Raw genomic sequence first — 56,816 nt, 5'->3', positions numbered from 1 at the left:
CCCAAATTCAGGATATACTCCGAATCATCAGATGAAGGACTCACGAAGGAGCGCTCCGAACATTACCGTGGGCTTGTTGAGAAATTCATCGAAGGATGATTGAAAATGGATGCCCATCACATCGAAACATGATGGCGACAACGCCTTTTTATATAGGTGGAATATAATCGCACATTCATGGCAGACAAAGTTTGTTCCTCTTGCGGCATCAGGCTTCAGGGTACAGGCAACACCTTCTTCAAATGCCCTAACTGCGGCGAAGAAGAGATCGGAAGGTGCGCCAAGTGCCGTGACCAGGGTGTAAAATACGAATGTAAGAAATGCGGATTCGTCGGACCGTGAATGGTGGTTCCATGGGACAGATCGCATCAACATATGACCTCATGCCTGAAAGCACAGAGGTCGATCTCAATGGAGTGATCGAGGCTCTTCAGAAAGCGGTACCTGCAGGTGTCGAGGTCAAAGAGACCAGCATCAAGCCCGTTGCATTCGGACTTGAGAAGGTCGTTGCATTCCTCATCATCGATGATACCGATGAGGAGATCGGCGGAAAGCTCGAAGCGGCACTCCAATCAATCCCTGGAATCGGCGAAGTAGCTAACGTCGACTCCACAGTTCTCTGAAACCTTTATTCACCAGGTGCCTAACGGCACCTCTTCTACATACCTCGCATATTGACAATCGATACTTTAATCAACGACGAGAGGATTTTTCGAAAAAGAAAATGGGGTGCATCATGAACCTACCAAATCGTTTGACGATGATGAGGATAATCCTAGTTCCATTCATGGTGTTGTTCATGCTCGTTCATGACATACCATATGCATACGTCTGGGCGCTCATCATATTCGTCTTAGCTTCGTTGACAGATATGCTCGACGGAAAGATAGCACGTTCAAGAAATCTGATTACCGATTTCGGTAAATTCCTGGATCCAATAGCGGATAAGATCCTCGTCATAAGCGCAATGGTCTGTATGATCCCTGACGGATACTGTCACCCGCTCATCGTGATCGTCGTCCTGTTCCGTGAATTCATAGTGAGTTCCCTGCGTCTCATCGCGGCATCACAGAACGTGGTCATAGCTGCAGGCAAATCAGGAAAACTGAAGACCATGAGTCAGATGCTTTCGATAACAGCCGTATTGTTCCTGCTGAGCATAGAATATGCTGTGGATCTCAGTATCGATGTGGTGCTCATAGCGAATGTCCTTCTCTGGATCACAGCAGCCATCGCACTGATCAGTTGCATCGACTACATCTATCACAACCGTGATATGATCAAAGAGATGTAAAAAAGAAATCTAATTTTTTTGTAAAAGAGAGGATGGGGGTTTGACCCCTTTCCTATGTTTATTCTACGTATGGTTTGATGAAACCATCATCCATCATCTTGGCTGTGAGAGCCCTTGATCTCTTGATCATGAACTCTGCCTTCTCATGAAGTTCCTGCCTGCTGAGCTTGAGCCTTGCAACGCCCTGCTCCATGGCCTTGGAACCTACGACGACTGCCTCTGATATGAATGCCTCGGTCTCTGACATCGTCGGGATGATGTACTCGGGTGTGATTCCTCCCTCGTGCTCTTCCTCTGCATACCTTGCAAGTTCCCTTGCTGCAGCGATACACATCTCGTCTGTGATCGTCTTAGCTCTCACATCAAGGACTCCACGGAAGATCGCAGGGAATCCCATCGAGTTGTTGACCTGGTTGGGGAAGTCCGAACGTCCTGTTGCAAACACCTTACATCCGTGCTCCTTAGCCTCCCAGGGCCAGATCTCGGGCACAGGGTTCGCTGTTGCGAATATGATCGGGTCATCTGCCATCAGATCCACGTATTCGACCGGGATCGTTCCAGGACCTGCCTTCGATGCGGCGATGACGATATCGGCACCTTCCATTGCCTCTTTCATGCCGCCTCTCTTGCCTGCACCGTCCGTCTTCTTACAGATGTCCCATTTCTGGCTGAAGTTGTTCTCTCCGACATCCGTCCTCTCTGCGTTGAGGATACCTTTCGAGTCGCATACGCACATGTTATGTGCTTTGAATCCTGTCGCAAGAAGGAGCCTTGAGATAGCGATGGATGCTGCTCCTGCACCGATGACCGTGATCTGTGCATCCTCGAGCTTCTTGCCAACGAGTTTCATGGCGTTGATCGCACCAGCGACCTCGACCGTTGCCGTACCCTGCTGATCGTCATGCCATACAGGAATCTTACAATCCTTTCTGAGCTCATCGAGTATATCGAAGCACTTGGGGTTCGATATATCCTCAAGATTGATACCTCCGAATGAAGGTGCGATGAGTCTGACCGTCTCGATGATCTTATCGGGATCCTTCGTGTCAAGACAGATCGGTACGCAGTCCACTCCTCCAAGATACTTGAAGAGCATCGATTTACCTTCCATGACGGGCATAGCTGCCTCTGGTCCGATGTCTCCGAGTCCCAACACACGTGTTCCGTCGGACACGACAGCGACCGTGTTCCATTTCCATGTGTGCTCATATACCATATCTGGGTTCTTCGCGATGTCCTTACAGGGTTCTGCAACTCCAGGCGAATACCAAATGGCGAAATCATCGAAAGACCTCACACATGCCTTTGGCACGACTTCTACCTTACCGCCGTAGAAAGGATGCATCTTCATTGCATCTTTACCGGGCTTCTGGGCCTTAGCAAGGCGCTCCTCCTCTGTCATATCTCTGTAATCAACCATTATTTGACCTCCCATAGGGGAACCATGCCGCGATAGTTCCCGCAGATATCAATGCCATGATATGATTGGCGTATATTAAAAAGTGAGCGTATGACTTTTATCATAGCATATGATTGGCCACATGTTACTATGCCCGGAGAAGACAACAACAGCACCCAAGGGAAATATGAGAACTATTTCCTGAGATCGTTCTGTGCATTCATCATCATTTGCATAACATTCGTTCACTTCGAACCATCATGGGTCGTATTGGATGACATCAGATTCTATCATCTCGTCGAAGGTGTCGGAAGATTCGCCATACCTGCATTCTTCATGGTATCCGGTTATTTCCTATTCTCGAAGGACGGACATTCGGAGAGGAGACTTGGTAAGAAACTGCTGCACATCGTCTATCTCATCATATTCATAAAGGTCCTCTATTTCATCATAGATTTGATCTGGCTCGGATGCGGCATAGAACATTGGCACGACGGTGTCATGGATTGGGAATATGTGCTGAGCGACACTATAACGGCAGAATGGAACACGATGCCCGTATGGTTCGCATACTGTCTCGCTCTCGTATATGCATTCCATTGGATCCTTTACAAGAAGAATCTCAGTTTCAAGTACGCCATGTACATCGGATTGGCGTTCGTGATCGTCGATATGCTGTTATGCGAGGTTCTCCTCTTCTTCGGTGTCACCTCGATCTTCGGCCTGAGTACAGTCGGCCTCGGCGAGATAACCTATCCGTTCATAGGCATGCTATTCTTCTCCTTGGGTTACTACATACACAGATACAAGGACGAGATCGATTCCAAATTCAGCAATGAATCGCTGATATTGCTGTTCATAGCAGGATTCCTACTCTCGGTATTCGAGTTCATGTTCCTCTACACCTACTACAGAAATGGTGTCGGAAGCGCCAATCTCACCTTCGGATCGTTATTCCTCGCATTCTCGCTCTTCCTCGGTTCGTTCAGGCTCAAGGAGAATCAGTTGAGGAGCAGGTCGATGGAGTTCATGGGAAGGGAACTTCTCCCGTGGATGTATGGATTGTATATGGCATCCATCCTCGTCACAAGGACATTCATAATGCCTGCGATCCCTATCGATGACCAAGCGATACTCGATCTGATAGGGTTGATATGCTCCATAGCATTGGATATCGGAATATCCTATCTCTGGTGGTCATTCCTGAAGATGATCGTCACATCAAGGAAGAAAGCAGTGAAACAGTGATCGAATGAGGATCAAGGTAGTACTGATCGACGGATACATAGACGATCCGGCAGCATTGGGTGTCCCACCATACATCTCGCCCATAGCAAGGGCGGTGGCAGGTGCCGCTATCGACGCGGGAGGTGATGTGGAATACATCACGATAGACATGATCCGCAAAGGACTGAAGATACCTGATGCTAAGGTCAGTGTCGTCATCTCTGGGAATACGGTACCGGGGAAGTACATACGCTCGATGCCTATGTCCCTCAAGGAGATCGAGAACCTTCTACCATCCCTCAAGGGATGGAAGTTGATCGGTGGATCGGCCGCGACGGCTGATGTCGCGAAGAGGTTCGATTTCGCGATAAGGAAGGACCTTGCCGCATCGCTGTATGATGGGATGACAGGTAAAGAGGTCGGGGAGAGATATCGTGATCTCGATGAATGGAACAGATGGATGATCCTTGGTGCGGATATCGTGAAACAGCATCATGATTTCCCATATCCGTTGGTCGCAGAGATTGAATCATATAGAGGGTGTCATAGATACGCCTCTGGCGGATGTTCATACTGCATAGAACCTCTGAAAGGAAAGCCGTTGATGCGTTCTCCGAAGGATATACTCGAGGAAGCAAGAAAGCTTAGAGAGCTAGGTGTGAGGAACATCCGCATCGGCGGACAGACGTGTATAATATCGTACGGTTCGAAAGATGACTCCGGAACGCCAAGACCCAATCCGGATGCGGTATCGGAACTGTTCCATGGCCTGAAGGGCCTTGGATTCAAGACGATACATGTGGATAATGCCAACCCTGCTGTCATCTCCAGATATCCTGATGAGTCTGAGATCATACTCAAGACACTTGTGGATTGTTGTACGCCAGGGAATGTGTTGGCATTGGGGATGGAATCGGCGGACATTAACGTCATAAGAGCCAACAATCTGAACAGCACCCCCGAACAGGTACTGGATGCGATCAGGATGATCAACCGCATAGGCGGTCACCGCGGGGACAACGGGATGCCATGCCTATTGCCTGGATTGAACATCATAGCCGGACTTGATGGTGAATCCAAAGCGACATATGATATGAACATGGAGTTCCTGCAAAGACTGATCGATGAGGGCCTCATCGTAAGGAGGATCAACATAAGGCAGGTCCTTCCGATAAGGAAAGCATTCGATACGAAGGTCGACCCCAACAGGTTCAAGAAGTACAAACAGAGCATCAGGGAGTCCGTGGATCATGTCATGCTTCAACGCATGGTACCCAAAGGTACCGTCCTCAAGGATGTGTTCATGGAGATACATGACGGCAACATCACGTTCGGAAGACAGATAGGCTCATACCCTCTGCTCATAGGTATACCATACAAGCTGGAATGTGGGAAATCATATGACATCATCATAACTGATTGGGGTTACAGATCCGTGACCGGACTCACATATCCTTTCGACATAAACCACGAATCCATGGGCGCTATCGCATCGTTGCCATCCATAGGCAAGAAGAGATCCGCCACCATCGTGAGATACAGGCCCTACACATCATACGACGATCTGTCAAGAGCGATAGATGACAAGAAGGTCATCGAAGGCCTCAAAGGACTGCTATCCTTCGAATAAGATAGTTATTTTAGATTAATAGGCGGTATGGGAGCATATGGATACGATCCTTGCCTCCAGATACCCATTCCTTGATGATGCATCCGATTTCGCATCAGAGCATGGCGTGGATATCGATATGCTGATCTCCTCCGATACTTTTGAGGAGGCCAGAAGAAGAGGCGTGGACAGACTGGAGAGTGCTATAGAGAACTCCGAAGTAAGTTACGTACCATTGACCAACGATTATGAGAGATTGATGGAGGTCATGTCATATCCCTATGCGAGGATGATCGTATCTACGATCAACGATCGTTTTCTGACGAAGAGGTATGCCCTGGCTGAGGCTGTCAGGATGAATAAGCTCCTTGGAGAGGAATCTCAATCCACCGTACTGTCGATCGCAAGATCGCTTGGGGTGAACTCCACACTCGATGATGATAGGCTGAAGATGCATTTCTCGGACTACTTGAAATTCTCCACCAGGATCAAGAGTCCCGATTGGAAGTTAGTCAATCACGAGATTTACAAAGGATACGTCTTCCTTCCGCATGAGAAATTCGACCGTGTGTTGCAGAATGCGCTTCAAGACAAGATAGAGTCTGAACTGCCATTACCTATACCTGACAACATAGCGACCGCCATAACCAAGGATGTCACCATAGTAAAGAAATCGATGGAAGTCATCAAGAACAAGTTCGAACCGAAGTTCTCGGGCGAATTGGTGAATGAACAACTCCCGCCATGCATCAGGACCTTGTTGGCCAATGCATTGCATGGAGTCAACCTCCCGCACAGCGGCAGGTTCGCTTTGGTATCTTTCCTTCACACGATCGGGATGAACTCGGAACAGATCTTGGCATTGTTCTCACAATCACCTGACTTTGACGAATCGAAGTCGATCTATCAGATCAAGCACATAACCGGCGAACTGAACGGCACCGATGGGTACACCCCGCCGGAATGTCATACGATGAAATCCAACGGATTGTGCTACGATCCCGACAACCTCTGCAACAACGGGAAGATGAATCATCCTCTCACATACTACAGGATCAAGACGAATGCACCCATGCCGGAACAAAAGAAGGGTTGATCATGGACATATTGGAACGTTTCATGGACATCACCAAGGTACCAAGGCCCTCAGGACATCTTGGACAGATACGGAATTATCTTCTTGATTTCGCTGAATCGCATGGGATCGAACATAATATCGATGATCATGGCAACATACTCATGATCCGTCACGGAGATACGGGATTCGTCGCATTGCAGGGCCACCAGGATATGGTAGCATCCAAAAGTCCTCACAAGACATTCGATTTTACAAGACAACCCATAGATACACGGATCGATGGTGGCAGGGTGACCGCGGAAGGCACCACACTCGGTGCAGACAACGGTGTCGGCATAGCTATCATGCTCAACGCCCTTGATTCAGAAGAATTGAAGGATGTCTCTCTAGAATGTCTGTTCACGTCCGATGAGGAGATAGGACTCATAGGCGCCAAAGGCCTGGAAGATAACATCCTGTCATCGGAATATCTTATCAATCTTGACATGGAGGATGAACGCAAGATCACCGTCGGATGCGCTGGTGCATCCAATATAATCGCAAGGTTCCCTTATGAGAATTCTACGACCAACGGCCAATGGTGGAGGCTCAAGGTATCCGGTCTGCTGTCAGGACATTCGTCGATGGCAGGTCTTGGAAGAGCGAATGCGATCAAACTCACGTCAGAATATCTGAAAAGATTGGACAACGTCAGACTATCCTCCATCGATGGAGGTACATTCAACAACGTCATACCGATGGAATGTGAGACCACATTCTCCACCACGGATACGTTCCAATACAGCAAGCTCAAGTTGTATGAGGAGGAGACATCCGCAAGATATCGCGACACCGAACCGGGGATCTCATTCACGTTGGAACCTATAGATGAACCCGGATCCGCACTCAGTACGGTGATGACGAACAGGATAATCACATCGTTGAACGAATGTCCATACGATCTTTTCGAGAGCGGAAACATAGGGACTATGGCCTCATCCAATCTTGGGATCATCAGAACGGATGGGTGCGTAGAGATCACATCCATGATGAGAGGGGCTACCGACGATCTCATCGATAGATATTCGAAGAAGATCGCCGAGACGTTCGTAAGGAACGGCGCTAACGTGACCGTGGACAAACTGTTCCCGCCGTGGCATGAACCTGAAGGTTCAGAACTTCAAAAGATATCTGTGGATGTCTACAAAGAGATGTTCGATCGCGAGCCCATACTCGAGATAACTCACGGAGGATTGGAATGCGGCATCATAAGGAACAAATGCCCGGATATCCAAGCCATAGCGATCGGCCCGAACATGGGCGGAGTGCATACGCCGGATGAATATCTGGAGATAGAATCGCTGAGAAGAACTGAGAGATACGTGTTCGAATTGGTGAAGAGATTGTCAGGATGATCAGAACCATTCGTCCATCCTGTCGCTCCAATTCACAGTGCCTGGCTCTGTTCCATCTGCATCTCCATTCAATATAGAGATCATCTTAGAGGCTACCTCTTCCGGTGTCAGATGCGTGCAATCGATCTCGTACGTAGGTATCCCGGATTCAACGGATTCGTAGAGGATCACATCCAGTATCTCCGTCTGAACGTTCTCATCGATCTTCTTGTCATCATATCCTCTTGCTTTGAGCCTATCGTGTATCACTCTTGGATCACACCTTAGAACGATGATAAGATCGACATCGATGAAGTGCGACAGATGTCCATCGATGAATACCGTACCCTCCATATCCTCTGACATCACGGATTCGTTGAGCTTCTCGACATCCACATCGTAGGAACCTGCATCATCATCGAACTCCTCGAATAGATCGTGCTCCTCCGCATAGGAATGGATATCGATCACACGATATGTCCTCCTAAGGATGGAGGATACGGTGCTCTTGCCCACACCAGGCGTACCTGTGATCGCCACGAGCATGTTCACAACCTCGCGAGATACCTGTCAGCACGTTCCATGACTTGGTCCCATGTGGGCGTGTTGGTGAGCGCGCCTGTCTTCTCGACGGTGAACGAAGCTACCGTTGAAGCTACAACCACGGATTCCTCTATCGACATGCCATGATATTGGCCTGCATAGAATCCTGCTCTGAATGAGTCTCCAGCACCTGTGGCATCTATGACCTTCTCAGCCTCCACGATCGGGAAATGCATGGGTTCGCCATCGAGATACAGATCGCATCCCTCGCTGCCTTTGGTGCATAGTATGAATGGATACCTCACCTGCTCGAACAGATCGGTACCGAGATACCTCTTCACCGATTCAGCCTCGAATCTGTTACAGAACATCATGTCGGAGACCGCCATCGCATCCGCAAGCAATCTCTCATTCCATATCCTGTGGATCTCCTGTGCGGGATCTATCGCTATCACGCATCCGCTCGGCCTCAATTCCTTCATGATACGTATGTGATATTCCGGCTCGCCTGTACAGAAATGAACAAACTTCGATTGTTTTCCATTCTTCAATAGATCCATACCGATCTTTGATGCATATCCGTGCGGACCCTGGAAGAATAGGACCTTCTGATTGAGATCGTGATCGTTTATCACGATCGCAGTGGATGTGTCATAACCATCCACCTTCACGACCTCGTCCATGATGAGGCCGCTCGATGCCATCAGATCCTCATACTTCTTCGGGAAATCGTTGCCGACGAACGCACATATAGCCGTTGGTACTCCCAATCTTGCTGCTGTCACGGCGACATTTGCCGCCGTTCCGCCCAAGCTCGTCTGTTTATTGGTCACATCCACAGAAGTGTTCATACGCGGGAATTCATCCACACTCACTATCTGATCAAGAGATATATGGCCGTAGACCGTTAGGAATGGATTCATGTACCTTCCTGCCACCCTGTGATGTAACTCCTCTGCTCATCCGAGAGGGAGTCTATCCTCACACCCATGGCCTTGAGTTTGTGCTCAGCGATCGTGACGTCTATATTCGACGGCACAGTGTGTACGCCATTTTCCATCTTCTCATGATTCTTCACGAGATATTCCAATGAGAGTGCCTGTACTGCGAAACTCATGTCCATGATCTCTGCGGGATGCCCCTGACCTGCCGCAAGATTCATGAGACGACCTTCTCCGATCAAGAACAACTTCTTCCCATCGATATCATACTCATCGACGAACTCACGTACCCTGACGACACTCTTTGCCATGGATTCGAGATCCTTCTTGCTGATCTCATTGTCGAAGTGACCGACGTTCCCCATGATGCATCCGTCCTTCATGACCTTGAGATGCTCCTTGGTGATGATGTCCTTGCATCCGGTCACAGTCATGATTATGTCCGCCACCTTCACAGCATCTATCATAGGCATGACCTCGAACCCGTCCATCTTGGCCTCTATCGCCCTTATCGGATCCACTTCCGTCACGATGACCGATGCTCCGAGCCCTTTGGCCCTCATCGCCACACCTTTACCGCACCAACCATACCCTGCCACGACCAGGCGCTTGCCCGAAACCATGAGGTTTGTCGCATTCATCCATCCGTCGAATGCTGATTGTCCTGTACCGTATCTGTTGTCGAAGAGGAACTTCATCTTGGCATCGTTCACCGCCATGACCGGGAATTTCAATTCTCCGTCATTTGCCATGGCTCTGAGGCGTATTATCCCTGTCGTGGTCTCCTCGTTAGCGCCTTTGATGTTAGGCAACAGCTCCTTCCTCGTGGTGTGTACCATAGCGATGAGGTCCGCACCGTCATCTATGATGTAATCTGGCCCCATATCGAGTACAGCGTTCAGGTGTTCGTAGTATTCCTCCTGCGATTCACCTTTCTTAGCGTAGACCTCCAGTCCATACTTCTCACGGAGCGCCAATGCTACCGAATCATCTGTGGACAAGGGGTTGCAACTTGCGAGACGCACATGCGCACCAGCCTCTGCCAATGTTATGGCCAGGATACCTGTCTTGGCCTCTGTATGAAGGGCCATGGAGACCTTGAGTCCTTTGAGTGGCTGCTCTCTCTTGAAACGCTCCCTTATCTGTTGGAGCACGGGCGTATGCATCTCGGCCCAGTGAAGCCTCAGGATGCCTTTCTCGAGAAGTTCGTTATCGATCATGATGACGCCATGAACGAATGCAGATAGTTAATTGTTCTGAGTTAGCAACTGCTCTCGAGATATGATGATATCTCCTTCAAGAGTTCCTTCCTGTTCCTGTCGCTATCATATGATGAGATGACCCTATCGATCTCCTTCTCATCTCCTCTGAGCTCATCGATGAAACGTATGATGTTCTCCAAAGCGCGAGTCAGTTCATCGGAGATCGGTACCGTGGCCGTCTTTGATGTCCTCGAGATCGGATTGATATCTATGGAGATGACGACCTTGCCCATTCTCACCAATGCCTCTGCCCTGTCTCCATCCTCTATGGGAACGAGTATCGTATCACAATCATACAACGTCTTAGAACACAACGCACGGTCATGGTTCAATCCTGGGATCCTTTCTTCAGGGACCCTTCCGAGCACCTCTTTGCACCCTTGTGATTCCATGTAGCTTATCAACAGCTCCATACGTTCCTCTGTGCGATGGAATATATTGATCTCCAATGGGGCCGGTATCGATTCTGACAATTTGATCAGATTCTTAGCATCCAATGCGGCTGCGTTACCGTTCACACATACCAATGGCCTCTTCGCTCTGAGGAGATATGCAGCAGCGACCTTCTCGGCCTCCAATGACGGCGGCAGTGTCCTCTCACCCATGAGATAGTCGAATGCCTCTCCTCTCCCATGCGATATGAGGCCGGTCGGATTGACCAGACCTTTCTCCACAGCCTCGGCCAATTGTTCTCTAACCATCAGTGATTTGTATCTTGGATGATCCTTTGGAATGCTCACAATCCACGTAACCCTGAACTATCCTAAATCACTATCCATCGAAATCAAGATAAAAAGACTCCGATGGGAATATATCTCAGCTACAATTACCGACAGATGATGACGGATATCCGCATAATCCTCGTTGCACCGAAATTCGAAGGGAACATCGGGGCCATAGCTAGATCTATGGCCAATTTCGATATCAGCGAACTGTATCTCGTACACCCATGTCCCATAGGCGATGATGCCTACAGGAGGGCTAAGCACGGAGCGGACATCCTTGATAATGCGAAGATCGTCGACAGCATCGAGGAGGCTTTGGAAGGTTGCTTCCTCGTCGCAGGAACATCTGGTGTCGCATCCAAGGGAGAGAACAATTACGTCAGGATCCCTGTGTCCGCACATGATTTCGCTGAGAAGGTGAGGGATTATCCGGAGAAGATCGCGTTGATCTTCGGAAGGGAAGATATCGGATTGTTGCAAGATGAGCTTGCAAGATGTGACATATTGGTGCACGTTCCAACGAGCGACATATACCCCATCCTGAATCTGTCCCATGCGGCCACGATCGTCATGTATGAATTGTTCGGAAAGACCATCGATGCCCCTGAACCTGCGGATCATGTAGAGAAGGAAAGATTGTTCTCATTCTTCGATGACCTGTTGGATAACATAGATTACCCTGAACAGAGGAAAGAATACACATCCGCGATGTTCAGAAGGATGATCGGACGTGCCGTACTCACCAAGTACGAATACAACACATTGATGGGAGTATTCGGAGATTCATCCAGATTGATCACTGGGAAGCTCAGTTACCCCAGTCAGAAGAAGTAGATGTCATTTGAATGATGGAAATAATCCATCAGGCACCTATTTCTCGCTATTGATTTTGAAATGATGTCTGTTTTTGATGTCGATATCTACTGCGTTATAACGACAAAGTATCGATTTTTCTTGAAATAATACCTCGAGTCCGTCCGATCGTAGTTCGTAATATTAATATTTAATTAGTATTACTGAAATTACTAAATGACATTTGGCTGAAAATCAAGTGTCGTGTGGTAAAATGTGGTTAGTTGTTTCGGCAATAGCAGCCCTGATATCTACTAAAGCATGGATTGACAAGCCGGGTAAGAACTATTATGCCCAGCTTTCAATGGGCCTATGGGCACTGACGGCCATGATCTTCGTCGATCATGTGATCGGTTGGTTCCTTGAAGGCGCTGAAGGAGATTTCCTTGAGATAGGTTTGGAACCTTTCATCCTCAGTTTATGCATGTTGATTCCGATTTTGGCTGTGTGGGAACTGTTTGTCGTCATCGACAGACTCGAATTGAGGAAGAACGCCAATACCAATGAAGAGGTAGATAAAGAGATTTCAGAAGAGGTGGCATAAGAAATGGCATGTTTTTTAGTAGCGGCAACCGTCGGTGTTTTCACGACTGCCTTCAGGAACAGGATTCCTGAGAAGTATCATATCAATTGGTTGAACATCATGATCTGGACAGGCACGATCGCATTGCTTGTGGAACATATGTGGCACGGAGAGATCGTACCATGGTTCCCATTCCTGACTGCGATGTCAGATCCTGCGGATACTGCCACGATGCTTGTTGAGATGGGTCAGATCGGCATACCTATGCTCTTGGCCATACTCGCGATGTGGGGCATCATGGTCTACGTTGAGAACAAGATATCATACAAATCTGCAGTCACCAACGCAAACTGATTGAATAAATCCGTATTTTCCTCCTTAGGATTTGTATCAAACATTTTCCCCTTTGCTGACCCGTATCGTGAAGAGTGTAACGATAACGGGCCAGCAAGGATCAAAATACGATTTTATGAACGATACAATTATCTATTAACAACACAGAATACACCCAATGGATCTTAAGAAGTATGGGATGTCACCGTATATCGCCATTTCTCTTGTTGGTATACTGTGCTTCCTCTCCGGGATCGTTATCGCAGGATGCAATGAAGTTGGATGGGACCCGTGGGTAAATACATTGTCCGACCTTGGCGTGAGCGATAGCTCGCTGACCTCATCCACATTCAACATATCATGCTACATCGCAGGCATATGCGTCTTCATATTCGGACTCGGATTGTGTGTCTTCAGCAAAGATTCACTGCAAAAGATCGGCGGAATGTCGATAATGGTAGGCGGATGTGGTCTTTTCCTCGTAGGAGCAATGACATTATCGAACGTGACGATGCACAATATCGCGACGGGACTCTTCTGCATCCCATTGGTCATAGGCATCATCCTTGTGACGTTGCATCATTTTGCGATACGCAATCCTTTCATAATGAAGAGCAGTATCGTCGTACTTCTGGTAACTTTGATCCAATGGCCGATATTCACTGGTGCATTGAGCGAGATCGCCAGCATATTATGTGCGATAGGTTGGTGGGTGACTCAGTTCCTCGACAGCCTCAGATTCAAAGCGGCTGCCATAGCTAGTGAATAGATGGAAATAACTCCATCATATTCTTCATTCTGATGATTCTGACCTCCGAGATAGAAGGAAAGGTACTGAGATTCAGAGACCATCCGGACAAACGTAACTGCATACTGACGTTCTTTGCAGATTTCAGCGAGGATTCTATCGATGAGTTATTGATGAGATTCAATTGTCCGTCAGTCGCATTGAGAGTCAATGATTGGAATGAAGAACTCTCACCGTGGCGTGTGCCTGCGATATTCGGCAATGACGATTTTGGAGATGGTGCAGAGAATACTTTGGAATTCATCTTGGATCGCGTCATTCCACTCTCTGTAAAGGGATTGTCATTGAAAGATGATACGAGATTCATCATAGGAGGATATTCCTTGGCCGCATTGTTCTCACTATGGTCATGTTTCAGAACGGACAGGTTCTTCGGTGTCGCAGCTGCATCCCCTTCCGTATGGTTCGATGGTTGGATAGAATATGTAGGAGAGAACCATCCGAAGACGGAATACGTCTTCCTAAGTCTCGGAGACACGGAATCCAAGACCAAGAATCGCTACCTATCACGCGTATCCGATAATATCAATGAGACGCATGACATCATATCACAATACTTGGGAGAGAATCGTTGCGAATTGATCTGGAATGATGGAGGTCATTTCAAGGATGTCACTGAAAGGGCATCGGCCGCATTCGAATGGATCCTTGACAGATCAATCGAGACCTATGATCCTTCTGAGTGATTCTGTGCTTGGATTGAATTCTCCGATGCATTTCAGAAGATACCATACGAACACGTAACTCATGAGCAGGAACTGCGTCAGGATGTATGGGAATACGCCGAAAAGACTTATCACACCATAGACTGCAAGTATCGCGAACCCGAAGACCAGTGTGTAATTGTGTTTCTTGATATCCTCTATGCACGCGAATGCGATCGCTATGATGAACAAGGTCGCATAGATTATCACCATGAACTGATGCACAGGGTCCGTCGTCTTGTCCAATATTCCCACGGCCATGAGAGATATCCCTGAGAGGATGGTGAAGATACCTGTCATCTTCATCAGTTTTGAGTCCTTCGACATCCACATCATCGATGATATTATGAACAATATCCCCGAGGCGCAACATGATATGAGGAATGATGTTGCGATGGTCGCGTCATCGGACACCCCGAGATCACAAATGACATTGTCATTGAAATTCCAAGTAGGGTCTAAAATGATACCGATGATCACATCGACACTCATCACGAGCACTGCTAAGATTCCGCAGATCGCATATATTCTGGTGTCGAGTGTCTTGAATCCCATATACAAATGCGATACAAACGTCGTATAAAATTGTTGATAAAAGGAAGATAGGTAAAAGGTTTGAAAGTGTCAGTTAGACAACCGTTCGCTTATCCGAACAATGCGCTCAGACCAGCGGCAGCCTCTTCCTCACTGACTGCTTCCTCTTCGGGCTCCTCGTTTGCGGGAGCTGCTGCGCCTGCTGCAGGTGCTGCTGCGGGTGCTGCTGCGGGAGCTGCCATGACTGAAGCGGATTCGATTGCTTCTTTGATGTCAACTCCATCGAGTGATGCGATCAGTGCTTTGACTTTGGCTGCGTCAGCGTCTACACCAGCGGCTTTAAGGACAGCTGTGACAGCATCCTCGGTAATGTCTTTGCCTGCTGCGTAAAGCACCATTGCACTGTAAATGTACTCCATTGTATTCAACCTCCAATTTTAGCCGAATAATGCACTAAGGCCAGCTGCTGCTTCGTCTTCGCTGACCTCTTCTTCTTCTTCAACGGGTGCTGCACTTGCTTTTGCTTCCTCTGCGGGTGCTGCGGGTGCTGCAGATGCTGCGGCGCTAAGCCTTGCACCAATGCTGCCGTCCGTGTAGTTCGCTGCTGAAGCGATCGAAAGCATCTGTGAATCTGCTTTCGCAAGGAGCATCTTTATGTTGTCTTTGGTTGGGATCGCGGCTGATATTGAGAGACCCATTGCCTCCCTGAAAGCCTTCGTGATCAACGGTATGATCGTATCCTTCGTCGGGAATCCGATTGCTACACCGAGTCCGATGGCATTCCTTGCAGCCGTAGCGAACATTGTTGCATAGTAGTCGTCCGGGATGTTCAGTACGTCCCTGTGGTAGATCGTTCCATCCTCGTAGGCTGCCCTAAGGTCAAGTCCTACGATCATGGGCAAGATTTCCAACTTGGGAAGCATTGCCGCCACATTCGCCGGGATAGGTTCTCCTTCCTTGACGAGTGTGGTATCCTTTTTGACAACAATCTTTCCGCCATCGATAGATGCGGGAAGACCCAGTTTCTGAAGTTCTCCGATGATAGGTCCTGGTCCGAACGGTGTAGGTCCCTGGTGGACAATGATGTCCATGGGAGCAATCTGGCCTGCTTTTGCAGGTGCCGCCGTCTTTGTGCTCTCAAGCTGTTTGAAGAGCTTGAAAGGGTTAAGGTCGGTAGCTATGATTGCACACTGTCCGTGGATTGCATCCTTCAATTCTTCGAGTCCGGGCTTCTGCTTTGCTGCCTCTTCGATAGCCAAGAACATAAGGTTGTTCTTGGTCATCTTAAGGGTTGCGTGCTGCCTAAGTCCCGCCCTCATGGATTGAATCTGCTGACCTGCAATGCCTGACATGTCGACAACTGCGACGATGGGCTTTGCGGTCATCTCATCGACAAGTTCCTTGACGAGATCCTTCTTCCATGTTGCGACGTGTGCCATATTTCGAACCTCCTCAGATTAACCTCTCTGACGGACCCATCGTGGTCTTCACGTAGGATGAAGCGATGTTCATCCTTCCCTTCTCGAGTTTGAGCTCGACACGCTTAAGGATCGTGTCGATGTTCTCTGCAAGTTCTTCGGGTGACATGCTGACCGTTCCAACGGGTGCGTGGAAGGTGATTCTGTCTTTCGTCCTAACAGAAACAGTCTTGCGAAGTGCCTCGATCATTCCTGTGGGATCCTGTCCCGGGGGAATGGGCTTCGGCATCTTACCGCGAGGACCGAGAACGGTACCGAGCCTCTTACCGACGACTCCCATCATGGGTGCCTCAGCGATGAAGTAATCGACACTGTTCGCGAGCTTCTTTGCCTGTTTCTTGTCGTCTGCGATCGCCTGAAGTTCATCAGCTGTGATCACGACGTCGGCAACGTCTTTGGCTTTCTGGACAAGTTCGCCACCACCAATCACACAGATACGGATCGATTTACCGCGACCGTAGGGCAGAATGATATCATCTGTGATACGGTTCTTTGGCATTGACAAATCCACATCTTTGAGATTGATGGCCAACTCAACCGTTTCAGTAAAATTGCGCTTCTTTGCACTTTCGAGTGCCTTCTGCACAGCCATTACGGTTGGTTTTTCTGCCAATTCAATTCCTCCTCGTAGTGCATGCGAGTCCTAAGACTCTCCTACAAGTATGAGGTGCTAAACAATGACCTGTATATAAAGGTAGGGTCTCGAAACGCCCTAGGTCTTGTAGGGCATGATAAAAAGACTTTCGGTCGCCCCTACCTATGTGTATAACATGCGTGTGCATTTCCTTCAAATCGCATAATCCCTTTATGAAAGACGATTATTGAATCGATAAAAACGTAGACTCAATATATTGCATTCAACCATCCAGTTATTGGAGTGAGAAGATATGTGCATGGCAGCTTCGTTCAAGAGCAATAATCACTTTTTTGGACGTAACCTCGATCTCGAGATATCATTCGGTGAGGAGGTTGTGGTTACTCCGAGGAGATTCCCGTTCAGATACAGGAACGGGGACGTTGATGAGGAACATCACGCGATGATAGGTATGGCCCTAGTATCTGATGGATATCCATTGTATTTCGATGCCACCAATGAGAAGGGCCTCAGCATGGCCGGATTGAATTTCCCGGACCAGACAAGATATGAGGAATATTCTGAAAACAAGGTGAACATCACACCCTTCGAGTTCATACCATGGATACTCGGGAAGTGCGAGACGACAGTACAGGCCCGTGAACTTATCAAAACAATGAATCTGTGGAATGAATCGTTCAGCAAGGAACTCCAATTGTCGCCACTCCATTGGATGATATCCGATAGGGATTCATCCATCGTCGTTGAATCGACAGAGAGCGGGATAAACATCTATGACAATCCTGTAGGGATCCTGACCAATTGCCCTCCGTTCCCGTACCACTTACAGAACCTGTCGAATTACATGAATCTCTCAGCAGGGCTTCCAGAGAACAGATTCAGCAAGGAACTCGATCTGAAAGCATACAGCAGAGGCATGGGTGCGATCGGACTCCCAGGAGATCTGTCTTCATCATCCAGGTTCGTGAAGGCATCATTCACCAAGATGAACTGCCTCAAAGGGGATACTGTGGAGGAGGATATCACACAATTCTTCCACATCATGGATTCTGTACAACAGCAGAAGGGTTGTTGCGATCTCGGGAACGGGAAATACGAATACACCATATACACCTCATGTTGCGATACGGATGAGGGCATCTACTACTACAGGACATATGACAACAGTCAGATCAACGGTGTCGACATGAAGCACACCGATCTCGATGGCGAGGGACTCTACAAGTTCCCTATCGTGAAGGGACAGCACATCAACATGATCGATCGATATCAGATGTCCATTCTATGAATGATCTTATGATGAATGCGAACAATATGATGTGGAATACGTTCTTCATCAACACCAACAGTATCGGTATGACATTATCCTCAGGATACGGCCCGCCTATCATGAATGCTACCGCAGAACTTGGTACTGCGAATAGGACATACAATGCGGTCAGTCTGACCATCTTACTGTAACGATCATCATCCGATGACAGTAACAACAGAGGGAATAACGAGAGGAACCACAGCATATACTGTGCGGAGTACACCTTGCTGAACGTTATGAATACGAACAGTATGATGATCGACATAGCGGAAAGTATACGCAACTCCTGTTTCTCATCCACAGATTCCATCCTATGACATCTGTAGATCATCCAAAGCGATGATGCCACCAACATCACATACAATGTCTTATCCAAAATACGGGCACACATGTCGGGTATGTCCCCAACGATGGTGTTCGATCCGTAATATATCCCAATCTCATCGATTATCGGCGTGAACAGGTTGATGAATGTCATCACACTGCTGACGACGCCTTCCACCTGCAGACCGCGATCGGAGTGATATGATAGATACGCGAATGCTGTGCTTGGATCCGCGATCAGGAATGGTAACTCTATGATCACACAGACAAGACAGCTCACGATAGCAAACCTGAACATCCTCACCCAATCCCTTCTTGAAAGGAATACTATCATGAACATAGGGATAAGGATGATCGGGTAGATCTTGATCATCGCACCTACGGCCAATGCGACCGCAGAGAGATCGTACCTCTCCTTCGTGAAACAATAGAATGCGACGGTCACTGCAAGGATGGCGAATATGTCATTCCTTGCGGTTATGAATTGATTTCCGATTATCGCAAGGACGATTATGGATATGTACACATTTGCACGCTGGATGCCGAAATGGTCCGTGATCCTGAGCAGATATCTGGCGAAAAGCACGTACGCCAACGCAGCGAATATCGCATATGAGAAATGGAATGAGACCAGATCCCAAGAGAATAGCTTCGGCACCGCGAAGACCAACAATGCTGCGGGCGGATATTCGAATTTGAAACCACCGTATGGCATCAGATGATTGTCGATCACATCGCTGATGTTGCCATAATAGTTGGACATATCGAACATAGGTTCGAAGAAGCTTACGATACCTACCGCCAGGACATCTATCGCGAGCACTATGCCCAATATGATCGCGAACCATCTGAACTGTTCGTCATCGGACATGTTGCGGTATGAATTGATCCTCCTCGATAACAGGCGCATCAATGTCACATATCCGATATAGTATTTCAATGGTTAACAGTCCATCGGACTTGAAAAATTAAGAATTAGGTAGGTAGGCGGCGAATGCCGCCATCCCAATCAGAGTTTGCCTGCGTAAACGCCTGCTTTGATGTCCTTGGAGAAGACTCTGGGGTCCTTTCCGTCGATCGTAACACCAACAGACACACAGTTTCCAGCGACTTCGAGGAGACGTGCCTCGATAGTTGCTCCGAGAAGGTCATCTCCCTTCATCTCGACAATCTTCTTTGCCTGCTCGATGGTGAGGTTACCTATCTTCTCTGTCCTTGCGTTGTGTGCTCCACAGTCGACGCCGAGCTCTCCCTTGATGAGAGCTGACATGGGCGGTGTACCAACCTTGATCTCGAATGATTTATCGTCTTTGATCAGAATCTTCACAGGGACCTTCATTCCAGAGTAGGCTTTCGTCTTCTCGTTGATCGCTGCAATAATCTGACCGATGTTTACCCCTTTGGGTCCGAGTGCGGGACCGAGGGGTGGACCTGCGGAGGCTCTGCCTCCATCTACCAATGCCTCAACAGTATCTACCATTGTTTCACTTCTCCTTTTCAATGACTCTGACACTGTCTCCCTTGACAGTGACAGGTATCGGGACCATCGCTTCGATAAGCTCTACGGTGATCTCCTCTTTAGTCTGATCTATCTGCTGGACCCTAGCCTTCTCGCCCTTGAACGGACCACTGATAAGCTCCACCAGATCGCCCTCGACTATTCCTACCACAGTCGAAAGCGGTACGAGGTACGGACTGATCTCCTCGATTGTTGTCTCCCCATCGACGAATGACCTTGCTTTCTTGATATCCCTGGTCTTCTCGTGCATACGGTCTGTGTTCATTCCTTCCACGAACACATAACCTCTGAGTGAACCAGGACTCAGGATCGCATAGATATCCTTCTCTCCAATGTTCGCTTTAGCCGCAAGGCTGTCTGAAACGACCTTCTCTTGATCGATCTGCGTCTTGAGGACCATTATCGACTGTGAAGCACGTGCGTTGAACGTCATGCTATCCGTCTCGCCCTCTGCGGATACATTCACGGAGACGGACACAGTATCCCCGTACCTTGCACCCTTAGGACAGATGACCTCGAGTGAGAAATCCTTCTTCCCGTTAGCAGGACCGTCAGTCTTCACTTCGGTCTTGTTTCCATAGTTGCTCCAAATCTCCTCGTGTGACGCATCATTCAATTCGACCGTCCACTCAGGAGCATCTGCACCATCTGGACCTGTGGTTATTGTGAAGGTAAACGTAAGCTTGGAGGCATCGGATGATACACTGAACGGCCACTTCACAGGTGAACCTGCATGCACATCCTTTGGATCATTCTCTCCGATAATCGACAACATATTAACCCTTCAGAAAAGATCTGGGAAATAAGTCATAAGCCACATTATCGCGAAACCAAGTGCTCCGAGAACTACGATTCCGATACCTGTGATTGCGACAGTCTTCTTGTATTCCTCGTGCGTAGGTGTACGGGCCATCTTCATGATCCTTCCGTACTTTCCCTTTCCGAGATTGCGGAATTTGGATTCCACCCTCTTCTGGTATTCTGAGGCTTTTGATGTCTCTGTGTCCATTTTATCTTCCCTCTGTCCCCGAATGCGGGTACATTTTACCTTCCTCGTTGCCACTGATATGGTTAACGATGGAGATACCCTTTACTCCGCATTCTTATTTTAAAGTTTTCGGTACTTTTTCACTCTGCATATGTCATTTAAATGAAAATATGCAAGTTTTAGATGTGAAATGCGATTTCGTAACGACTTATAAAGCAAATAATCTTAAATATGAAACGCTGATTGGGGCGTACCCACACAGCAGGTGATTGTATGGAAGAAGTTCTTTGTAGCATTGAGATTATCAAAGAAAACAACGATTTCATAGCCAAGATCCAGAGCGATCTCGGCGGAAACAGGGAATATAGGTCCCAATTATTCGAAGACGTCCTCGATCAATTCGTCATGGATCTCCAGGAAGAATTCGAATCTATGTGAAGGAGGGAATGACATGGCAGCAATCGACGCAAAACTGAAACAGATTACGAACGAACTAGAAGGACGTCTCGCCAACGACAATGGAGTCCCCAGAAACATCAGGAAAGGCGCAACGGACGCTGTCGCACTCCTCCAGGACAACAAGAAAGCAATGGACCTTCGTATCTCCAGCGCGATCAACATCCTCGCAGATCTTTCCAACGACCCCAACATCCCCATGGAGTCATGGAGTGCGATCATGCAGATCCTGTCGGATCTCGAGATCATGTTGAAGGATATCGCATAAGCGATATCGTACAATCTTACGATTTCATCATGATGGCCTTTATCCTTGTTCCGTTCCAAACGGAACAAGGATAAAGGCCATCTTCTAACAGAAACGTCTTACGAACAACATCATTCTCAACGTATGACATACGACGGATGTTGGAAAATATTATTCTAAACAGAGTGTATTGAGGGACGTATGAAGCACGGCCTATCGAGATTGAAGAAGATCTGCAGGTATGCGTCCAATGTGATGACGATCGCCGGCATGATACTCGCCATATTGGTCATCGTGACGATCGGTCTCGGAATAATATCCCTCATAACAGGCAATGTCTCCGACATACTGCTGTCATGGATAGGTCATAACGGTGATGAGGGCACTAAGATCATCGTTGCCGCAACGATGGAGAACATCCTGATATTATCCATCGGTTCGATAACCGTCATAACGATAGGTAATGTCATGGATTCCATATCCAAGGAGAACAGCCCGTTCACCGAGCTGAATGCCGATAGGATGGTCCTGATATCGATGATATATTTCGTGTCATCATTCCTGCTACTCACATTAGGATTCATCGTCGAGAGGAGGGCCACCGAATCGGTCTTCATCTTCCTCGGGACGTTATTGGTATCGGTCGTGATGTATTGTCTTGCACTGATGTGTCGCTATGGTGCGATATTGCAGAAGGAATCCGATGAGACTCTTTGAAGGTGGATGAATGACGATAATCCTCAGATTGGACCGTGTGATGGCTGACAGGAAGATGTCACTGAATCAACTGACCGAACTAGTGGGCATATCCAATGTGAATCTATCCAAGATAAAGACAGGCAAGATAAGTGCGATAAGATTCTCGACGTTGAACGGGATATGTAGGGCCCTGAACTGTCAACCGGGCGACATATTAGAGTATGTAGAAGAGGAGGAGTGAGTGTCGCCCTGGTGTAGAAGGCGACATCACATCCTCATGCTTCGGATGCCAACTCGCGTTCCATCCTCTTCCTGCTGAAGAGAACGGAGTCCATGAATGCTACCCATGTTATCTCCACGATTATCGAGGTAGCTATGGCGACCATCGCATCACCTGTTATCGGTCCGAGAATACCTGATGTGCACAATGCAATCGCGATCCCTTTGTTCTTGTAAGAGGCCATGAGGATGTCCGTGACCCTTTGTGACCAACCTATGCCCATCCTCTTCTCCGCTCTTTCGACAGCGAATCCAAGACCGAAGGATCTGAGGAATGCTATCAATGCGAACACGACGAACACCCATGCGGGTATCCCTTTGAAATTGGTAGCACCCACTGAGAGCCAGACCATGAAGAATATACAAAGATTGAGGAAAATGGCCATCAGATCCTTATCTATCTTGACCTTGGTCAAGAGCCTGGATGCGATCAAAGGTATCCCGAGAAGTTTGAGTACGGTGATCAACACATCGGTCATCTCCACGCTCTCGCCGAGTGTAAACCATATGATCGCAGGTATCCAAACGAGGGATACGACGTATGTCACGATCGTACCCCTTGCCGCATGCTCCATGTCCCCTCTCAATATGTAAGAGAGAGGAACGACCGAACCTGCGAAGGGCGCCGCGGCTACGAATATCAAGCCTGTTGCCTGATTCCCGAAATCCGTATCCTTCAGAATGTAATAACCGATCAATGGAATTATCGATGATATGATCAATCCAAGCATTACGGCCCTGAGAACGGATGTTCCATGGGCCACAGGATTCAGATTCCTATAGGGTATCCTTGACAAGGACAATGTTAGCATGACAACAAGGGTCCAGATCGTCAGATCCGAACGGATGTTCGGCGTCAAGGATTCTGGGAACCAACCTCCAAGATTGGTCACCAGAGCGACGAACATCGCCAGCATCATCATGAAGGCGCTACTCTTCAACAGACTCTTCATATTCATGGATATGGAAGTATATTGAATCCGTATTTATCGTTTATCGATAAATAATTTATTTATATCGTGTTATTAATCCGAAAAACATGGACGTACCAACGGTAAGACCAGTGAAAGCTGGATGGTGGAATGTGTTGAGACCGTGGACACTCCACGGCGCCGTCGTACCAGTGCTGATCGGTGGTGCGGTCGCAATGACTGTGATCGAGCCCGAATGGATCGATGCGATCGTGTTCGCATTGATCATGTTGGGATCATGTCTTTTCCAATGTGTGGCGAACATCCTGAACACGTATGGTGATTTCGTCAAGGGCACGGATACTGTGGAGAACGAGACGAGATCGCCTGAATTGGTCACAGGTGTTCTGAAGCCGAAGGATGTCCTGATGACAGGCATGGTGTGTCTGTTCATCATATGCATCATCGGGATCGTGTTGATGTTCCACGTCGGCATCGGCCTGATGGTGTATGGCCTGTTGGGCATATTCGGAGTGACCATGTACACCATGGGTGCATCATACAAGTATCATGGGATGGGTCAGATCTCCGTGTTCATCAACTTCGGCATACTCATGCCGATGGGGACGTACTACGTGCTCACAGGTGACTTCTTCTCGATGGATGTCCTCCTGCTCAGCTTACCGAACGCCTTCATGATCACAGGCGTGTTGGCAGGTAACGAATTACGTGACTATTATGAGGACAAGAAAACGGATGTCGGTACGCTCATCGGTCGCATGTCCTATGAGGATGGGATGAGACTCTACCTCTTCGAATCGTTGATCTCATTCCCGATCCTGATAATATTGATGGTCACAGGGATGGCTCCATTGACGTGTGCCATCGCATTCTTGACGTTATATGACGCATATATCCTGTATGCGAATTCAAAAAGAGCACCTAAGGATGGCCATTCGAGTTTCATGTTGGTACCGTTATGCTTCAAATTGAATTGGCATTTCGGTGTATTGATGGTCGCAGGTTATTTGATATGGATATTCATTCCATGATTCAGGTGACAGCATGGCAGAGGAATTGAAGGGCAACCAATTCGAAGGAAAGGGCGAATATGTCGTGGACGTATTCGAGGAGATCGCAGAATACTACGACAAGATGAACGGGATAATGTCCATCGGCATGGTGAAAGGATGGCACAGATTCATGTTCAAGAAAGCTGGGGACATCAGCGGTAAGAAGGTCTGCGATGTTGGTTGCGGAACAGGAGAAATCTCCTTCATGGCTGCCGAGAGGGTTGGAAAGGATGGAGAAGTGATCGGAGTGGATATAACGCCAGGGATGCTTGCGATGGCAAGGAAGAAGATGGCTACCCTCGATCTCCCCAAAGATGTGGATTTCCGCGAAGGGGATGCTCTCAATATGCAATTCGATGACAACACCTTCGATCTCGTCACATCCGGATACATGCTCAGAAATGTCACCGACATACAGCAAGCTGTCAACGAGATGTATAGGATCCTCAAACCGAATGGAAAATGCATCGTTGCCGAACTCTCGAAACCCAAGAACAAACTCCTGCTCTTCGGATACAACATCTATGTCTTCCACATAGTGCCCTGGTTCGGAAGAAGGTTCGACAAAGGCAAGAAGATCGATGGCAAACAGCCCGCATACGATTGGCTCACGTCATCTCTTGAGGGATTCCCTCATGGGAATGACATGGTCAAGATATTCAAGAAAGCTGGTTTCGAAGACGCGAGATTCTATGTGAAATCCATGGGTGCTGTGAACATCTACGTAGCAACGAAGACTCAATGAGTCCTCTTCCACTCGGCACAGATATCCACGAAATTCTGGAACATCTGCTCACCATATTCGGTGTGTTCCACCTCAGGATGGAATTGAACAGCATAGATCGGCCTGGTCTTGCAACGAACCGCCTCCACGGGACAAGTGGATGATGTTGCGATCAATTCGAAACCGTCAGGTACTCCTTTGACCTCATCATTATGCGATGCCCATGCGGTTATCTCCGATGGGATGCCTTTGAAGATATCACTATCATCAAGGATCTTCAGATCCACTTTGCTAAATTCAGGATTCTGCGCAGGACCGAGTTTCGAACCGAAATGCTCGCATGTGAACTGCATACCTGCACATATTCCGAATATAGGGAAATCCGCCTTGTCGAGATACTCTCCATTGTTCCCCATCGCATCCGCTTCCGTAGCAACGGAAGGAGAACCGCCTGAGAGGATCAGACCATCGACCTCATCCTTGATCTCATCAAAGGGTGTAGTGTTAGGGATTATCTTGACGTCCACGTCGAGATATCTCAATACGCGCCATTCGCGATGCGTCCATTGACCTCCGTTGTCCACTACGTAAATCTTCATTATACGGCCAATCTGAGGAATCATATAAATAAATCATCATCAGAACGTCTATCAAATGGACATATGATGTGTGAAAAACAGATTATGTGCGCATTGGAAGCTTAAGCACGTTCCCAATAGAGGATGTTGTCGATGAAATTCGGATTCAACCTTCCGCAATCCTTCAACCAGGACAGATATGAACGTACCGTGCTTGAGATCAGGACATACTCCTCCATCGTCATCTTCAGACCATAATCATCGAACAGTCTTTTCACGATGTTCTCGACCGTTATCGGTTCGTTACACATCTCCACGATGTGGTCTGCGACCTCCATCACACTATCGATATTGTATTGCGCCAACTCGGATATGTCCTCAGTCGCTTCAACATGGGCAGGGATGAATATCTTGGCTTTCATATCCCTGACCTTCTCCAACGTTGCGATATACTCTCCGACATCGTAAACGAAACCGATCTTGTACTTGTCCAAGGTCGCCTTACCTGAGATACAATCTGCTAAGAACACCACATCATCCTTGGTGCGGAAACCGACCATATCGAACGAATGACCTGGAAGAGGTATGATCTCAAGTCCTCCGGGGACAACAGAATCCGTAAGAGGGCGACAGTCGCTCTCTTGGGCCATCAGGAACTTATGGCGCAATTCCTTCATCGGATATCCGCCATAGAGGAATGCGGGCTCCAATACCGTGTGATTCGTGAAATCGCATTCGATACTGGGGGAATAGATCTTGCAGCCTGTCTGTGATTGGAGATATTTATTACCACCAATATGATCGGCATGCGAATGTGTGCTGTATATGGCCACGAGATTCCAGCCGTTGGCATCCAATATCTGCCTGATCTTACGCCCTGCTTCCTTATCATTACCGCTGTCGATGATGCATACGTCCATATCATTCAACTTGACGAGGCCGATATTCGTGGGGCTTTTGACATAATAATCGTTATCGGATACCTGTATCAACTCATACATGTGCTCACCTGATGGATCTGTGCAATCCCATACTATCTAGTGAAGAGATTAGATCACGATATGCAAAATCGAAAGGGATGATGGGGCGTACCCCATCGATCTCACTCCCATTCGATCGTCGCAGGTGGTTTGTTCGTGATGTCGTAAACGACACGGTTGACCTGATCCTTCATGGTGTTGGTGATACGCCTCGATATCTTATCCAGGATCTCCAACGGGATCATGAAGAACTCAGCCGTCATAGCATCCAACGATGACACCGCACGAACGACTATGGTCTTTCCATAGGCTCTTCTGTCGCCCTGCACACCGACAGATTTAGAGGGGAGCAAAGCTGCGAAGTATTGCCACGGCATCTCCATCTTCCCGTCTGCGACGGCTTTCTTTATCTCATCCTCTACGATGAAACATGCCTCACGTACGATCTCGATGTTCTCGGGTGTGACCTCGCCAAGGCACCTCACTGCAAGTCCGGGACCAGGGAACGGTTGCCTCTCTGAGGATTTGATGCCCAACAGCCTTGCGACTGCTCTGACCTCATCTTTGTACAGATCGCGAAGAGGCTCACAAAGCTCCATGCCCATGTCCTTGGGCAATCCGCCCACGTTGTGGTGCGATTTGATCGTGTCGCGGACACCATCTCCGGATTCGATCCAATCCGGTGCGATGGTTCCCTGAACGAGATATTCGGCGCCGAAATCCTTGGCCTCCCTCTCGAAGACGCGTATGAACTTCTCACCGATGATCTTCCTCTTGGTCTCTGGATCGGTCACGCCCTTCAATGCCTCGAAGTACTCTTTGCTTGCATCTATGATCTTGAAATTGACGCCCATGTCCTCCAGCATTCCACGGACCTCATCGGTCTCTCCCTTTCTCATCAATCCTGTGTCGACATAGACTGCGAGCAACCTGTCCCCTATGGCCTTGCTCGCAATGACTGCGGAGACCATACTGTCCACTCCTCCAGAACAGGCGATTATCGCTTTACCCTTTATCTGGTCCGAAACGGACTTCACATGCTCTTCGACGAATTTGTCAGCTTTAAACATCAGCTACACCCTCTGAATCCTTGATGACTTTATCCGCCATCTCCTTTCTGTATGATGCCATCTTATCAGCCAATCCGCTATCGGACATACTCATCATCTCGATCGCGAGAACAGCAGCGTTGTCCCCTCTGTCCAAGCCTACGGTTGCTACGGGCACCCCTGGAGGCATCTGAACTATGGAAAGCAGTGCATCTAGGTTCATCTTACCGCTCACAGGCACGCCTATGACAGGTCTTGTCGTGAAGGACGCTACCACCCCAGGCAATGCTGCTGCAAGGCCTGCTATTGCGATGAATACCTTCGCATCTGACGACGTCACGATCTCCTCGACCCTACTTGGGGTCCTGTGCGCGGATGCGATCATGACCTTGTAGTCGATGTCGAATCTCTTGAAGATGTCTACGGCTTTCTCAGCGATCGGAAGGTCGCTCTTACTTCCCATTATTATCAGGACTTCTGGCATCGATGCGAAGATAAATTCGTGGGTTATAAACTGTCGTATACAGCGCAACATATAGTATTGGTTGTATATTCCGAATAGCATAGAACGTTGGATTTTAAATATTACAAGACAGCCAGATAGGTTCACCAAGCATGGCTCATCGTTATATACTATGTTATGATAGAATATAAAGTTCTCCGTAATGAATATATATGAAATACGAATATAGGCAACCAATTAGATTACGATATCGTGCCCTATGGGCTGGTGGTTCTTGTGGAGTATCTCGGTGTTGTCGAAACGGTATCTGGCGAGGGGAGATTCGTCGTGAAGGCCGAATCCACACCGAATGTCAATGATCAGATATTCAATGAGAAAGGCACGACCATCGGAATCGTGAAACGTATCTTCGGTCCGGTCGAAGGGCCCTATGTGACCATATCATCACAGAACGGTCCAGTATCTGGGGATTTGATCGGGAAGAAAGTGTTCTTTAGGGGAGAAAGTAAACATGGTAAAGACAAGAGAAGGCACTGAAGAAGTCGAGAAGTGCCCTGAGTGCGGAAGCAAACACTTAGTTCGTGATTACGAAAGAGGTGAGCTCACATGTGAGGATTGTGGATTGGTGCTTGATGACCAATTCATCGATCAAGGGCCTGAATGGAGGGCATTCGACGTAGAACAGGGCGAGAAGAGGGCACGTACCGGTGCACCTATGACATATACCATCCATGACAAGGGATTGTCCACCGAGATCTCATGGAAGAACAAAGACAGTTATGGAAAGAGCATCCCCACAAGGAACAGAGCTCAACTCTACAGGCTCAGGAAATGGCAAAGAAGGATCCGTGTCTCCAACGCTACCGAGAGGAACCTCGCATTCGCACTGTCCGAATTGGATAGGATGGCATCCGCAATGGGGCTTCCTAGGAATGTCAGGGAAACGGCCGCTATGATCTACAGGAAAGCGGTCAACAAGAATCTGATCAGAGGACGTTCGATCGAAGGCGTCGTTGCCGCATCACTCTACGCAGCATGCAGGCAATGCGGTGTCCCGAGGACACTTGATGAGGTTGCGAACTCCAGCCGCGTAGGAAGGAAGGAAATTGGAAGGACCTATCGTTTCATGACACGTGAACTCAAATTGAAACTCATGCCGACCAAACCTCAGGATTACGTACAGAGGTTCTGCTCTGAGCTCAGACTCACAGGAGAGGTGCAGAGCAAGGCGGCAGAGATACTCAAGGACGCATCCGAGAAGGAATTGACATCCGGCCGCGGTCCGACGGGTGTTGCCGCAGCGGCAATCTACATCTCATCCATCCTCTGTAACGAGAGAAGGACGCAGAGAGAGGTCGCAGATGTCGCTGGTGTGACAGAGGTCACCATCAGGAACAGATACAAGGAACTCACAGAGAAACTTGGTATCGAGATACAACTCTGATCGAGTGCCGGAAGGCACTCGGTTTCAAAACTCCTTTAATCACTTCTTCCATTTTTCATCCACTATTGTACATATTCGATGTCATATGACAATGCATCCCTTGAACAAAAATGAAAAAAGTATCAATGATTCTTGTGAAAAGTTATCAATTATTTTTGTGAAAAAGTATCAATTATATGTACTGGTACGTCCATGATATCAACATGTCACTCAAACCTGACGGATATATGCCGAGATTGATCGAGAAGGAAATCGAAGAATCGCTGAGAGCATTCGGCGCGGTCAGTATCAATGGTCCAAAATGGTGTGGAAAGACCTGGATCGGGTTGAATATCTCCAACAGCGCATATATGATGGGTGACACGAACGAATATGGAACAAGTAACAAAGACCTTGCTGAAACGAACATCAATATCGCTCTAAGAGGGGCTGCCCCCCATCTCATAGATGAATGGCAAGAGATACCTAGGATATGGGATGTCATAAGGTCCAAAATCGACAAGGACAGATTGCTAGGTCAATTCCTATTGACGGGATCATCGACGCCGAAGGATAGAAAGGCCGTCCACAGTGGTACAGGGCGCATTAAACACTTGAGTATCCGCACGATGTCACTGTATGAATCGGGTGATTCCCTTGGTAGTGTGTCCCTTTCAGACATCATGGGGCGCAAGGATATCGGGATATCCGATAACAAGACCACCATCGACACACTAATCGGATTGATCGTCAGTGGCGGTTGGCCGGGTAACATAGGCCTTACAGACGATATTAAAAAGGAAAGAGTGTCTGGTTATTTGGAATCCATAATTGAGGATGCTTCGACCATGGATGGTGTTCGGAGAAAAAAGGAAGGATTGTGGTCAGTCGTCAGATCGCTTGCTCGCAACGAATCCACACTGGCGACCAATGACAGGATACACAAAGATACAGGCATCCCGATTGGAGATGTTCCTTCCGATGAAGAGTTGAAGCCGTCCATCTCATACAATACGGTCATGGACTACCTGGGTGTCTTCGATAGACTCCATCTGATAGCGAACCAACCCGCATTCGATCCGAATATCAGATCGAGCGCTAGAGTTGGTAAAGCTATGAAAAGGCACCTTACCGACCCATCATTGGCAGTAGCCGCACTGAGAATCAGTAAAGAACGCCTAGTGAATGATCTTAGAACATTCGGCCTCTTGTTCGAATCGTTATGTGAGAGAGATCTACAGATCTATTCAAGAACGATAGGCGGAGAGCTATTCCACTATCGTGACAGCCATGGAAGAGAAATCGATGCAGTCATAGAGATGCCTGATGGGAAATGGGGTGCATTCGAGATCAAATTAGGAGCCAATCAGATCGATGATGCCGCCGTGAAACTCATCGACATAAAGAAGAAGATGGATGATGGAGGGAATGGACCGAGCACACTATGCGTGATATGCGGCCTAGCAGACCATGCATATCGCAGGGATGACGGCGTATACGTCGTACCCATCACATCCCTGAGGCCATGATCAAGGTCTGAACCATCTGAATTCGAGGTATTCCACGTCATCCCCTACCCTGGAGAACAGGAATTCCTTCTTTACTCCGCCAGACAATCTCACTGCACGCGATATCTCCGGCCACATGGTCCTGTTAGATGCATCCACAGCGTGCATCAGATATCTCGCATGACAATCATCCGGTGAACCCTCGTACGCTCTGAAATGCGTACCATACTTGAATCCGGTCTTCACGACCAATCCTCTGGACCTAGCATCGGAATATGCCTTCAATCTAAGATCGAACTCATCCTGTGTATCCCTTCCGAAACCTTTCAGCTCATCCAATTTCATCTTCTTCTTGGTGGATGACGAGACGACATCCAACTGTCTCCTCTCCATCAGATAACAGGATTCTATCAATGACAACTGCATAACATTGTCTATCATCTTACCGTAGAATCCGGAATCGCGTACGATGAGTGAATCAGATGGGTCGAAGATGAACACCCTGTCTCTGATCAAACGTCCGGTCACCTTCTGGACATCATCCTTCGGAGGTACGTTGCCGACGGGATCATGATGCATCATCTTGTAGTAGACTATATCCCCCTCCTCGTCCACGACACCGTAGAGGAGCGTCTTCCCCTTACTTTCGGTCTCGGATACCTCTCCAGAGAAACTGCTGATATCGAATGCTGTGCGTTCGGATACCGCTCTGACCATGTATATCGGGCGGGAATTGCTCATGGTCATACCTCTGGGGAATACGGACATGTCGAACGTACCCGACTCCACCTTCACGACGAATCCCCTGGACCTTATGTCGCGATAGACCATGTATTTGATATCGAAATCCGAGAGGACATTGGATGCATGGTTGAACAGTTCCTCGAACTCCATCCTCTCCTTGTGGGATACGACTTCGAGTCTCTTGCTCTCGAGGAGATATGCAGCCTCCATAAGATCGAGCTCTAATCCCCCTCCTCTCATCGGATAGCCGTAGTTGCCCCTGTTGTAGAGTCTGCTGCCCTCAGCCTGGTCCTTTATGACAACGACGTCCCCCTTCAATTCTCCAGCCATCGGCCATATTACAGGAATATTCTATTTATCAATTGGTACGGGCAGAAGGAGATTGTTAGTGCACACAAAGATAACTATATATAGAAGAACAGACTAATACATAGTAGTTAACCATGAGTTAACAACCAAGTGATACGATGATGGATTTGGATGTCCTGCTCTCAATGATCGAGAACCCGACCAGACGCAAGATACTGGAGTCTCTTGTGAAGATGCCCCGTTATCCTCTGCAACTATCGAAGGAACTCGGAATAAGCCAACAGGCAGTGATGAAGAATCTATCTGTATTGGAAAAGAACGGCATGGTAGTCAGCTATCGCGAGAGTAGTTCAATCGGACCGGAGAGGACAGTATACGAACCGAACTCGGAATTCACACTGATCGTGGACATGAGGAACGGGATGTTCTCTGCAAGGATGGTCGAACCGAAAGGCGAAAGGAAGGATGTGGACGTCGACAATCTCAAAGAAATGAGATCGAAGGTCATCGACATCGACAATGAACTCGAACAATTGGAGAAGAGGTACTCGGAACTAATGAGGGAAAAGGAATCGATAATCGCATCAGTAATCTCCAAACAGGATGGATATGCACAGAAGAGTCTCGCATACGAGATATTGGACGCGCCAAAAAAGACCGTGGAAGAACTATCCAAGGATCTCAACGCACGCACAGATGTCGTCAAAGAGATGATCGATGACATCGAGAGAAGAATGAAGGATAATAAAGAAGGTGAGAAGGATGAGCAATGATAAACCGCTGAAGGTAGCGGAACTTAAACCGGGAGAGGCCGGCAAAGGTGTAGCGAGGATCGATCCTGAACTTATGGGTATCCTCGGCATCAACGTCGGTGACATAGTACAGATCAACGGTACCAAGAAGACCGTGGTAAAGGTCCTCATGGGAGGGCCGGAGGATGCCAACAGAGGGATCATCAGGATAGATGGTTCGACCAGGAGGAATGCTGGTACGGGTATCGATGAACGTGTCGGTATCAAGAAGATTGAGGCTAAGAATGCGACCAAGATAACATTCGCTCCGAGTCAGGAACTCAGACTCCAGGGTGGAGAGGATTTCCTGAGGGACATGTTCGTCGGACGCACATTCGCAAAAGGCGATACGATCACCCTCAGCGTCATGGGTAACAAGTTCGATATGATTGTCACATCATTCACGCCATCGGCTGATGCTGCTACGATAACGCCGAACACACAAGTCAAGATCAACGATAAACCTGCAGGAAGCAACGGAGAGATCCCGACCGTCACATACGATGATATCGGAGGTCTCGGCGATGAGGTGAAGAAGATCAGGGAGATGGTCGAACTACCACTCAGACATCCTGAACTGTTCAAGAGGCTTGGTGTCGATGCACCGAAGGGTGTGTTGCTCCATGGGCCGCCGGGAACAGGTAAGACCATGCTCGCGAAGGCTGTAGCAGGTGAGACAAGCAGCAACTTCACGTACATAGGCGGACCTGAGATCGTCAGTAAGTTCTACGGTGAATCCGAGGGTAAACTGAGGGAGATCTTCAAAGAAGCTGAAGAGAACGCTCCGAGCATCATCTTCATCGATGAGATAGATTCGATCGCGCCTAAGCGTGATGAGGTATCCGGTGAGGAAGAGAGAAGGATCGTAGCTCAGTTGCTGGCACTGATGGATGGTCTCAAATCGAGAGGCAAGGTAGTGGTCATAGGTGCTACGAACAGGCCAAACTCCATCGATGAGGCACTGAGAAGACCGGGAAGATTCGACCGTGAGATCGAAATCAACATCCCTGATAGGAACGGAAGGTTCGAGATCCTTCAGATCCATACCAGAGGAATGCCTCTTGCGGATGATGTGAACCTCGATGAGCTCGCTGACAGGACACATGGATACGCAGGTGCGGACATCTCTGCATTGGCGAAGGAAGCCGCCATGGCAGCTCTCAGAAGGATACTCCCTGATGTGGATCTCGAGACGGATGTCATCCCCATGGAGACACTGAACAAGATACAGGTCAACAGGGATGATTTCTTCAGTGCTCTGAAGGAGATGCAACCTTCGACCATGAGGGAAGTGCTGATCGAGAAACCCAACGTGAAGTGGGAGGATGTCGGTGCATTGGAGGATGCGAAACAAGAACTGAAAGAAGCTGTGGAATGGCCTCTCAAGTACTCCAAGATCTTCCAGAACATGAACGCCAGGCCACCGAAGGGCATATTGCTCTACGGTCCGCCGGGAACAGGTAAGACCATGCTCGCGAAGGCTGTCGCTACGGAATCCGAAGCGAACTTCATCGCAGTGAAAGGACCTGAGTTCCTCAACAAATGGGTCGGAGAATCTGAGAAGGCTGTGAGAGAGACCTTCCGTAAGGCAAGGCAGGCATCCCCGTGTGTGATCTTCATGGATGAGATCGATTCGATCACTCCAGAGAGAGGAACAGGAAGCGACAGCAACGTCACCGAGAGGGTGATCTCACAGATGCTTACGGAGATGGATGGTCTCGAGGCTCTGAACAATGTTGTCGTGATCGCTGCGACGAACAGGCCGGACATCATGGATCCTGCGTTGCTCAGACCCGGAAGATTCGATAAGAGCATCTACATCGGACCGCCAGATCAGGTATCGAGGGAGAAGATCTTCAAGATACACACAGCGAAGAAACCCTTGGATGCCGACGTAGATCTGAGCAAGCTCGCAGAGATGACCGAAGGATGCACTGGTGCAGATATCTCCGCGATCTGTAACGAAGCTGTCATGTGTGCAGTGAGGGAGTTGGTGAGGAACAGCAAGGATCCGAACGCTGTGAACGCCGATGAATGCAAGGTGCACATGAAGGACTTCGAGAAAGCAGTGGAGAAATTCGGTCCGAAGGCGAGAGAGAAGCTGAAGGAATACAACCACTGATCTGCCTCCATGGGTGCCGGATCCCGTCATACGATCAAGTGTGACGGGATTCGACCCCACACAGACCCGTTGCAACGGATCAGAATTCCAATTCGCCTTTCTTCTTATCGTTCAGTTCGTCGAACTTAGCGGCCATGGTGCTGTTGCCCTTGGTCAATTTCTTTATCGTCAGGTCCTGAGCCTTGTCATTGGCGAGTCTGAGGTTATTACTGGATGACAACAGGGCCTCTTTTGTCTTCTGAAGATGATCTATCGTCTTATCTATCTCTTCGATTGCTTTACTGAACTTCTCCGTCGCGATACGGAAGTTCCTTCCAAATTTATCTTTGAAATCATTAAGCGAATCCTCGAAACGATTGATGTCTGTGTTCTGTTCCCTTATGAGGGTAAGCTCCTTCTTGAAACCGATGGACGTCTTGCATGCATTCCTTATCAGGGATATCATCGGTATGAACATCTGAGGCCTTATGACGTACATCTTCTCGTACTTGTGCGACACATCCACTATCCCTTGGTTGTAATATTCACTATCTGGCTCTAACATTGAGACAAGGACCGCGTATTCGCAGTTCTTCTCTCTCCTATCCTTATCGAGCTCTTTGAAGAAGTCCTCGTTCTTATGTTTGGTCACAGTCTCGTCAGCCTCGTTCTTCATCTCGAACATTATGCTGACGTATTCGATGTTCTCATCGCCCTCGCAATCGAAATCGCGGAAGATGAAGTCTCCTTTGGAACCTGTGCGTATGTCATTGTCCTTTTCGAAATATGCGTTCTGGAAACCTGTCGCCCTGAGAGAATTGAATTGGTCCTCACAGTATCTTTCCAATGACTCCCCTATCATCTTCGTGGATTCCTTCGCCTTGAAATCCTTGTAGAATGCGACCTGTTCATCCTTAGCCCTGAGTTCAGCCTCATATCTGTCCTTGTTCCTGTTCATTTCCATGATCATTTCGGATATCCGTTGATCCTTCTCAGAGACAGCTTTTGTGACAGCAAGCTCCTTCGCTGTCTCGTAACTGTTTATGGTCTCATTCAATCTTATGATCTCAGTATCCTTTTGGGTCTTGAGCTCGTTCAAAGCCAATTGTTTATCCTTCTCATATTCCAGATCGGTCGCTCTCTTCTGAGCCTCTAATTCACTGATGATCCTGTCCTTTTCTTTAAGAGCCTCTTCGAGTTTGGACTCGAAATCCTTACGGACGAGATTTACCTCAAGATCGAGCTTCTCCTGCATCGATTTGATCTCTTTCTCGAACTGTTTGTCCCTTATCTGTTTGATGATGGGATCGAAACGTGATTCGTCTATGATTATCAGTTCACCGCAATTCGGACAACGTATCTCTTCTTCCGCCATTACCATTCCAACTCCTGGGATCGATTGAATATCGTATACCCTCCAGAGATCCTATCTTCTGGAAAGGGTTGTGATTCGATGTATGCTGATCTATTCGAGTTCCTCAGATTAAACACTATTCCAAAAATCGGCCAATAGCGACAAACGACTTCCAATGAGAGATCAATCTGAGAGTGAGGATTTGTCGAAGTCGAAACAATTTACAGGGCCCTCATCCGATCTCCCAATGTCCACGGGTACCGCCAACGCGCCTGATGATCCCTTCCGCCTTCATTGAATTGATCAAACGGACGATTCTGTTCCTCTCGACTCCCGTGCGTCTTACCATAGAGTCCATGGATATAGTCGGATCCTTACTCACCATCTCCGTAATCATATCCTTCAACTCTTCAGACTTTGACACTGCAGATAATTTCAGTGTGACCGTGACTGTCTCTGGATCCACCGTTTCCACATACGACGGGTCCCTTATCCCATGCTTACGACAATAGGACACCACATCACTGACACCGCTGCCAGCACGTTCCGCCAACCCTACAAGTCCGATCATGATCGCAAGATGCGGATTTCTCGGATCACTGACCCCTCCTTCGAACATCTTGGCGATAGGGATCCTCAGATTGCCTGGATTTCTCACCATGAATGTATCCTGCCTCCACTCTACCCTGATCCCTCTGAAACCTGCATAATCAGCATGGACCAGTGCATTGACTAGCAGTTCTCTCTGAGCTCTGATCAATGCTGTGTCGTCAATGCGAGACATCCCATCCAGATTTTTCCCTCTATCATTCAGCATCGATATCCGATTCGAGACCTTGGTCAGGAATGTGTATACGTTCCCTGTGAATTCGCCAGTGCCTGTGGTTATACGATGCGTCCAATCATTTGTGCCATCCGCAAACTCAAGGTAATCGAGATGATAATTGGGCAACTCTGCCATGATGCTATAATCAAATCCGAACATCAATAGCCCGGCCACCGTGGGATGCATCACACCTTCAACCCTAGAGCCTGCGCCTATCAGTCTAAGGAATTCCTCATCATCCCGATCGTTCCACGGATGGGACGGATTCCTATTGGACATCCTTTCTCTGAATGAAGCCAAGGATTGCATATCGAGATCCTCAATCGTTATTCCCGTAACGACCTCTGAATCCTGAGATGAGTCTGATGAGTCCCTCAGCATCTGTTTGAGCTCATTCACTGTGCAATGATAATCTCCCTCGCCATTTCTCTTATAGGTCCCATTCTCCATAGAACCGTTGATGAAGACCGGACGTTTCCTACGCTCAGCACGAGGGATATCCACCTGAATCAGTGCTTTTCCTTCGACATCTATGGTGCGAATATCCTTTGGGGACAACAGATTCACATTGACCTTCCTGCTATCGTTGAGAAGGTCCCACAACTCTTTGATGATCTTGTCTGGATTATCGATTCCCAATGGTTCGCGCGTTTCATCATCGACGCCGATTATGACCGTTCCTCCGAATGTGTTGGCGAATGCGGAGTAGGTTGGCCAGAAATCCTTGGAAAGACGATTTTTACATGATTTGAATTCCAAATATTCTGATTCAGGGTTTGACACCTTACCGTCTACCACCTTCAGATCGATCATATGCGATTATATCAGTTTGATATAATAATTATTTCGATTATATCATAGAAGAAATCACACCTCTAAGACCAATGTTTATTACCCTGCCACAGATTACGGATGAGTGATGATGAAGGTTGAGATTACATGTCCGATTTACCCCAGCGAGGATCCAGAGAAGGTCAGAATGGCCATCGAGAGGATATTCCCCGGTGCCGAGATAGTCGAGGATGAGAAAGGACTCAAGGGAAATACGGATAATCTCGATCATTTCAGCAAACAGATCCGCAAACAGAAGATATTGGACACCACCCGTAGCGTATTGCTAAGAGGAAAAAGAGGGAATGTCACCAGATTCTTCCTCAATAAACAGGTAGCGTTCGTAGGGAAGATATCGTTCTGTGAGGAGAAGACCATCCTTGGGACCATGAGGGTCGTCGTAGAGGATGATGAATTGGATGCAGTCATCGAGAATGTCGCACCTGAGACGGTGGACGGAGAGGAGGTTTTGATTTGATAGGCATATCTTGTACGGAATTCAGCGCATACGATTTCAAGGAGGTTCTTCCAGAGGTTGCAAAGGAATTCAAGCATTGGGAGATATTCGCGGAGGCGGAACATCACCTCAGAGGTATCGAAGGCCTGTTCAAGACGATAAAGGATGCGTATGAGCTATCATATTCCATACACGCGCCTATCAGTGACATCAATCTCGCATCTTTGAATGAGAGAATCAGGGAGGATTCCGTGATCGAGATGCTTGCGACATTAGAATCCGCAGCCAACCTTGACATCGGCCTTGTGACCGTACACCCTGGATTGACATGCATGGCCGTTCCGTACATGGAGGAAAAAGCTGTGATGAAAGCGAAGAAATCCCTCGGTGCATTGGACAGACTCTCGGATGAGTATGGCGTGGCCGTGGCGATAGAGAACATGCCATCATTCCCATTCATGCTCGGTCAGACCGCAGAGGACATGAAGGATCTCCTTGACGGTACGAATCTGAGGATGTGCTTCGACATAGGACATGCTAACACCATGGGACAGATCGATGAGTTCATCTCACAGTTCAGGGACAGATTCGTCAACATACACATACACGATAACAATGGTAAGATGGATGAACACCTCACGCTTGGTGAGGGTAACATAGATTTCAAGAAGGTACTGAAGGACCTCGGAAATTACAAAGGGAATCTCATCATCGAATCCAGATCATACCAATCAGGTGTGGAATCGAGGAACATCCTCTCAGAACTGCTTGGGTGAGAAGAACTCATCCTTGACCCAAAGGAATGCCCTTTTAGTGTATGATATGGCAAGGGGTATTCCGAGGATGCACGATCCTAACACCACTGCGAGAGCCGTCATCATCGAGATGGGTTCACCGCCCAACCACTCTGATGCACTCATGTAGTCCGTAAGGAAGTGCATGCATATCGTCGCATATACTCCATATTTACAGAAGATGTATCCGCTTATCAATCCGAAGAGGAATGTCGGGAATATCTTCCACCATCCCCATCCAAGATGCCCGAATGCGAATAGGGCCGATGAGAACAGGATGAAGATCAATGCGACCTTGTTGACACCGAATCCTCCGAAGAGACATCTATACCACTTCGTACCCTCTTTTCTGGATATCAAAGCAATGATCGCCATCGGTACACCTATGTACAATATCCTGCAGACGAACTCCTCGTAGATCGAGGCATTGAGCAATGTGAACATCATCTCCCATACCTCTTCATCCTCGAACGGGTTGGTCGTTTTCACACCGAAGAGCGGTAATACCAATATGTATGTGAATTCCACGAACATCAATGCCGCGAACAGTGCGAATGTCTCGTACATCGGGGTCTTCTTCAGACCTTCGATACCTTCCTCCTTCAGAGGCCCATACGATTTCTTGATGAGATAGCATACAGAAGCTAGAACCCCCGCTAGGATCAACAGATAATATACCTGTACGGCGGATCCGCTGAACTCGAACAATGATACGATCCTTGGGATGACGATGAAAATGCTGTGCGTATATGACGGAAGGTGATCCCAGACGATCGGTACTCCCCATATGGCCGTCATCGATTCGATTATGATGTAACATACTAGGATTGATGTTATGATCGCACCGCAGACGTCTGTGATCTTTGAAAATGTGCTCTTCTTCGGCAGAGGATTGATCTCCCTCCCGCATTCGGAACAGAACCTGTCTCCCATCTCGCGATGTGTTTCGCATGATGTGCATTCGAATCTTATCAGATCCTCTCCACATTGAGGGCAGAATGCATAGCTTTTGGCTTTGTTCTCAGAGCACCTATCGCATGTCATATCATTCGCCGACCGATCCCATCACACCGCTCACACGTTCATACTCTATGAGCAATAGCACATTCTTCCTGTAATTGGCGATATCCTTGATCTGCCCTGCCATGTATTCCTCTCTGTACTTGCTCATCTTCGCATAACCGCTCAGATGATTCACAAGAGCATCCCATTCAGTGACGAAACTCTCTGGTGACGAGGTGTCGAATTTATTCTTGAGGGCTTTCTTGATCAGACGTTTCTCTCTAAGGAATTCCACTGTGGATACGGTCTCGCAGTATAGCTGCGTGTACTCCTCATCGGTCATATCCAATGGTATCACGGGTATGTCCCTATCTTTACAGATATCGATCAATGTCGTGAATGCAGGATCGGGCATGTCGATGTTTCCGAATTGTGTCAATAATCCGCTGTATACCGTATCAAGATCGCTGGATTCGAATTCACCCTCTATCTCATCCCTCTTGGATATCGCTGTTATGTCCTCTGCACCCAATGCTACCGCTGTAGCGTCATATGTCTTTGAATCCAAAGCCTGTATGACCTTATCCTTCTCGGATACCAAACCTTTGATGATCGGTATGAGATCGAATTCGCAATCCCCGATCTTGAATGATTTCACTGTTTTCCTCCTCTGGAGAGGATGACATCCGTCAATTCGTTCTTGTCATCCATCTTCTTCAATTCTTCCTTGGAGACGATAGCAGTCGATTCTACATTATCTCTACCGTGCTTCTTCTCGACGATTATGACAGAATGTCTTCCGGATATCCTTGAGATGTCCGATGCGATCATCGCTTTCTGTATGAGCCTCTCGTCCTGATTATCCATTCCTGTCAGGATCACCACATCCTTGTTGCGTGACAACGCATCGAAAGGACTCCTTGTGACCGGTGTGACCGCGAACCCTATATCGATGAGATGATCCAATATCATCGAACCGCTCTTGACGTTCCCTTTCAATTCATATGTCCTTGGGGATACGTCTGGTTTGTATTCGAATGGATCGACAGTCTCTATGATCGGCCTGTCGAGATATTCCTCAAGTCTGAGTGCGGCATCTATCATGGCACCCATACCTGATTCATACATCTGTATGGTGCGTCTCGATACACCTGCCACATCGGCCAATGTACCTAAACTGATACCTTCCTTCTCCCTCACGGTCCTGAGGAGTTCGTTGTTGAGTCTTACGTACAATCCGCCAGGTGCGGCGAAGATGAAAGGCGGAGCATTCTCAAGTACATGATCCGCTAAGGTATCATTCGAAATTATCTGTATATTGAATCTGGAATAGACTATTCCGGGTTCCAGAGGTCCTGAACTGGATCTCTCTCCAATGACCAGGGGGGATGCGTGCAGAACATCGGCAAGGACCTTGATCTCCTCGGCATTCTCCCTTGAGAATGCGTCGATGTTACTGAGCACTTTGATTATGAGCAGAGTGTCATCCCTTCTTCCGACGACATCAAAGCATACGCTACGCAATGACATCAACGGAGAGATATCGAATCCTCCCTTAGCCAGTATGGCTCTTGTTGTGTTTATGAGGTCATCCCTACTCATTATTCATAGAATGATTGCTCTTCTATAAGGAAGTTATCATCTATCATACTAATGATGTAATGCATAATTTGATGGATGAAAATAGGATAAATCGACTGAATTACGTTAGAATTCTGTTCATTTCTGGTTTGTTAGAACCTGACCTCGCCACTTCATCCGTGAATCGATGTTGCTGGCCCATTCGACAGTTGATCTTTTTTTACAGCATACGCTGAAACATCGACAAAATACGGATACGCCCGGACTGCAGAAAGCGGATGATCTCAGCCGAAAACGGGTGCTTTGCACCCGATTTCGGCACGGATATTGGCGAAGACCTCCCTCGATATGCCGTCCCAATTGCTGAAATACGCTTCTTTTCTCTTACCTTTGCTCACGATCCTCGTAAGTGTCAAATGACCTAACGACCAGACCATGGATTCCGTTAACGGTCTGACATCCTTGACGATCGTCCTGCCGTCCGTGGTGATCAGATAATCGCATCCTGCCGATATCGCCCATGCGATGTGGGTCGCATCGGCAGATTTGATGCCGGTGGCCATTATCTCCTGATATAATCTCCAATACAGTATCCTCGGGAAAGGCAGAACTGAGATGTGTGGACACTGATGAGAAATGGATCGGTGTTACTTACAAAGAAGATCTACCTGCTGTGATGGCTTCAATCAAAACAATGATCCAAAGCCACGAATACCCCGATAATATTTGGCAAAAAGTTTGACAATAAAACAGCCATTAACATCAAATATTATATCCGTAAAAAAAATACGGAATTATATATAGTACTTCGTAGTATACTTACGTAGTGAGATAATGCTGAGAAAATTCAGTGTTCAGAACTACAAGAACTTCCAAAACAAGATAACTCTTGATTTCACGAAAACACGGGATTACCGCTACAACGAATCATGCGTAAAGGACGGATTGCTTAACAAAGTGCTAATAATGGGTCGTAACGCATCCGGAAAGACCAATCTTGGTTATGCGCTGTTTGACATTGTCTACACCCTGACAGAGAAACTAAGGCAGGAACATCAGACGGATAAAATCAGTTTTATCAACGGCCTGTCCAACTCCCCTGAGGCATCATTCTGTTACGAATTCCAAAACGGAGAGGACATAATCGAATACGAATATCATAAAACAGAACCATTCATCATAACATATGAATCGCTCAAGATGAATGATAAGACCGTATTCAGATTCGATTATCACACCGGCTCAAGGGATGTAGATGGACTTGCAGACTTTAACGCAGGAAATCTGGATTTTGGATCGGTTGACGGCTCCCTATCGATACTGAAATACATAGCGAGAAGCACCCCACAATCCAAGAGATCTCCCATGCATTTCATCATGGATTTCGTCAGCCGTATGCTGTATTTCAGGTGCACGTATGATGGAAACAAATTCATCGGATTCTTTGAGAGCTCAGAATTCATGAACGAGTTCATCATGAACAACAATCTAGTCCATAATTTCGAAGAATTCCTTCGCAACACTGGGGGCATAGATGTCAAGCTGGATGTGGAATCTAACAGTTTTCAAAGAGTACTGGTCCAAAGGCTCAAGTACAAGACGATACCTTTCGAATTCAACAAATCAAGCGGAACGCATTCATTAGAACTGTATTACTACTGGAGCAAGAAGTTCGATAACGTCTCATTCCTGTTCATCGACGAATTCGATGCGTACTACCATTACGAGTTGGCCGAGAAGATTATCCGCCATACCATAGATTCGGTGAATATACAGACGGTATTCACATCCCATAACACAGGACTGGTAGACAACAGCATCATGAGGCCAGACTGCTACCTCCTATTAACAAATGGAAAGCTGAAATCCTTGGTGGACTTGACCTCGAGAGAGCTGCGTGAGGCTCATAATCTGGAGAAGATGCTTCATAACGGAGAATTCAATGAATAAGCGCATACTGCTCATCGTCGAAGGACCCAATGACGAGAAGTCCCTCGTAGAGAAGCTATGGGATAGGTTCGATAGAGGTGCAGACTATTCCATCTACACGTATGAGACCAACATCTATGTGCTGATGAATCAACTGTTCAAAGACGGCGAGATCGATGAGAATCTGGACCTGCTGAGGTTGCTGAAATCACAGGATGTTCCAGAAGACAAACGTATCGGGAAGGATGAGGTCTTCACGGACATCTATCTCATCTTCGATTTCGATCCCCAGGATCCTGATGCGGACTTCAGCATGCTGAGGAAGATGCTCAAATTCTTTGACGATTCATCTGAAAAAGGGAAGCTGTTCATCAATTATCCGATGATGCAGTCCTTCAGGCACATAAAAGGTCAGGAAGATCCGGATTTCAAGGAACGTTCAGTCCCTGTAGACATCGGAAGGGGATACAAATCTTTGGTTGACAAAGAAGCTTGGAAGGTATTGAAACAGAACGCCGGATTAGATCGCGGAAGGTTGAAGTGGATAATAAGTTTAAATCTGCAGAAGATGAACTATATAGTCAATGGCGTCTATGAGATGCCAACATATGATGGATATAAGAGAATGACAGGAGAAATTGTTTTAGATAAACAATTAGAAGCGGCTGAGAATAGTAGTTCTGTATATGTCCTAAACACATCAGTATTCCTGATAGTAGACTACCATCCGTCGTGGTTCTTCGATGGCGTGAAACCCGGTGAATGATAAGGTGTGGTGTCACACTCGTGCTTTCTACGTGAAATAATTTCTATAACGGGGTTTAATTCTATGATGAGCTTCATCAACTCCTTGTAAAAACCTTTATCATTCCTCTTTATAGAAGCATACCCGTACTCGAAATTCTTCTTATTAAACGTGGTAGATTTAATCTCATAGTCGTGCTTTCGACACCCTCTGCGTAATTTTTTGAGCCTGACCTCGCCACTTCATCCGTGAATCGATGTTGCTGGCCCATTCGACAGTTGGTCTTTTTTACAGCATACGCTGAAACATAAACTAAATATGGACTAAACCCTGAATTCGCATCACATGCCCTATGTGGCGAACTCAGGTTAGAAAAATATAGTAATTTTTTACTATTATTATTCTTAATTAAACACTATGATTGCATTTATAACAATATGACAAAGATGGACTACATTCCACGTATAGCCGATGAAGTGTTAGAAAGGATGCTACATACGACAGGTGCAGTCCATATAACAGGGCCAAAAGGATGCGGAAAGAGTACCACAGGTGCCCGTAAATGCAATACAGAATACCGCCTACAGGATCCAGAGAACACATCCCTAAGAATGCTTGCTGCGACCAAACCCTCTGAATTGTTCAAGAATAAAACACCCATCCTACTTGACGAGTGGGGGGAAGTACCATCCCTGTGGGATGCTGTAAGGAATGAGGTCGATCTTAGCAATCAGATGGGCGAGTTCATGCTCACTGGTTCCTCAGTTCCGAAGGAAGATGGATACAGTCATTCCGGCGTGGATAGGATAGCGCCGATGAGGATGCGTACGATGTCACTGTTCGAATCCGGTGATTCGAATGGATGTGTTTCCCTGAAGTCACTATTTGATGGCGATTTTGATATCTCTGGTGCTTCACCGCATACACTCGATGATATCGCATTCCTAACAATCAGGGGAGGTTGGCCGAGAAGTGTCCGCATCGACAAGGAATATGCACAGGACGTAGTGATGAACTACTATAACGCAACGATTGGGATAGATGTCTTCAGAGTCGATGGCAAGAAGAAGAACCTAGAAGCGATAGATAGGTTGATGCGCTCGTATGCTAGGAACACCTCCACGATGGCATCTATGAAATCAATTATCGACGACGTCATATCTAGTGATAGACTGGTCACACAATCCACTGTCGAACAATACATCGATTCATTGATCAGACTTTTCATAATCGAAGATGTTCCTGCTTGGTCCCCCAATGTCAAATCTAAAACCGCTATAAGGACGACACCGAAGAGACATCTTGCTGATCTATCACTTGCGGCCGCATCCTTGAATATGGATGGTAAGAGATTGATCCCAGATATGAGAACATTCGGTTTCTTCTTCGAATCACTCTGTGTAAGGGATCTCAGAGTATATTCAGAATTGTTGAGAGGAAAGGTGAAACACTACCACGATAGCAAGGATCTTGAAGTCGACATCATCGTCGAACTGCGCGATGGAAGATGGGGTGAGATAGAGGTCAAGATGGGGGCTGGTGACGTTCCTGAAGCCGAAAGCAATCTGATCAAACTAAGAGATCAGATAGTGAACGATGGTGGTGAGAGCCCATCATTCATGATGGTGCTGATATCGACGGGATATGTATCCGTGACCGAAAAAGGTGTGCTCGTGGTGCCGATAGGGTGCCTAGGGCCCTGATATGATGTATCTGAAGAGGATTTCAATCCCGTTCCAGAAAGAATTCGGGTGCACGTACGACCTCGATACCATCAGGAACCTCTGGTATATCCAAATCCATCGTTATCAGAACACGTTTCCCCTCTACCTTGGTAAGTGAACGGACCTCCCTATCCAACGCCATGGGGTCGTTGATGCTCCATGCGACCTGATAGAACTCGGGTGCCCCATCCAACCATGCGGTGAAATCTATCTCTCTGTCCTTGAAGGAACCTACAGACACCCTGTATCCTCTGCGCATAAGCTCTATGAACACCGCATTCTCCAACAGTGATCCTTCATCATACTCCGAACCCAAAAGTATAGCGTCCTTGAATCCTGTATCCGCCAAATAGTACTTGGCTTTGGATTTAAGATGTCTCTCGCCGATGACATCGTATTTGTCCGCTTTGTAGAAGATGAAACAACCGCAAAGCTTCCCCAGGTATTTCTCCACGGTCCGTTGGTCCTTCATGTATGAACGGTTAGCTATGCTACCATAAGTGGTCAGATTGCCTATGTTGGAGATCATGAATGATGTCATACTGTTCAATAGGGCCTGATCCATATCCATCCCTGGGCGAATATCATTATTGATGACGGAATCATACACCCCTCTGAGTATCGCCCTATTCTTTCTTTGACTATCCTTCAGATCGATTATGGGCATCCCACCATATCTCAGATATTGCACGAACCTCTGAGTGTATCCGTTATCGTTATCGATCGGATAACGGGAGAGGAATTCTTTGAATGAAAATGGATAGACATCTATCTCCACGTATCTCCCTGTAAGATGTGTGCCAAGGGATTCCGATACCGTCTCCGAATTTGAACCTGTGATGTAGATGCTGGCATCATACTTCAGACGGATGCTATCCAATGCCCTCTCCCATCCTTTGATGAGCTGGACCTCATCTATGAGTATCACGGGCCTATCCGATCTGATGTTCGAGGAGATGTGATCATAAAGCATCCTCTCAGAATCGATGACATATCTCATCTTCTCCAGATCGATGAGCATGATGTCCCTCTCTGAGATGCCTCTGTTGATGAGATATTGACGGAACTGTTCCATGATGACGGACTTACCACATCTGCGTATTCCAGTGAGTACCTTGATCATGGTCCGATCATCGAACCATTCCATCATCCGTTCCATATAGAACGGCCGTTCCACATACTTCTCCGCCATGATTGATAATTGACTTTATTGTATTTGAATGTATTATTTTTCTGGATATAAATACAGTTTAAACTGTATTATAATCCATTTTTTACGAAGAGAGATCAATGAGTGAAGATGTATCGACCATAGCCCATTCCTGTTCGACTGACCGTTCATTGATTGACTGAACCACCATTATAGTATAAAATCAAATATATGATAATTAACAATATCATTCTCATGTCCCTTCTCAAATCGCCTAGAAGGATCATCTCTGGTGCTCTGAAATCAGATGACTTCGATGGAAATAGCGAGAAATGGCATAGGGGATGGATCGATCTATTTCTACACACTGTATCACGATGATTTCAAATTTGGAGCTGCTACAGATACATACAAACTGTCATGGACCGTGACTGATGGAGAATAGATCCTCACACTCCTCAAGACCGACGGGCAAAAATATGGTACGGCAACGATATCCTCGATAACAATGGGTGGAACGACTTTGGATCCTGCACCCTGTGATTATAATGAGACCACATCGTACATCACATTGAAGTGTACCGTGTCGGGCGATGTCGTTGTGACCATCAGTTGAAACGTTTTTAACATGGTGTGTCCGCCACTAACTTAAGTTGGTGACGGGCACACATACCTTTATCACAATTTGAAATCCTATTCACATGACCAGAGCATATTAGATATATCTATAGTAATAAGAAAGCGAACGGTAGGATCAGAGCAAATCAATTATGACATGAAGACATGTAGGTGGATACCATGAGCAAGACAGAGGTGTTGACAGCAGCGGCTAGAAGGAACATGTTCCTGTCGCCAGAGGCTTTGGATATGATCATGTCCAATACCGATCCGGTAGGCTTCACCAACACGGTATTGTCCGCCCTTTCTAACAATCCTATATTCGTCACGAAGGAGGATGTCATATCATTCCTTCAAGGCGACAAGAAGATCTCCGAATCTCCGAAGACGTTCGACCCCCATAACAAGAAGAACCTCGACCTGAAGATAGTCGATGGTACGGACATAACCGGTAATTCCTTGTGCGTTGGGAATGTGGACGATTTCACAAGATATTTCCAAAGCAGATATCAGATCCTGAAGAAGATCATCGAAAGAAGAAGTGATTTTGGACCTTCAAAGAAGATCAAGGACGCCTATTCGATCTATGACAGGGAGATCAGGATCGTAGGTATCGTCAGCGAGAGAAGGATCACCGCGAATGGTCATATGATGCTCAGCATCGAGGATGATGGCGGTGACAGAGAGAGCAATTGCATGGTCTTCGTATCGAAGGATAGTCCTCATTTCAATGATATCATCACCAACGACATGGTCCTTGGTTTCAAAGGCAAATTCACCAAACCGAGGGATGGCAATTCCAAGAAAGGATTGTTCATACCCGATGATATAATCAAACCTGGGGTACCTCAATCACACCAGTGGAAGGATTCGGATTCACAGTCCGTCGTAGCATTCCTGTCCGATGTCCATATCGGTAGTAAGACGTTCCTAGAGAACAATTGGCAGAGGATGATCAGATACCTCAAAGAGAACAGCGAGAAGATGCAGATCAATTACATCATATTCCCTGGGGATGTCGTTGACGGTATCGGGATATTCCCTGGTCAGGAAGAGGAATTGGATGTTCTGGACATATACGATCAATACACGAAACTGGCTGAATATCTCAAGGACATCCCGGATCACATCCAGATGGTCATCCATCCCGGAAATCACGATGCGTGCAGACCTGCTGAACCGCAGCCTGCTCTCAATAAGGTGTTCATTGAATCGTTCGATTCCAATGTCCTGATGTCCGGGAATCCTGTATACATCAAAGTGGAGGACAGGACCATCCTCACATATCACGGAAGGAGTATAGACGATTGGGTCTCTGGTGTTCAACAGCTGACATACAATGATCCGTTGAGGGTCATGAAAGAGATGACCGATGCACGTCATCTCGCTCCGATTTACGGTCAGAAGACGGCCCTTGCACCTGAGAGGAGGGATTATCTCGCTATGGATATCCTCCCCGATATTTTCGTATCAGGTCATGTGCATGGATACGGATACATGGAGTACAAGGGAATCAGGATGATCAACGCATCCACTTGGCAGGATCAGACCGATTATCAAAAACAGCACAACTTCAATCCGATCCCTGGGATCATGCCGTTGGTACATCTCGGTACCGGCAGTGTGACGATGAAGAATTTCATGAAGAACTGATCCAACGACGGGAATATTGACTGGATTCTGTCAAAATTCTAAGAAATGTAAATGATAAACGGTTTATGATGGCGGTAGAACCGCCATCATGGTTTACATGAACCTTTGGTCCACCAGTGCCCAGATGATGAGTATGAAGCCTAGCATGAGCATCGAGTAGGATACTATCCAGATTATCTTGAACGCTCTGGCCAATTTGACCGGGTCGTTCTTGATATCGAAATAGATGTCCTCTATCGATCTCATTCAGCAGCCTCGCCTTTTCCTTTAAGGAACTTGAGACGGATGGTGTTCTCCCTATCCATTTCTTCGAGACGGAATTTGACGAACTTCATCGCTTCTTCCAACTCGGGGATGAGTTTGAACTCCATTGCGTTAACCCTTCTCTTGGTCTTCTCGATCTCATCAAGAAGCCTCTTCATCGTGGTCTCGATCTCAGCAGCACGGATGATGGTATCCAACAACTTCTCGAAAGCCACAGAGGCCTCCTCGATGTAAGGTGAGGTCGATATGACACCGTATCCTTTGTTAAGGATGTCCACGTGTATCACATCAGCCTCGACCTTGGGAACCATCATTCCCATGATACTCTTACTTCCGACCTTGACTTTGGGTTCCGTCTTAAGGGCATATGCCGCGCTCTTGACCGCAATCTCACCTTCAACTGCTCTGGCAATGGCGATCTTAAGCATCGCGGCCTGGTAGTCGGATGCTACAGATCCCCTCATCTCCTTCGCTTTCTCCATTATGTCGAAGAACTCGATGATGAGACCGTCTCTCTTCATCTTCATGATCTTGTAACCATTCTTGGTCGTCTTGATCTTGTTCTTCAGCTCAATGAGTACTGAGCGTGTTGGGGTGATATCATGGCTAGGCATGGAACTCACTCTTTCTTAGGGAGGTACTTCTCGATGTACTTCCTGCTGATCCTTGTGATCTGGTCTGCATCAAGTGTTGCGATGAGATCCCATGCGATCGAGAGTGAATCCTCGATCGAACGATCCTCATCGTGTCCCTGACGGACGAACTTGTCCTCGAACAGATCTGCAAAGTGCAACAGTTTCCTGTCCTTCTCTGACAGTGATTCCTCACCGACGATCGCAACGAGTCCACGGAGATCCTTACCCTCTGCATATGCTGCATAGAGCTGATCCGACACTCCCTTGTGATCCTCACGTGTCTTTCCTTCTCCGGTTCCTCCACCCATCAGCCTTGACAGTGATGAGGAAACGTTGACCGGCGGATAGATACCTGCACGGTGGAGCTCTCTTGACATAACGATCTGACCCTCAGTGATGTATCCTGAGAGATCCGGGATCGGGTGAGTGATATCGTCTCCAGGCATTGAAAGGATAGGAATCTGTGTGACCGATCCCTTCTTGCCCTTGATCCTTCCTGCACGCTCGTAGAGCTGTGCAAGGTTAGTGTACATGTAACCGGGGTAACCACGCCTTCCGGGCACCTCTTCACGAGCTGCACCGATCTGACGGAGAGCCTCACAGTAGTTCGTAACATCTGTCATGATGACAAGAACCTGCATTCCAAGATCGAATGCCATGTACTCGGCTGTTGTAAGACCGAGCCTAGGTGTGATGATACGCTCTGCTGCAGGGTCATCTGCGAGGTTGAGGAAGACCACAGCGTTCTTCAATGCACCAGTTCTCTCGAACTCTTTCATGAAGGTCTGCTTCTCTTCGTTGGTGATACCCATAGCGATGAACACGACAGCGAACTCCTCGTTCTCTCCCCTGACCTTTGCCTGCCTTGCGATCTGGAGAGCCAAATCGTTGTGGGGCAATCCTGATCCGGAGAAGATAGGAAGCTTCTGTCCCCTAACGAGAGTGTTCATACAGTCGATTGTAGAGATACCCGTCTGGATGAAATCCGATGGGTTGTCCCTTGCCCAGGGGTTGATAGCTGCACCGACGATATCGAGTTTCTTCTCAGGTGTGATCGCAGGTCCTCCATCGAGGGGTTCTCCTGCACCTGTGAGGATCCTTCCAAGCATATCCTTGGAGACAGGCATCTTCATCGTCTCACCGAGGAAACGGACTGATGCATCTCTGTCGATACCGGTGGTTCCCTCGTAGATCTGGACGACGACGATGTCGTCAGATGTATCAAGGACCTCTCCTCTCTTCATTGAACCGTCAGAAAGCCTAACGCTGACCAACTCACCGTATGCGATGGGCTCTGTCTTCTTGACGAAGACGAGAGGACCTGCAATCTGTGAGATCGTCTTGTACTCTTTTGATACTTCAGCCATGTTTATGCCCCCAGCTGTTTGAACTGCTCATCGAAGTCTGCATCGATTGCTGTAAGTTCGTCATCGATAGTCTCTTCGTACTTGGACCTGATGAATCTCTGCCTTGCAGGGATTCCAACAATCTTGTCGACTGTTGCTCCAGCGAGGAGTGCCTTCTGTGCCAAATCTGAGAACTTCTTGATGAGTTTGAGCATCATGAACTGCCTTGACATGGGACAGTATGTGTCGACGGGATCGTACGCGTTCTGTTGCAAGAAGATCTCACGGATCATCTTGGAGACCTCGAGTGTGATCTTCTGGTCATCAGGCAATGCATCTGAACCGACCAACTGAACGATCTCCTGAAGTTCCGACTCCTTCTGCAGTGTCTGCATAGCCCACTCCCTGAGTGCAGGGAATGAAGGATCGACATTCTTCACGTACCAATCCTTAAGCTGGTTGTCATACAGTGTGTATGATGTAAGCCAGTTGATTGTCGGGAAGTGACGCCTCTCCCTCAACTTGGTATCGAGTGCCCAGAAGACACGGACGATACGGAGTGTGTTCTGTGAGACAGGTTCCGAGATATCTCCACCAGGTGGTGAGACGGCTCCGATAACGGAGATCGAACCATCCTTTCCGCAGAGTGATGTTGCGTAACATGCACGCTCGTAGAACTCTGAGAGCCTTCCTGCAAGGTAAGCGGGGTATCCCTCTTCTCCAGGCATCTCTTCGAGCCTTGAGGAGATCTCACGCATAGCCTCTGCCCACCTTGATGTGGAGTCAGCCATGAGTGCGACGTTGTAACCCATATCCCTGTAGTACTCAGCGATGGTCATTCCGGTGTAAACCGATGCTTCTCTTGCTGCGACAGGCATGTTGGATGTGTTAGCGATGAGGACTGTCCTGTTCATGAGCGGGTTTCCTGTCTTAGGATCGACCAACTCAGGGAACTCTGTAAGAACCTCTGTCATCTCGTTTCCACGCTCACCGCATCCGATGTAGACAACGATCTCTGCATCGGACCATTTTGCAAGCTGCTGCTGTGTAACTGTCTTTCCAGTTCCGAATCCTCCGGGGATAGCTGCTGCTCCTCCTTTTGCGAGGGGGAACATCGAATCCAAGACCCTCATACCAGTTACGAGGGGGATGTTCGGCTGGTGCTTCTCTCTGACAGGCCTAGGTACACGGACAGGCCATTTCTGCATCATGATGACATCCTTTCCGCCGATGGTCGCCACGGTCTCTTCGACTGTGAAGTTACCAGCTTTGATGTCATCGACCTTACCCTGTACATCGACAGGGCAAAGGATCCTGTGCTCCATGGTTCCTTCCATAACTGTTCCTATTATCTGTCCGGGTTCAACTACATCGCCAACACTGACGACGGGTTTGAACTCCCATTTCTTCTCTCTGTCCAATCCAGGTGCGGAGACACCACGAAGGATGAAATCTCCCATTTTCTCCTGAAGAACTGCCAACGGCCTCTGAATTCCGTCATAAACGGAGTGCAAAAGTCCGGGGCCGAGTTCCGCAACGAGCGGACGGCCGGTGTTCGTAACCGGTTCTCCCGGTTTCACGCCGGACGTATCCTCATAAACCTGGATGATAGAGTAGTCACCAACGATCTTGATGACTTCGCCCATCAGCATCTCGTTTCCAACGTGTACGACATCGTACATACGGGGAGAGATACCGACAGCGGTAACTACAGGTCCTGCGACTCTGTAAATCTTTCCTTCATTACTCATTTACTCATCCTCTTTGTATAAATCAACGCCAATCGCTCTTTTGATCTTCTCACGAAGATCGCCCATTCCAGCACCGCCTACGGTAACAATGACAGGACTGATCGAATCAGTCACCTTTGCCCTCATCTGCGGCGTGAGGTTCTTAAGATCCTCTCCATCGACCGCAAGGATTCCGACCTCGGGATCCTGCATCGCTTCGATGATCCTCTCCTGATAATCCTCTGGATGGGCGACGAATACGCGCCTGAGTCCAGCAAGCCTGAATCCCAGGACGAATTCCTCATTTCCAATTACTGCTATATCCATCAGATCACCAGCAGACCTTTGATGGTCTCAGCATCCAAACCGCTCTCGATTCCCCTTGCGACTATCCTGATGTTGTTGACCTCATTCTCCTTGTGGATCATGAAATCGATCACCGGGATGACCGACAGAGGGTACAGGTGCGAGAAGTTCTTCGATGCATCCATCTTACATTTCTTCAATCCGGCCACAATCTCTCTGAGCGTATTGGTGTCTTTGTCCAGCGCTTCTTTGATTTCATCGAAGAAACTCAATTGCGCCATGTCATTGACCGCTGCAGATATTGTCTCTGCGTTGGCAAGCTGTGTGGCCAGCTTCCTGTCTATCTCTTTGCCTCCGGAGATGTAATAGTCCATTACCTGTTCTCCGGTGACTCCTTCGAGTTTCAGTTTGAGGATGGTCTCGAGATTCTTCATGTCGACCTCCATCCTTATGTAGTCCTGATACAGACGGTAAGGTTTGTCCTTAGGGTCTATGCTCGCAAGGAGTGCTTCGTAGTGGTTTTTGTCGAGGAAATCCTCAATTATCGAGAGATTCTTCTTTTCCTTCACTTCATCGATGACGGACTGGGGTATTGGCCTGCCCGTCTTCCTTCCGTAAAGTGCAATAATCTCTTCTTGAGATTCGAGCGAAATGAGCTTTTCCAAATCTTCTTCATTCAGCTTTCCGGCAAGTACAAGGTCCTCTCTGATGCTGTCCGCATCCACTCCGAAGGATTTTCCGCGGAGTATGACCTTGAGATTCCAGATATCCCATCTCTCCAGGTCGATCGCGAGTATGTCGTGAAGTTCACCTGTTGCTGAGTGGAGGATGTCTTCGAATATCCTTGCCATGTTCTGATATGTTGCGTGCTCAACGAGATTTATACCGTCGAACTTCGCCGTGAGATCAGTGATCTCCTTCTGATATCCCGATTCGCTGATGAAACGCGAGATCTCAGGAAGGCTCATCAAGAGCATCTTCTGGTATGCATCGTCGCTCATGAGCTGTGCTTTCTTAGCCTTCACACGTGCAACGACGTACGCATAGTTGCCTTTCTTTCCTTTATTGCGCCCGAACATACTCTTCACCCGAAGAGAATATCGGAAATGCTCTTGATCTCACGATCCCAGATCGTCTGAAGGATTGTCCTGTACTGCATGTCGACCTCTAAGGTTCCATCCTCGGATTCGAAGATGATTCCGCCGGTCATCCTGCTGTCAACTGCCACGGAAGAAACACCAAGGTCGCTTGCTGTGAACTTATCACATTCCGCAAGGTAAGCCTTGGGGTTTGTGATGAGCTTCGATGCGGATGCGACCATCATCTTGTACTGAGCCAACTTCTTGTCTGCTGGCGCATTCTCAAGTGATGACAAAGCCTCATCGAATGCTTTGGCGAGGACCTCTTTCTTCTTGGCGAGAACGATCTTCTTACCCTCCAGATCTGCACTGGAGAGTTCCTGACGTTCCAGACGCGCGATGTCGTCTTTGAGCCTCTTTTCCTCTTTTTCATTCATGACGGAGATCTGCGCGTCCGCATCCGCTATGATCTTTGCGATCTCTGCGTCAGCCTCTGCCTTTATCTTGGCTGCGGCTGCTTCGGCGGACCTGCCGATTTCCATCTTCACTTCATTCAATGCCATGAAACGGCCCCTGATTCCTGATTTACATCATGATTGCAAGGATAGCTATAACAAGACCGAAGATGACGATTGTCTCAGGGAGAACCATGAGAACCATTGCTTTACCGAAGAGAGCCTCGTTCTCTGTGATTGCACCGACAGCTGCTGCTCCGACGTCCTTCTCGGCCATACCTGCACCGAGACCCGCGAGTCCAACTGCGATTCCTGCTCCAATTACTGCCAATCCTGCTCCAACTTCTGTTGCCATTTTTATGCCTCTGTTTCTGTATTTTTGGTGTGTTTACGCTTCTCTGCGAGCGGTGTGTACTCGACTCCGCCACCGATAAAGAATTTGTTCATCATTTCAACATACTGCAACCTCAATCCGTGCAGACCTGCAGAGATGATGGCTAATACCCAAATCATGAGGTGACCGATCACAAAGACGATGATTCCGAAGACTCCACCGCCCAACATGATGAAGGCGATATAGT

The 56,816-nt window shown here is 47.7% G+C and carries 67 protein-coding genes (2 of these 67 running past the window's edge); 32 read left to right on the top strand and 35 right to left on the bottom strand.

The features are described from left to right. The 4 genes from glmM to pgsA all read left to right on the top strand — a co-directional run. Positions 1-99: the 3' end of a phosphoglucosamine mutase gene (gene glmM / locus ACI2NF_RS02970; RefSeq protein WP_400146224.1), read on the top strand. It extends 1,248 nt beyond the left edge of the window; only the last 99 of its 1,347 coding nucleotides appear in the window; its start codon lies beyond the left edge, outside the window; it ends in the stop codon at positions 97-99. 78 nt (positions 100-177) lie between these two features. After that, complete coding sequence (locus ACI2NF_RS02965; protein WP_177971826.1) at positions 178-342, top strand: zinc finger domain-containing protein; 165 nt, start codon at positions 178-180, stop codon at positions 340-342. Positions 343-353: 11 nt separating this feature from the next. Then, positions 354-623 carry a translation elongation factor EF-1beta gene (locus ACI2NF_RS02960; protein ID WP_177971827.1) on the top strand — a complete coding sequence of 90 codons (270 nt, stop codon included), beginning with the start codon at positions 354-356 and terminating at the stop codon, positions 621-623. Between the two features lie 113 nt (positions 624-736). After that, positions 737-1,294 carry a CDP-diacylglycerol--glycerol-3-phosphate 3-phosphatidyltransferase gene (gene pgsA / locus ACI2NF_RS02955; protein WP_400196745.1) on the top strand — a complete coding sequence of 186 codons (558 nt, stop codon included), beginning with the start codon at positions 737-739 and terminating at the stop codon, positions 1,292-1,294. A gap of 58 nt (positions 1,295-1,352) precedes the next feature. Here the strand turns inward: pgsA and ACI2NF_RS02950 are convergent, their stop codons facing one another. After that, complete coding sequence (locus ACI2NF_RS02950) at positions 1,353-2,714, bottom strand: NAD(P)-dependent malic enzyme (protein WP_177971829.1); 1,362 nt, start codon at positions 2,712-2,714, stop codon at positions 1,353-1,355. A gap of 129 nt (positions 2,715-2,843) precedes the next feature. Here ACI2NF_RS02950 and ACI2NF_RS02945 point away from each other — a divergent pair, with 129 nt between their 5' ends. From ACI2NF_RS02945 to ACI2NF_RS02930, 4 genes are read left to right on the top strand one after another with little or no spacing between them, the layout of a single operon-like run. Then, entirely contained in the window at positions 2,844-3,941 is a 1,098-nt protein-coding gene (locus ACI2NF_RS02945; RefSeq protein WP_400211042.1) for an acyltransferase family protein, read from the top strand. A 4-nt stretch (positions 3,942-3,945) separates the two neighbouring features. Continuing rightward, positions 3,946-5,550 carry a radical SAM protein gene (locus tag ACI2NF_RS02940; RefSeq protein ID WP_400150015.1) on the top strand — a complete coding sequence of 535 codons (1,605 nt, stop codon included), beginning with the start codon at positions 3,946-3,948 and terminating at the stop codon, positions 5,548-5,550. A gap of 37 nt (positions 5,551-5,587) precedes the next feature. Next, complete coding sequence (locus ACI2NF_RS02935; protein ID WP_400195893.1) at positions 5,588-6,625, top strand: DNA primase; 1,038 nt, start codon at positions 5,588-5,590, stop codon at positions 6,623-6,625. Between the two features lie 2 nt (positions 6,626-6,627). Further along, positions 6,628-8,001 carry a M20/M25/M40 family metallo-hydrolase gene (locus tag ACI2NF_RS02930; RefSeq protein WP_400211041.1) on the top strand — a complete coding sequence of 458 codons (1,374 nt, stop codon included), beginning with the start codon at positions 6,628-6,630 and terminating at the stop codon, positions 7,999-8,001. On the opposite strand, the gene ACI2NF_RS02925 is transcribed toward ACI2NF_RS02930, so the two are convergent. From ACI2NF_RS02925 to ACI2NF_RS02910, 4 genes are read right to left on the bottom strand one after another with little or no spacing between them, the layout of a single operon-like run. Next, on the bottom strand, positions 8,002-8,526 hold the full coding sequence (locus tag ACI2NF_RS02925; protein WP_400153021.1) for an adenylate kinase family protein: 525 nt from the start codon (positions 8,524-8,526) through the stop codon (positions 8,002-8,004). A 2-nt stretch (positions 8,527-8,528) separates the two neighbouring features. Further along, a complete protein-coding gene (locus ACI2NF_RS02920; RefSeq protein ID WP_400205148.1) occupies positions 8,529-9,461 on the bottom strand; it encodes a PfkB family carbohydrate kinase in 933 nt (310 codons plus the stop codon). Then, entirely contained in the window at positions 9,443-10,684 is a 1,242-nt protein-coding gene (locus ACI2NF_RS02915; RefSeq protein ID WP_177971340.1) for an adenosylhomocysteinase, read from the bottom strand. Before ACI2NF_RS02915 ends, ACI2NF_RS02920 begins: the two co-directional genes overlap by 19 nt. A 41-nt stretch (positions 10,685-10,725) precedes the next feature. Further along, positions 10,726-11,466 carry a phosphopantothenate/pantothenate synthetase gene (locus tag ACI2NF_RS02910; protein WP_400146241.1) on the bottom strand — a complete coding sequence of 247 codons (741 nt, stop codon included), beginning with the start codon at positions 11,464-11,466 and terminating at the stop codon, positions 10,726-10,728. 96 nt (positions 11,467-11,562) lie between these two features. On the opposite strand from ACI2NF_RS02910, the gene ACI2NF_RS02905 reads away from it, so the two are divergent. From ACI2NF_RS02905 to ACI2NF_RS02885, 5 genes are all read left to right on the top strand, one after another. Then, entirely contained in the window at positions 11,563-12,285 is a 723-nt protein-coding gene (locus tag ACI2NF_RS02905; RefSeq protein ID WP_400153019.1) for an RNA methyltransferase, read from the top strand. Between the two features lie 202 nt (positions 12,286-12,487). After that, the gene (locus ACI2NF_RS02900; RefSeq protein WP_400153017.1) at positions 12,488-12,847 is read left to right on the top strand and encodes a hypothetical protein; all 360 of its coding nucleotides are present in this window, start codon (positions 12,488-12,490) and stop codon (positions 12,845-12,847) included. A 3-nt stretch (positions 12,848-12,850) separates the two neighbouring features. Next, positions 12,851-13,180, top strand: coding sequence for a hypothetical protein (locus tag ACI2NF_RS02895; protein WP_400152537.1), 330 nt, complete (start codon positions 12,851-12,853; stop codon positions 13,178-13,180). Between the two features lie 157 nt (positions 13,181-13,337). After that, positions 13,338-13,928 (top strand): DUF998 domain-containing protein, encoded by a 591-nt coding sequence (locus ACI2NF_RS02890; RefSeq protein ID WP_400146245.1) that lies wholly within the window; start codon positions 13,338-13,340, stop codon positions 13,926-13,928. Between the two features lie 32 nt (positions 13,929-13,960). After that, positions 13,961-14,653, top strand: a complete 693-nt coding sequence (locus ACI2NF_RS02885; RefSeq protein ID WP_400211040.1) for an esterase — start codon at positions 13,961-13,963, stop codon at positions 14,651-14,653. On the opposite strand, the gene ACI2NF_RS02880 is transcribed toward ACI2NF_RS02885, so the two are convergent. The 4 genes from ACI2NF_RS02880 to ACI2NF_RS02865 all read right to left on the bottom strand — a co-directional run bounded on the left by ACI2NF_RS02880 (position 14,624) and on the right by ACI2NF_RS02865 (position 17,296). Then, the gene (locus ACI2NF_RS02880) at positions 14,624-15,226 is read right to left on the bottom strand and encodes a DUF998 domain-containing protein (RefSeq protein WP_400150874.1); all 603 of its coding nucleotides are present in this window, start codon (positions 15,224-15,226) and stop codon (positions 14,624-14,626) included. The genes ACI2NF_RS02885 and ACI2NF_RS02880 overlap by 30 nt on opposite strands. An 89-nt stretch (positions 15,227-15,315) precedes the next feature. Next, complete coding sequence (rpl12p, locus tag ACI2NF_RS02875; RefSeq protein ID WP_400146251.1) at positions 15,316-15,624, bottom strand: 50S ribosomal protein P1; 309 nt, start codon at positions 15,622-15,624, stop codon at positions 15,316-15,318. 18 nt (positions 15,625-15,642) lie between these two features. Continuing rightward, positions 15,643-16,644: a 50S ribosomal protein L10 gene (locus tag ACI2NF_RS02870; RefSeq protein ID WP_400146252.1), complete on the bottom strand. Its 1,002-nt coding sequence runs from the start codon at positions 16,642-16,644 to the stop codon at positions 15,643-15,645. Positions 16,645-16,657: 13 nt separating this feature from the next. Next, the gene (locus ACI2NF_RS02865; protein ID WP_400146254.1) at positions 16,658-17,296 is read right to left on the bottom strand and encodes a 50S ribosomal protein L1; all 639 of its coding nucleotides are present in this window, start codon (positions 17,294-17,296) and stop codon (positions 16,658-16,660) included. Between the two features lie 274 nt (positions 17,297-17,570). On the opposite strand from ACI2NF_RS02865, the gene bsh reads away from it, so the two are divergent. Next, complete coding sequence (gene bsh, locus ACI2NF_RS02860; RefSeq protein WP_400153013.1) at positions 17,571-18,566, top strand: choloylglycine hydrolase; 996 nt, start codon at positions 17,571-17,573, stop codon at positions 18,564-18,566. Here bsh and ACI2NF_RS02855 read toward each other — a convergent pair. The 4 genes from ACI2NF_RS02855 to ACI2NF_RS02840 form a co-directional block, all read right to left on the bottom strand. Further along, positions 18,529-19,854 (bottom strand): glycosyltransferase family 87 protein, encoded by a 1,326-nt coding sequence (locus tag ACI2NF_RS02855; RefSeq protein ID WP_400206772.1) that lies wholly within the window; start codon positions 19,852-19,854, stop codon positions 18,529-18,531. The two genes, bsh and ACI2NF_RS02855, sit on opposite strands and share 38 nt — an antisense overlap. Before the next feature lie 69 nt (positions 19,855-19,923). Then, entirely contained in the window at positions 19,924-20,394 is a 471-nt protein-coding gene (locus ACI2NF_RS02850; RefSeq protein ID WP_177971091.1) for a 50S ribosomal protein L11, read from the bottom strand. Between the two features lie 4 nt (positions 20,395-20,398). Next, a complete protein-coding gene (locus tag ACI2NF_RS02845) occupies positions 20,399-21,208 on the bottom strand; it encodes a transcription elongation factor Spt5 (RefSeq protein ID WP_177971089.1) in 810 nt (269 codons plus the stop codon). Between the two features lie 9 nt (positions 21,209-21,217). Then, complete coding sequence (locus ACI2NF_RS02840) at positions 21,218-21,442, bottom strand: protein translocase SEC61 complex subunit gamma (protein WP_177971087.1); 225 nt, start codon at positions 21,440-21,442, stop codon at positions 21,218-21,220. A 252-nt stretch (positions 21,443-21,694) separates the two neighbouring features. On the opposite strand from ACI2NF_RS02840, the gene ACI2NF_RS02835 reads away from it, so the two are divergent. The 4 genes from ACI2NF_RS02835 (at position 21,695) to ACI2NF_RS02820 (ending at position 23,064) form a co-directional block, all read left to right on the top strand. Next, positions 21,695-21,859 (top strand): hypothetical protein, encoded by a 165-nt coding sequence (locus tag ACI2NF_RS02835; RefSeq protein ID WP_177971085.1) that lies wholly within the window; start codon positions 21,695-21,697, stop codon positions 21,857-21,859. A gap of 13 nt (positions 21,860-21,872) precedes the next feature. Beyond that, positions 21,873-22,145: a UPF0147 family protein gene (locus tag ACI2NF_RS02830; protein WP_400146261.1), complete on the top strand. Its 273-nt coding sequence runs from the start codon at positions 21,873-21,875 to the stop codon at positions 22,143-22,145. Between the two features lie 180 nt (positions 22,146-22,325). Next, a complete protein-coding gene (locus ACI2NF_RS02825; RefSeq protein ID WP_177971084.1) occupies positions 22,326-22,841 on the top strand; it encodes a hypothetical protein in 516 nt (171 codons plus the stop codon). Between the two features lie 10 nt (positions 22,842-22,851). Then, entirely contained in the window at positions 22,852-23,064 is a 213-nt protein-coding gene (locus tag ACI2NF_RS02820) for a helix-turn-helix domain-containing protein (protein WP_400149620.1), read from the top strand. A 34-nt stretch (positions 23,065-23,098) separates the two neighbouring features. Here ACI2NF_RS02820 and ACI2NF_RS02815 read toward each other — a convergent pair whose 3' ends face one another. Further along, positions 23,099-24,061, bottom strand: a complete 963-nt coding sequence (locus tag ACI2NF_RS02815) for a Na+-dependent transporter (RefSeq protein ID WP_400149622.1) — start codon at positions 24,059-24,061, stop codon at positions 23,099-23,101. 80 nt (positions 24,062-24,141) lie between these two features. Here ACI2NF_RS02815 and ACI2NF_RS02810 point away from each other — a divergent pair, with 80 nt between their 5' ends. Beyond that, on the top strand, positions 24,142-25,065 hold the full coding sequence (locus tag ACI2NF_RS02810; protein ID WP_400146267.1) for a prenyltransferase: 924 nt from the start codon (positions 24,142-24,144) through the stop codon (positions 25,063-25,065). Between the two features lie 13 nt (positions 25,066-25,078). Then, a complete protein-coding gene (ubiE, locus tag ACI2NF_RS02805; RefSeq protein ID WP_400146269.1) occupies positions 25,079-25,831 on the top strand; it encodes a bifunctional demethylmenaquinone methyltransferase/2-methoxy-6-polyprenyl-1,4-benzoquinol methylase UbiE in 753 nt (250 codons plus the stop codon). Here ubiE and ACI2NF_RS02800 read toward each other — a convergent pair. From ACI2NF_RS02800 to purE, 4 genes are all read right to left on the bottom strand, one after another. Continuing rightward, entirely contained in the window at positions 25,825-26,409 is a 585-nt protein-coding gene (locus ACI2NF_RS02800; RefSeq protein ID WP_177971074.1) for a GMP synthase subunit A, read from the bottom strand. The genes ubiE and ACI2NF_RS02800 overlap by 7 nt on opposite strands. Positions 26,410-26,510: 101 nt before the next feature. Beyond that, positions 26,511-27,389 (bottom strand): MBL fold metallo-hydrolase, encoded by an 879-nt coding sequence (locus ACI2NF_RS02795; protein WP_400211039.1) that lies wholly within the window; start codon positions 27,387-27,389, stop codon positions 26,511-26,513. A gap of 101 nt (positions 27,390-27,490) precedes the next feature. Continuing rightward, entirely contained in the window at positions 27,491-28,438 is a 948-nt protein-coding gene (gene guaA / locus ACI2NF_RS02790; RefSeq protein ID WP_400146273.1) for a glutamine-hydrolyzing GMP synthase, read from the bottom strand. After that, a complete protein-coding gene (gene purE / locus ACI2NF_RS02785) occupies positions 28,431-28,901 on the bottom strand; it encodes a 5-(carboxyamino)imidazole ribonucleotide mutase (protein WP_400146275.1) in 471 nt (156 codons plus the stop codon). Before purE ends, guaA begins: the two co-directional genes overlap by 8 nt. 231 nt (positions 28,902-29,132) lie before the next feature. Here purE and ACI2NF_RS02780 point away from each other — a divergent pair, with 231 nt between their 5' ends. From ACI2NF_RS02780 to ACI2NF_RS02770, 3 genes are all read left to right on the top strand, one after another. After that, positions 29,133-29,417: an H/ACA ribonucleoprotein complex subunit GAR1 gene (locus ACI2NF_RS02780; RefSeq protein WP_400153007.1), complete on the top strand. Its 285-nt coding sequence runs from the start codon at positions 29,133-29,135 to the stop codon at positions 29,415-29,417. Continuing rightward, positions 29,392-30,324: a transcription initiation factor IIB gene (locus ACI2NF_RS02775; RefSeq protein WP_177971065.1), complete on the top strand. Its 933-nt coding sequence runs from the start codon at positions 29,392-29,394 to the stop codon at positions 30,322-30,324. The genes ACI2NF_RS02780 and ACI2NF_RS02775 overlap by 26 nt, the downstream gene beginning before the upstream one ends. A gap of 203 nt (positions 30,325-30,527) precedes the next feature. Continuing rightward, the gene (locus tag ACI2NF_RS02770; RefSeq protein ID WP_400211038.1) at positions 30,528-31,832 is read left to right on the top strand and encodes an ATP-binding protein; all 1,305 of its coding nucleotides are present in this window, start codon (positions 30,528-30,530) and stop codon (positions 31,830-31,832) included. On the opposite strand, the gene endA is transcribed toward ACI2NF_RS02770, so the two are convergent. After that, entirely contained in the window at positions 31,833-32,885 is a 1,053-nt protein-coding gene (gene endA, locus ACI2NF_RS02765) for a tRNA-intron lyase (RefSeq protein ID WP_400210846.1), read from the bottom strand. A gap of 137 nt (positions 32,886-33,022) precedes the next feature. Here endA and ACI2NF_RS02760 point away from each other — a divergent pair, with 137 nt between their 5' ends. Further along, positions 33,023-33,637, top strand: coding sequence for an ArsR/SmtB family transcription factor (locus ACI2NF_RS02760; protein WP_400146354.1), 615 nt, complete (start codon positions 33,023-33,025; stop codon positions 33,635-33,637). Continuing rightward, complete coding sequence (locus ACI2NF_RS02755) at positions 33,627-35,777, top strand: CDC48 family AAA ATPase (protein WP_400146353.1); 2,151 nt, start codon at positions 33,627-33,629, stop codon at positions 35,775-35,777. Before ACI2NF_RS02760 ends, ACI2NF_RS02755 begins: the two co-directional genes overlap by 11 nt. 79 nt (positions 35,778-35,856) lie before the next feature. Here ACI2NF_RS02755 and ACI2NF_RS02750 read toward each other — a convergent pair whose 3' ends face one another. Together ACI2NF_RS02750 and ACI2NF_RS02745 are read right to left on the bottom strand one after the other, a co-directional pair. Beyond that, positions 35,857-37,137, bottom strand: a complete 1,281-nt coding sequence (locus tag ACI2NF_RS02750) for a DUF2130 domain-containing protein (RefSeq protein ID WP_400211037.1) — start codon at positions 37,135-37,137, stop codon at positions 35,857-35,859. A gap of 205 nt (positions 37,138-37,342) precedes the next feature. Then, positions 37,343-38,749 (bottom strand): RNA-binding domain-containing protein, encoded by a 1,407-nt coding sequence (locus tag ACI2NF_RS02745; RefSeq protein WP_400150454.1) that lies wholly within the window; start codon positions 38,747-38,749, stop codon positions 37,343-37,345. Positions 38,750-38,858: 109 nt separating this feature from the next. On the opposite strand from ACI2NF_RS02745, the gene ACI2NF_RS02740 reads away from it, so the two are divergent. Then, positions 38,859-39,245, top strand: a complete 387-nt coding sequence (locus ACI2NF_RS02740) for an RNA-binding domain-containing protein (RefSeq protein ID WP_400150456.1) — start codon at positions 38,859-38,861, stop codon at positions 39,243-39,245. Then, the gene (locus tag ACI2NF_RS02735) at positions 39,242-40,000 is read left to right on the top strand and encodes a sugar phosphate isomerase/epimerase family protein (RefSeq protein WP_400152528.1); all 759 of its coding nucleotides are present in this window, start codon (positions 39,242-39,244) and stop codon (positions 39,998-40,000) included. Before ACI2NF_RS02740 ends, ACI2NF_RS02735 begins: the two co-directional genes overlap by 4 nt. Here the strand turns inward: ACI2NF_RS02735 and ACI2NF_RS02730 are convergent. From ACI2NF_RS02730 to ACI2NF_RS02715, 4 genes are all read right to left on the bottom strand, one after another. Beyond that, positions 39,983-41,062, bottom strand: a complete 1,080-nt coding sequence (locus ACI2NF_RS02730; RefSeq protein WP_400152527.1) for a CPBP family intramembrane glutamic endopeptidase — start codon at positions 41,060-41,062, stop codon at positions 39,983-39,985. The two genes, ACI2NF_RS02735 and ACI2NF_RS02730, sit on opposite strands and share 18 nt — an antisense overlap. 1 nt (position 41,063) lies before the next feature. Continuing rightward, positions 41,064-41,678, bottom strand: a complete 615-nt coding sequence (locus ACI2NF_RS02725; protein ID WP_400152526.1) for a hypothetical protein — start codon at positions 41,676-41,678, stop codon at positions 41,064-41,066. Then, positions 41,675-42,622, bottom strand: coding sequence for a transcriptional regulator (locus ACI2NF_RS02720; protein WP_177971800.1), 948 nt, complete (start codon positions 42,620-42,622; stop codon positions 41,675-41,677). The genes ACI2NF_RS02725 and ACI2NF_RS02720 overlap by 4 nt, the downstream gene beginning before the upstream one ends. A 263-nt stretch (positions 42,623-42,885) precedes the next feature. Next, the gene (locus ACI2NF_RS02715) at positions 42,886-43,164 is read right to left on the bottom strand and encodes a hypothetical protein (protein ID WP_400210842.1); all 279 of its coding nucleotides are present in this window, start codon (positions 43,162-43,164) and stop codon (positions 42,886-42,888) included. 271 nt (positions 43,165-43,435) lie between these two features. Between ACI2NF_RS02715 and ACI2NF_RS02710 the strand changes: the two genes are divergently transcribed. The 3 genes from ACI2NF_RS02710 to ACI2NF_RS02700 all read left to right on the top strand — a co-directional run bounded on the left by ACI2NF_RS02710 (position 43,436) and on the right by ACI2NF_RS02700 (position 46,978). After that, on the top strand, positions 43,436-44,551 hold the full coding sequence (locus ACI2NF_RS02710; protein ID WP_400210841.1) for an ATP/GTP-binding protein: 1,116 nt from the start codon (positions 43,436-43,438) through the stop codon (positions 44,549-44,551). Continuing rightward, entirely contained in the window at positions 44,544-45,296 is a 753-nt protein-coding gene (locus ACI2NF_RS02705; RefSeq protein WP_400210840.1) for a hypothetical protein, read from the top strand. Before ACI2NF_RS02710 ends, ACI2NF_RS02705 begins: the two co-directional genes overlap by 8 nt. Before the next feature lie 425 nt (positions 45,297-45,721). Further along, positions 45,722-46,978, top strand: a complete 1,257-nt coding sequence (locus tag ACI2NF_RS02700; protein ID WP_400211036.1) for an ATP-binding protein — start codon at positions 45,722-45,724, stop codon at positions 46,976-46,978. Between the two features lie 22 nt (positions 46,979-47,000). On the opposite strand, the gene ACI2NF_RS02695 is transcribed toward ACI2NF_RS02700, so the two are convergent. Continuing rightward, the gene (locus tag ACI2NF_RS02695; RefSeq protein WP_400152524.1) at positions 47,001-48,191 is read right to left on the bottom strand and encodes an ATP-binding protein; all 1,191 of its coding nucleotides are present in this window, start codon (positions 48,189-48,191) and stop codon (positions 47,001-47,003) included. A 274-nt stretch (positions 48,192-48,465) separates the two neighbouring features. On the opposite strand from ACI2NF_RS02695, the gene ACI2NF_RS02690 reads away from it, so the two are divergent. Next, positions 48,466-48,594, top strand: coding sequence for a hypothetical protein (locus ACI2NF_RS02690; protein WP_400152859.1), 129 nt, complete (start codon positions 48,466-48,468; stop codon positions 48,592-48,594). 353 nt (positions 48,595-48,947) lie between these two features. Then, on the top strand, positions 48,948-50,420 hold the full coding sequence (locus ACI2NF_RS02685) for a DNA-directed DNA polymerase II small subunit (protein ID WP_400147131.1): 1,473 nt from the start codon (positions 48,948-48,950) through the stop codon (positions 50,418-50,420). A 93-nt stretch (positions 50,421-50,513) separates the two neighbouring features. On the opposite strand, the gene ACI2NF_RS02680 is transcribed toward ACI2NF_RS02685, so the two are convergent. The 9 genes in view from ACI2NF_RS02680 to ACI2NF_RS02640 are tightly spaced (at most 22 nt apart) and all read right to left on the bottom strand, a layout consistent with a single transcriptional unit that may run on beyond the window. After that, positions 50,514-50,666 (bottom strand): hypothetical protein, encoded by a 153-nt coding sequence (locus ACI2NF_RS02680; RefSeq protein ID WP_177971983.1) that lies wholly within the window; start codon positions 50,664-50,666, stop codon positions 50,514-50,516. Continuing rightward, a complete protein-coding gene (locus ACI2NF_RS02675) occupies positions 50,663-51,298 on the bottom strand; it encodes a V-type ATP synthase subunit D (RefSeq protein WP_177971984.1) in 636 nt (211 codons plus the stop codon). Before ACI2NF_RS02675 ends, ACI2NF_RS02680 begins: the two co-directional genes overlap by 4 nt. Positions 51,299-51,303: 5 nt before the next feature. Further along, a complete protein-coding gene (locus ACI2NF_RS02670; RefSeq protein WP_177971985.1) occupies positions 51,304-52,686 on the bottom strand; it encodes a V-type ATP synthase subunit B in 1,383 nt (460 codons plus the stop codon). Positions 52,687-52,688: 2 nt separating this feature from the next. Continuing rightward, the gene (locus tag ACI2NF_RS02665; RefSeq protein WP_400147135.1) at positions 52,689-54,416 is read right to left on the bottom strand and encodes a V-type ATP synthase subunit A; all 1,728 of its coding nucleotides are present in this window, start codon (positions 54,414-54,416) and stop codon (positions 52,689-52,691) included. Next, on the bottom strand, positions 54,417-54,722 hold the full coding sequence (locus tag ACI2NF_RS02660) for a V-type ATP synthase subunit F (RefSeq protein WP_177971987.1): 306 nt from the start codon (positions 54,720-54,722) through the stop codon (positions 54,417-54,419). Further along, complete coding sequence (gene ahaC / locus ACI2NF_RS02655) at positions 54,722-55,780, bottom strand: ATP synthase A1 subunit C (RefSeq protein WP_400147138.1); 1,059 nt, start codon at positions 55,778-55,780, stop codon at positions 54,722-54,724. The genes ACI2NF_RS02660 and ahaC overlap by 1 nt, the downstream gene beginning before the upstream one ends. Positions 55,781-55,785: 5 nt before the next feature. Then, a complete protein-coding gene (locus tag ACI2NF_RS02650) occupies positions 55,786-56,343 on the bottom strand; it encodes a V-type ATP synthase subunit E family protein (protein ID WP_177971989.1) in 558 nt (185 codons plus the stop codon). A gap of 22 nt (positions 56,344-56,365) precedes the next feature. Beyond that, complete coding sequence (locus tag ACI2NF_RS02645) at positions 56,366-56,590, bottom strand: ATPase (RefSeq protein ID WP_177971990.1); 225 nt, start codon at positions 56,588-56,590, stop codon at positions 56,366-56,368. 2 nt (positions 56,591-56,592) lie between these two features. Further along, a protein-coding gene (locus ACI2NF_RS02640; RefSeq protein WP_400211035.1) for a V-type ATP synthase subunit I crosses the window boundary here: on the bottom strand, positions 56,593-56,816 show its 3' portion. 1,927 nt of this gene lie beyond the right edge of the window; 224 of the gene's 2,151 nt are visible here — the last part of the coding sequence; its start codon lies off the right edge, out of view; its stop codon occupies positions 56,593-56,595.

It is taken from the genome of Candidatus Methanarcanum hacksteinii, assembly GCF_964305265.1.
GTDB lineage: Archaea > Thermoplasmatota > Thermoplasmata > Methanomassiliicoccales > Methanomethylophilaceae > Methanarcanum > Methanarcanum hacksteinii.
The sequence above is the reverse complement of the archived record's forward strand: the minus strand, read 5'-3'. Positions and strand labels throughout refer to the sequence as shown.

Coding starts and splice junctions, on each gene's coding strand:
- ACI2NF_RS02940 (WP_400150015.1), top strand. CDS start 3,946: ATGAGGATCAAGGTAGTACTGATCGACGGATACATAGACGATCCGGCA.
- ACI2NF_RS02670 (WP_177971985.1), bottom strand. CDS start 52,686: ATGGCTGAAGTATCAAAAGAGTACAAGACGATCTCACAGATTGCAGGT.
- ACI2NF_RS02965 (WP_177971826.1), top strand. CDS start 178: ATGGCAGACAAAGTTTGTTCCTCTTGCGGCATCAGGCTTCAGGGTACA.
- ACI2NF_RS02680 (WP_177971983.1), bottom strand. CDS start 50,666: ATGAGATCGATAGAGGACATCTATTTCGATATCAAGAACGACCCGGTC.
- ACI2NF_RS02730 (WP_400152527.1), bottom strand. CDS start 41,062: ATGACATGCGATAGGTGCTCTGAGAACAAAGCCAAAAGCTATGCATTC.
- ACI2NF_RS02675 (WP_177971984.1), bottom strand. CDS start 51,298: ATGCCTAGCCATGATATCACCCCAACACGCTCAGTACTCATTGAGCTG.
- ACI2NF_RS02840 (WP_177971087.1), bottom strand. CDS start 21,442: ATGGACACAGAGACATCAAAAGCCTCAGAATACCAGAAGAGGGTGGAA.
- ACI2NF_RS02870 (WP_400146252.1), bottom strand. CDS start 16,644: ATGGCACACGTCGCAACATGGAAGAAGGATCTCGTCAAGGAACTTGTC.
- ACI2NF_RS02710 (WP_400210841.1), top strand. CDS start 43,436: ATGCTGAGAAAATTCAGTGTTCAGAACTACAAGAACTTCCAAAACAAG.
- ACI2NF_RS02895 (WP_400152537.1), top strand. CDS start 12,851: ATGGCATGTTTTTTAGTAGCGGCAACCGTCGGTGTTTTCACGACTGCC.
- ACI2NF_RS02645 (WP_177971990.1), bottom strand. CDS start 56,590: ATGGCAACAGAAGTTGGAGCAGGATTGGCAGTAATTGGAGCAGGAATC.
- ACI2NF_RS02740 (WP_400150456.1), top strand. CDS start 38,859: ATGAAGGTTGAGATTACATGTCCGATTTACCCCAGCGAGGATCCAGAG.
- ACI2NF_RS02760 (WP_400146354.1), top strand. CDS start 33,023: ATGATGGATTTGGATGTCCTGCTCTCAATGATCGAGAACCCGACCAGA.
- purE (WP_400146275.1), bottom strand. CDS start 28,901: ATGCCAGAAGTCCTGATAATAATGGGAAGTAAGAGCGACCTTCCGATC.
- rpl12p (WP_400146251.1), bottom strand. CDS start 15,624: ATGGAGTACATTTACAGTGCAATGGTGCTTTACGCAGCAGGCAAAGAC.
- ACI2NF_RS02880 (WP_400150874.1), bottom strand. CDS start 15,226: ATGGGATTCAAGACACTCGACACCAGAATATATGCGATCTGCGGAATC.
- ACI2NF_RS02650 (WP_177971989.1), bottom strand. CDS start 56,343: ATGGCATTGAATGAAGTGAAGATGGAAATCGGCAGGTCCGCCGAAGCA.
- ACI2NF_RS02815 (WP_400149622.1), bottom strand. CDS start 24,061: ATGAATATGAAGAGTCTGTTGAAGAGTAGCGCCTTCATGATGATGCTG.
- ACI2NF_RS02715 (WP_400210842.1), bottom strand. CDS start 43,164: ATGGCCACCGGCATCAAATCTGCCGATGCGACCCACATCGCATGGGCG.
- ACI2NF_RS02960 (WP_177971827.1), top strand. CDS start 354: ATGGGACAGATCGCATCAACATATGACCTCATGCCTGAAAGCACAGAG.
- ACI2NF_RS02850 (WP_177971091.1), bottom strand. CDS start 20,394: ATGGTAGATACTGTTGAGGCATTGGTAGATGGAGGCAGAGCCTCCGCA.
- ACI2NF_RS02750 (WP_400211037.1), bottom strand. CDS start 37,137: ATGGTAATGGCGGAAGAAGAGATACGTTGTCCGAATTGCGGTGAACTG.
- ubiE (WP_400146269.1), top strand. CDS start 25,079: ATGGCAGAGGAATTGAAGGGCAACCAATTCGAAGGAAAGGGCGAATAT.
- ACI2NF_RS02720 (WP_177971800.1), bottom strand. CDS start 42,622: ATGAGTAGGGATGACCTCATAAACACAACAAGAGCCATACTGGCTAAG.
- ACI2NF_RS02695 (WP_400152524.1), bottom strand. CDS start 48,191: ATGGCGGAGAAGTATGTGGAACGGCCGTTCTATATGGAACGGATGATG.
- ACI2NF_RS02945 (WP_400211042.1), top strand. CDS start 2,844: ATGCCCGGAGAAGACAACAACAGCACCCAAGGGAAATATGAGAACTAT.
- ACI2NF_RS02660 (WP_177971987.1), bottom strand. CDS start 54,722: ATGGATATAGCAGTAATTGGAAATGAGGAATTCGTCCTGGGATTCAGG.
- ACI2NF_RS02925 (WP_400153021.1), bottom strand. CDS start 8,526: ATGCTCGTGGCGATCACAGGTACGCCTGGTGTGGGCAAGAGCACCGTA.
- ACI2NF_RS02795 (WP_400211039.1), bottom strand. CDS start 27,389: ATGTATGAGTTGATACAGGTATCCGATAACGATTATTATGTCAAAAGC.
- ACI2NF_RS02885 (WP_400211040.1), top strand. CDS start 13,961: ATGATTCTGACCTCCGAGATAGAAGGAAAGGTACTGAGATTCAGAGAC.
- ACI2NF_RS02930 (WP_400211041.1), top strand. CDS start 6,628: ATGGACATATTGGAACGTTTCATGGACATCACCAAGGTACCAAGGCCC.
- ACI2NF_RS02810 (WP_400146267.1), top strand. CDS start 24,142: ATGGACGTACCAACGGTAAGACCAGTGAAAGCTGGATGGTGGAATGTG.
- ahaC (WP_400147138.1), bottom strand. CDS start 55,780: ATGTTCGGGCGCAATAAAGGAAAGAAAGGCAACTATGCGTACGTCGTT.
- ACI2NF_RS02905 (WP_400153019.1), top strand. CDS start 11,563: ATGATGACGGATATCCGCATAATCCTCGTTGCACCGAAATTCGAAGGG.
- ACI2NF_RS02755 (WP_400146353.1), top strand. CDS start 33,627: ATGAGCAATGATAAACCGCTGAAGGTAGCGGAACTTAAACCGGGAGAG.
- ACI2NF_RS02685 (WP_400147131.1), top strand. CDS start 48,948: ATGAGCAAGACAGAGGTGTTGACAGCAGCGGCTAGAAGGAACATGTTC.
- ACI2NF_RS02915 (WP_177971340.1), bottom strand. CDS start 10,684: ATGATCGATAACGAACTTCTCGAGAAAGGCATCCTGAGGCTTCACTGG.
- ACI2NF_RS02770 (WP_400211038.1), top strand. CDS start 30,528: ATGTCACTCAAACCTGACGGATATATGCCGAGATTGATCGAGAAGGAA.
- ACI2NF_RS02830 (WP_400146261.1), top strand. CDS start 21,873: ATGGCAGCAATCGACGCAAAACTGAAACAGATTACGAACGAACTAGAA.
- ACI2NF_RS02935 (WP_400195893.1), top strand. CDS start 5,588: ATGGATACGATCCTTGCCTCCAGATACCCATTCCTTGATGATGCATCC.
- ACI2NF_RS02775 (WP_177971065.1), top strand. CDS start 29,392: ATGGTAAAGACAAGAGAAGGCACTGAAGAAGTCGAGAAGTGCCCTGAG.
- ACI2NF_RS02705 (WP_400210840.1), top strand. CDS start 44,544: ATGAATAAGCGCATACTGCTCATCGTCGAAGGACCCAATGACGAGAAG.
- ACI2NF_RS02825 (WP_177971084.1), top strand. CDS start 22,326: ATGAAGCACGGCCTATCGAGATTGAAGAAGATCTGCAGGTATGCGTCC.
- ACI2NF_RS02800 (WP_177971074.1), bottom strand. CDS start 26,409: ATGAAGATTTACGTAGTGGACAACGGAGGTCAATGGACGCATCGCGAA.
- guaA (WP_400146273.1), bottom strand. CDS start 28,438: ATGTTTAAAGCTGACAAATTCGTCGAAGAGCATGTGAAGTCCGTTTCG.
- ACI2NF_RS02845 (WP_177971089.1), bottom strand. CDS start 21,208: ATGTTGTCGATTATCGGAGAGAATGATCCAAAGGATGTGCATGCAGGT.
- endA (WP_400210846.1), bottom strand. CDS start 32,885: ATGGCTGGAGAATTGAAGGGGGACGTCGTTGTCATAAAGGACCAGGCT.
- ACI2NF_RS02700 (WP_400211036.1), top strand. CDS start 45,722: ATGGACTACATTCCACGTATAGCCGATGAAGTGTTAGAAAGGATGCTA.
- ACI2NF_RS02950 (WP_177971829.1), bottom strand. CDS start 2,714: ATGGTTGATTACAGAGATATGACAGAGGAGGAGCGCCTTGCTAAGGCC.
- ACI2NF_RS02665 (WP_400147135.1), bottom strand. CDS start 54,416: ATGAGTAATGAAGGAAAGATTTACAGAGTCGCAGGACCTGTAGTTACC.
- ACI2NF_RS02745 (WP_400150454.1), bottom strand. CDS start 38,749: ATGATCGATCTGAAGGTGGTAGACGGTAAGGTGTCAAACCCTGAATCA.
- ACI2NF_RS02890 (WP_400146245.1), top strand. CDS start 13,338: ATGGATCTTAAGAAGTATGGGATGTCACCGTATATCGCCATTTCTCTT.
- ACI2NF_RS02820 (WP_400149620.1), top strand. CDS start 22,852: ATGACGATAATCCTCAGATTGGACCGTGTGATGGCTGACAGGAAGATG.
- ACI2NF_RS02835 (WP_177971085.1), top strand. CDS start 21,695: ATGGAAGAAGTTCTTTGTAGCATTGAGATTATCAAAGAAAACAACGAT.
- pgsA (WP_400196745.1), top strand. CDS start 737: ATGAACCTACCAAATCGTTTGACGATGATGAGGATAATCCTAGTTCCA.
- bsh (WP_400153013.1), top strand. CDS start 17,571: ATGTGCATGGCAGCTTCGTTCAAGAGCAATAATCACTTTTTTGGACGT.
- ACI2NF_RS02690 (WP_400152859.1), top strand. CDS start 48,466: ATGGAAATAGCGAGAAATGGCATAGGGGATGGATCGATCTATTTCTAC.